The sequence below is a fragment of the Streptomyces sp. VRA16 Mangrove soil genome (assembly GCF_017377775.1).
Classification (GTDB): Bacteria; Actinomycetota; Actinomycetes; order Streptomycetales; family Streptomycetaceae; genus Streptomyces.
Map to the genome: position 1 here is coordinate 569,098 of NZ_JAFVLN010000003.1, position 56,843 is coordinate 625,940.

The 56,843-nt window shown below is 71.7% G+C and carries 52 protein-coding genes and 1 pseudogene (2 of these 53 only partly in view); 18 read left to right on the top strand and 35 right to left on the bottom strand.

All coding sequences use genetic code 11. The features are described 5' to 3' along the window. On the bottom strand, window positions 1–755 hold the 5' portion of the coding sequence (locus J3486_RS11960; protein WP_207820192.1) for an FAD/NAD(P)-binding domain-containing protein. Its footprint begins 1,105 nt before the window's first position; the window shows 755 of its 1,860 coding nt (coding positions 1–755); its start codon is at window positions 753–755; its stop codon lies beyond the left edge, outside the window. Next, window positions 752–1,603: an amino acid ABC transporter permease gene (locus tag J3486_RS11965; protein ID WP_207820193.1), complete on the bottom strand. Its 852-nt coding sequence runs from the start codon at window positions 1,601–1,603 to the stop codon at window positions 752–754. Before J3486_RS11965 ends, J3486_RS11960 begins: the two co-directional genes overlap by 4 nt. 488 nt (window positions 1,604–2,091) lie before the next feature. On the opposite strand from J3486_RS11965, the gene J3486_RS11970 reads away from it, so the two are divergent. Continuing rightward, window positions 2,092–3,033, top strand: a complete 942-nt coding sequence (locus J3486_RS11970) for an ABC transporter substrate-binding protein (protein ID WP_207820194.1) — start codon at window positions 2,092–2,094, stop codon at window positions 3,031–3,033. A 171-nt stretch (window positions 3,034–3,204) separates the two neighbouring features. Here J3486_RS11970 and J3486_RS11975 read toward each other — a convergent pair whose 3' ends face one another. The 5 genes from J3486_RS11975 to J3486_RS11995 all read right to left on the bottom strand — a co-directional run bounded on the left by J3486_RS11975 (window position 3,205) and on the right by J3486_RS11995 (window position 8,477). Continuing rightward, window positions 3,205–3,801 (bottom strand): ATP/GTP-binding protein, encoded by a 597-nt coding sequence (locus J3486_RS11975; protein WP_207820195.1) that lies wholly within the window; start codon window positions 3,799–3,801, stop codon window positions 3,205–3,207. Then, window positions 3,785–4,150, bottom strand: coding sequence for a DUF742 domain-containing protein (locus J3486_RS11980; RefSeq protein ID WP_207820196.1), 366 nt, complete (start codon window positions 4,148–4,150; stop codon window positions 3,785–3,787). Before J3486_RS11980 ends, J3486_RS11975 begins: the two co-directional genes overlap by 17 nt. Next, entirely contained in the window at window positions 4,147–4,575 is a 429-nt protein-coding gene (locus J3486_RS11985; protein ID WP_207820197.1) for a roadblock/LC7 domain-containing protein, read from the bottom strand. Before J3486_RS11985 ends, J3486_RS11980 begins: the two co-directional genes overlap by 4 nt. Continuing rightward, a complete protein-coding gene (locus J3486_RS11990; RefSeq protein ID WP_207820198.1) occupies window positions 4,572–6,920 on the bottom strand; it encodes a nitrate- and nitrite sensing domain-containing protein in 2,349 nt (782 codons plus the stop codon). Before J3486_RS11990 ends, J3486_RS11985 begins: the two co-directional genes overlap by 4 nt. Window positions 6,921–7,139: 219 nt before the next feature. Continuing rightward, on the bottom strand, window positions 7,140–8,477 hold the full coding sequence (locus J3486_RS11995; protein ID WP_207820199.1) for a DUF5685 family protein: 1,338 nt from the start codon (window positions 8,475–8,477) through the stop codon (window positions 7,140–7,142). A 406-nt stretch (window positions 8,478–8,883) separates the two neighbouring features. On the opposite strand from J3486_RS11995, the gene J3486_RS12000 reads away from it, so the two are divergent. Next, entirely contained in the window at window positions 8,884–9,330 is a 447-nt protein-coding gene (locus J3486_RS12000) for a cell division protein SepF (protein ID WP_207820200.1), read from the top strand. A 100-nt stretch (window positions 9,331–9,430) separates the two neighbouring features. On the opposite strand, the gene J3486_RS12005 is transcribed toward J3486_RS12000, so the two are convergent. Then, window positions 9,431–11,029: an MFS transporter gene (locus tag J3486_RS12005; RefSeq protein WP_207820201.1), complete on the bottom strand. Its 1,599-nt coding sequence runs from the start codon at window positions 11,027–11,029 to the stop codon at window positions 9,431–9,433. A gap of 247 nt (window positions 11,030–11,276) precedes the next feature. Between J3486_RS12005 and J3486_RS12010 the strand changes: the two genes are divergently transcribed. Together J3486_RS12010 and J3486_RS12015 are read left to right on the top strand one after the other, a co-directional pair. Further along, window positions 11,277–12,419 (top strand): hypothetical protein, encoded by a 1,143-nt coding sequence (locus J3486_RS12010; RefSeq protein WP_207820202.1) that lies wholly within the window; start codon window positions 11,277–11,279, stop codon window positions 12,417–12,419. Between the two features lie 238 nt (window positions 12,420–12,657). Further along, window positions 12,658–13,644 (top strand): phosphatase PAP2 family protein, encoded by a 987-nt coding sequence (locus tag J3486_RS12015; RefSeq protein WP_207820203.1) that lies wholly within the window; start codon window positions 12,658–12,660, stop codon window positions 13,642–13,644. 110 nt (window positions 13,645–13,754) lie between these two features. Here J3486_RS12015 and J3486_RS12020 read toward each other — a convergent pair whose 3' ends face one another. Beyond that, window positions 13,755–13,979, bottom strand: a complete 225-nt coding sequence (locus J3486_RS12020; RefSeq protein WP_207820204.1) for an I78 family peptidase inhibitor — start codon at window positions 13,977–13,979, stop codon at window positions 13,755–13,757. A gap of 448 nt (window positions 13,980–14,427) precedes the next feature. Here J3486_RS12020 and ctaD point away from each other — a divergent pair. After that, window positions 14,428–16,101: pseudogene (gene ctaD / locus J3486_RS12025) on the top strand (cytochrome c oxidase subunit I); the annotation flags it as partial. On the opposite strand, the gene J3486_RS12030 reads toward ctaD, so the two are convergent. After that, the gene (locus tag J3486_RS12030) at window positions 16,010–17,059 is read right to left on the bottom strand and encodes a YafY family protein (RefSeq protein WP_229377841.1); all 1,050 of its coding nucleotides are present in this window, start codon (window positions 17,057–17,059) and stop codon (window positions 16,010–16,012) included. The pseudogene ctaD and the gene J3486_RS12030 sit on opposite strands and share 92 nt — an antisense overlap. A 184-nt stretch (window positions 17,060–17,243) precedes the next feature. Here J3486_RS12030 and J3486_RS12035 point away from each other — a divergent pair, with 184 nt between their 5' ends. Beyond that, on the top strand, window positions 17,244–17,825 hold the full coding sequence (locus tag J3486_RS12035) for an RNA polymerase sigma factor (RefSeq protein WP_207820206.1): 582 nt from the start codon (window positions 17,244–17,246) through the stop codon (window positions 17,823–17,825). Further along, window positions 17,822–18,100 (top strand): hypothetical protein, encoded by a 279-nt coding sequence (locus tag J3486_RS12040; protein ID WP_207820207.1) that lies wholly within the window; start codon window positions 17,822–17,824, stop codon window positions 18,098–18,100. The genes J3486_RS12035 and J3486_RS12040 overlap by 4 nt, the downstream gene beginning before the upstream one ends. Here the strand turns inward: J3486_RS12040 and J3486_RS12045 are convergent. The 4 genes from J3486_RS12045 to J3486_RS12060 all read right to left on the bottom strand — a co-directional run bounded on the left by J3486_RS12045 (window position 18,090) and on the right by J3486_RS12060 (window position 22,242). Continuing rightward, window positions 18,090–18,869 carry a hypothetical protein gene (locus J3486_RS12045; RefSeq protein ID WP_207820208.1) on the bottom strand — a complete coding sequence of 260 codons (780 nt, stop codon included), beginning with the start codon at window positions 18,867–18,869 and terminating at the stop codon, window positions 18,090–18,092. The genes J3486_RS12040 and J3486_RS12045 overlap by 11 nt on opposite strands. 53 nt (window positions 18,870–18,922) lie before the next feature. Continuing rightward, window positions 18,923–20,182, bottom strand: a complete 1,260-nt coding sequence (locus J3486_RS12050) for a glycosyltransferase family 4 protein (RefSeq protein WP_207820209.1) — start codon at window positions 20,180–20,182, stop codon at window positions 18,923–18,925. 193 nt (window positions 20,183–20,375) lie between these two features. Further along, the gene (locus J3486_RS12055; RefSeq protein WP_207820210.1) at window positions 20,376–21,671 is read right to left on the bottom strand and encodes an ABC transporter substrate-binding protein; all 1,296 of its coding nucleotides are present in this window, start codon (window positions 21,669–21,671) and stop codon (window positions 20,376–20,378) included. Continuing rightward, window positions 21,646–22,242 carry a hypothetical protein gene (locus tag J3486_RS12060; protein ID WP_229377842.1) on the bottom strand — a complete coding sequence of 199 codons (597 nt, stop codon included), beginning with the start codon at window positions 22,240–22,242 and terminating at the stop codon, window positions 21,646–21,648. The genes J3486_RS12055 and J3486_RS12060 overlap by 26 nt, the downstream gene beginning before the upstream one ends. Window positions 22,243–22,394: 152 nt before the next feature. On the opposite strand from J3486_RS12060, the gene J3486_RS12065 reads away from it, so the two are divergent. The 3 genes from J3486_RS12065 to J3486_RS12075 are packed head-to-tail and all read left to right on the top strand — an operon-like array spanning window position 22,395 to window position 26,968. Next, entirely contained in the window at window positions 22,395–22,862 is a 468-nt protein-coding gene (locus J3486_RS12065) for a hypothetical protein (RefSeq protein ID WP_207820211.1), read from the top strand. Window positions 22,863–22,865: 3 nt separating this feature from the next. Further along, window positions 22,866–26,231, top strand: coding sequence for an ATP-binding cassette domain-containing protein (locus J3486_RS12070; protein ID WP_207820212.1), 3,366 nt, complete (start codon window positions 22,866–22,868; stop codon window positions 26,229–26,231). A gap of 56 nt (window positions 26,232–26,287) precedes the next feature. Further along, entirely contained in the window at window positions 26,288–26,968 is a 681-nt protein-coding gene (locus J3486_RS12075) for an ATP-binding cassette domain-containing protein (RefSeq protein ID WP_207820213.1), read from the top strand. Here the strand turns inward: J3486_RS12075 and J3486_RS12080 are convergent. Continuing rightward, window positions 26,922–27,578: a transglycosylase family protein gene (locus tag J3486_RS12080; protein ID WP_207820214.1), complete on the bottom strand. Its 657-nt coding sequence runs from the start codon at window positions 27,576–27,578 to the stop codon at window positions 26,922–26,924. The two genes, J3486_RS12075 and J3486_RS12080, sit on opposite strands and share 47 nt — an antisense overlap. A 110-nt stretch (window positions 27,579–27,688) precedes the next feature. Then, complete coding sequence (locus J3486_RS12085) at window positions 27,689–28,297, bottom strand: transglycosylase family protein (protein ID WP_207820215.1); 609 nt, start codon at window positions 28,295–28,297, stop codon at window positions 27,689–27,691. 370 nt (window positions 28,298–28,667) lie between these two features. On the opposite strand from J3486_RS12085, the gene J3486_RS12090 reads away from it, so the two are divergent. Both J3486_RS12090 and J3486_RS12095 read left to right on the top strand, forming a co-directional pair. Then, window positions 28,668–29,459 carry a hypothetical protein gene (locus J3486_RS12090; RefSeq protein WP_207820216.1) on the top strand — a complete coding sequence of 264 codons (792 nt, stop codon included), beginning with the start codon at window positions 28,668–28,670 and terminating at the stop codon, window positions 29,457–29,459. Window positions 29,460–29,626: 167 nt separating this feature from the next. Then, window positions 29,627–29,941 (top strand): hypothetical protein, encoded by a 315-nt coding sequence (locus J3486_RS12095; protein WP_207820217.1) that lies wholly within the window; start codon window positions 29,627–29,629, stop codon window positions 29,939–29,941. A gap of 128 nt (window positions 29,942–30,069) precedes the next feature. On the opposite strand, the gene der is transcribed toward J3486_RS12095, so the two are convergent. The 5 genes from der to J3486_RS12120 all read right to left on the bottom strand — a co-directional run bounded on the left by der (window position 30,070) and on the right by J3486_RS12120 (window position 35,011). Then, window positions 30,070–31,545, bottom strand: a complete 1,476-nt coding sequence (gene der, locus J3486_RS12100) for a ribosome biogenesis GTPase Der (RefSeq protein WP_207820218.1) — start codon at window positions 31,543–31,545, stop codon at window positions 30,070–30,072. A 76-nt stretch (window positions 31,546–31,621) separates the two neighbouring features. Beyond that, entirely contained in the window at window positions 31,622–32,305 is a 684-nt protein-coding gene (locus tag J3486_RS12105; RefSeq protein WP_307804785.1) for a lysophospholipid acyltransferase family protein, read from the bottom strand. Further along, a complete protein-coding gene (gene cmk, locus J3486_RS12110) occupies window positions 32,263–32,955 on the bottom strand; it encodes a (d)CMP kinase (protein ID WP_207820221.1) in 693 nt (230 codons plus the stop codon). Before cmk ends, J3486_RS12105 begins: the two co-directional genes overlap by 43 nt. Before the next feature lie 90 nt (window positions 32,956–33,045). After that, complete coding sequence (locus J3486_RS12115; protein ID WP_207820222.1) at window positions 33,046–34,131, bottom strand: prephenate dehydrogenase; 1,086 nt, start codon at window positions 34,129–34,131, stop codon at window positions 33,046–33,048. Between the two features lie 442 nt (window positions 34,132–34,573). Next, window positions 34,574–35,011, bottom strand: a complete 438-nt coding sequence (locus J3486_RS12120) for a YidB family protein (RefSeq protein ID WP_207820223.1) — start codon at window positions 35,009–35,011, stop codon at window positions 34,574–34,576. A gap of 160 nt (window positions 35,012–35,171) precedes the next feature. On the opposite strand from J3486_RS12120, the gene J3486_RS12125 reads away from it, so the two are divergent. The 4 genes from J3486_RS12125 to J3486_RS12140 are packed head-to-tail and all read left to right on the top strand — an operon-like array spanning window position 35,172 to window position 37,585. After that, window positions 35,172–35,831, top strand: coding sequence for a hypothetical protein (locus J3486_RS12125; RefSeq protein ID WP_207820224.1), 660 nt, complete (start codon window positions 35,172–35,174; stop codon window positions 35,829–35,831). Window positions 35,832–35,852: 21 nt separating this feature from the next. Then, complete coding sequence (locus J3486_RS12130; RefSeq protein WP_207820226.1) at window positions 35,853–36,431, top strand: DUF6529 family protein; 579 nt, start codon at window positions 35,853–35,855, stop codon at window positions 36,429–36,431. Continuing rightward, a complete protein-coding gene (locus J3486_RS12135) occupies window positions 36,428–36,865 on the top strand; it encodes a Rieske (2Fe-2S) protein (protein WP_207820227.1) in 438 nt (145 codons plus the stop codon). The genes J3486_RS12130 and J3486_RS12135 overlap by 4 nt, the downstream gene beginning before the upstream one ends. A gap of 21 nt (window positions 36,866–36,886) precedes the next feature. Continuing rightward, a complete protein-coding gene (locus J3486_RS12140) occupies window positions 36,887–37,585 on the top strand; it encodes a DNA polymerase beta superfamily protein (RefSeq protein ID WP_207820229.1) in 699 nt (232 codons plus the stop codon). Here the strand turns inward: J3486_RS12140 and J3486_RS12145 are convergent. The 12 genes from J3486_RS12145 to J3486_RS12200 form a co-directional block, all read right to left on the bottom strand. Further along, window positions 37,556–38,320 carry a DNA polymerase beta superfamily protein gene (locus J3486_RS12145; protein WP_207820231.1) on the bottom strand — a complete coding sequence of 255 codons (765 nt, stop codon included), beginning with the start codon at window positions 38,318–38,320 and terminating at the stop codon, window positions 37,556–37,558. The genes J3486_RS12140 and J3486_RS12145 overlap by 30 nt on opposite strands. Before the next feature lie 40 nt (window positions 38,321–38,360). Then, on the bottom strand, window positions 38,361–39,383 hold the full coding sequence (locus tag J3486_RS12150) for an ADP-ribosylglycohydrolase family protein (RefSeq protein WP_207820232.1): 1,023 nt from the start codon (window positions 39,381–39,383) through the stop codon (window positions 38,361–38,363). After that, window positions 39,380–40,174: an NUDIX domain-containing protein gene (locus J3486_RS12155; RefSeq protein WP_207820233.1), complete on the bottom strand. Its 795-nt coding sequence runs from the start codon at window positions 40,172–40,174 to the stop codon at window positions 39,380–39,382. Before J3486_RS12155 ends, J3486_RS12150 begins: the two co-directional genes overlap by 4 nt. A 110-nt stretch (window positions 40,175–40,284) precedes the next feature. Then, window positions 40,285–41,418 carry a pseudouridine synthase gene (locus J3486_RS12160; protein ID WP_207820234.1) on the bottom strand — a complete coding sequence of 378 codons (1,134 nt, stop codon included), beginning with the start codon at window positions 41,416–41,418 and terminating at the stop codon, window positions 40,285–40,287. 11 nt (window positions 41,419–41,429) lie between these two features. Beyond that, a complete protein-coding gene (gene scpB, locus J3486_RS12165; protein WP_207820235.1) occupies window positions 41,430–42,077 on the bottom strand; it encodes an SMC-Scp complex subunit ScpB in 648 nt (215 codons plus the stop codon). After that, complete coding sequence (locus J3486_RS12170; protein ID WP_207820236.1) at window positions 42,074–43,042, bottom strand: ScpA family protein; 969 nt, start codon at window positions 43,040–43,042, stop codon at window positions 42,074–42,076. Before J3486_RS12170 ends, scpB begins: the two co-directional genes overlap by 4 nt. 38 nt (window positions 43,043–43,080) lie before the next feature. Then, a complete protein-coding gene (locus J3486_RS12175) occupies window positions 43,081–43,716 on the bottom strand; it encodes a hypothetical protein (RefSeq protein WP_207820237.1) in 636 nt (211 codons plus the stop codon). Continuing rightward, a complete protein-coding gene (locus J3486_RS12180) occupies window positions 43,701–44,891 on the bottom strand; it encodes a ParA family protein (protein ID WP_207820238.1) in 1,191 nt (396 codons plus the stop codon). The genes J3486_RS12175 and J3486_RS12180 overlap by 16 nt, the downstream gene beginning before the upstream one ends. 353 nt (window positions 44,892–45,244) lie before the next feature. Beyond that, on the bottom strand, window positions 45,245–46,360 hold the full coding sequence (gene ald / locus J3486_RS12185; RefSeq protein ID WP_207820239.1) for an alanine dehydrogenase: 1,116 nt from the start codon (window positions 46,358–46,360) through the stop codon (window positions 45,245–45,247). Window positions 46,361–46,565: 205 nt separating this feature from the next. Further along, window positions 46,566–48,602: a tetratricopeptide repeat protein gene (locus J3486_RS12190; RefSeq protein WP_374194714.1), complete on the bottom strand. Its 2,037-nt coding sequence runs from the start codon at window positions 48,600–48,602 to the stop codon at window positions 46,566–46,568. 250 nt (window positions 48,603–48,852) lie between these two features. Further along, window positions 48,853–49,482, bottom strand: a complete 630-nt coding sequence (locus tag J3486_RS12195) for an NUDIX hydrolase (protein ID WP_207820240.1) — start codon at window positions 49,480–49,482, stop codon at window positions 48,853–48,855. 112 nt (window positions 49,483–49,594) lie between these two features. Next, window positions 49,595–51,268, bottom strand: a complete 1,674-nt coding sequence (locus J3486_RS12200) for a CTP synthase (protein WP_207820241.1) — start codon at window positions 51,266–51,268, stop codon at window positions 49,595–49,597. Window positions 51,269–51,851: 583 nt separating this feature from the next. Here J3486_RS12200 and J3486_RS12205 point away from each other — a divergent pair. Then, window positions 51,852–53,654: a glycoside hydrolase family 15 protein gene (locus tag J3486_RS12205; protein WP_207820301.1), complete on the top strand. Its 1,803-nt coding sequence runs from the start codon at window positions 51,852–51,854 to the stop codon at window positions 53,652–53,654. Next, window positions 53,644–53,916, top strand: coding sequence for a hypothetical protein (locus tag J3486_RS12210; protein ID WP_207820242.1), 273 nt, complete (start codon window positions 53,644–53,646; stop codon window positions 53,914–53,916). Before J3486_RS12205 ends, J3486_RS12210 begins: the two co-directional genes overlap by 11 nt. Window positions 53,917–54,129: 213 nt before the next feature. Here J3486_RS12210 and J3486_RS12215 read toward each other — a convergent pair whose 3' ends face one another. Next, window positions 54,130–55,731 carry an NAD(P)/FAD-dependent oxidoreductase gene (locus tag J3486_RS12215; protein WP_207820243.1) on the bottom strand — a complete coding sequence of 534 codons (1,602 nt, stop codon included), beginning with the start codon at window positions 55,729–55,731 and terminating at the stop codon, window positions 54,130–54,132. A gap of 64 nt (window positions 55,732–55,795) precedes the next feature. Next, window positions 55,796–56,843, bottom strand: the 3' portion of a protein-coding gene (locus J3486_RS12220; protein ID WP_207820244.1) for an APC family permease. 488 nt of this gene lie beyond the right edge of the window; only the last 1,048 of its 1,536 coding nucleotides appear in the window; its start codon lies off the right edge, out of view; the stop codon is at window positions 55,796–55,798.

Sequence of the window (56,843 nt, forward strand, 5' to 3'; positions counted from 1 at the left end):
ACGTACAACACCGGCTCCCGCCCGGAGGGCACATACGTACCGTCCGCCTCGTACCGCCCGCCCCGCCCCTCGGTGAGCAGCACCATCAGATCGACGAAGGCGAGCCCGAAGCCGCGTACGAGCACGTCCTGTCCGGGTGCGAGCACGCTCAGATCGGCGTCGGCGGTGAAGTCGGGCGGCAGATGCACCAGCCCGTGCCGCTCCGCGTACGCGCTCAACTCGCGCTGCTCGTCGTCGAGTTCGGCATCGAGGTGCCCCTGCGTGAGGAGCACGGCATCGGCGAGCAGCGGGCGCGCTCGCCCTTCGAGCCACACCTGCTGGCGCTCGTGCCGCGGCCCGGACAGCCGCACGGCGCGGCACGCGTGGTGATGGACGACGACACCGGCGGGCAGCGCGGCGACGGCCTTCTCGTACACCCACCGCAGATAGCCGCCCTGCCGGCGCCGGTCGGCGAACTCCCGCCCGTCGATCCCGGCCCACTCGTGCAGCACGGGCCCCGGCACCACGGGCCCGGCCACCTCCACCGTCTCGTCGGTGAACATGGTGACGTCCCGGGCCTGCGAGTTCATCCACAGCAGCGGCGACTGCTCCTGCCGCCAGATGCGCCCGCCACCGGGCGGGAACGGGTCGACGAGATGTACGTCGAGAGCCAACTCTCCTTCGTCGGCACGGGCGTTGGCGGCGATGCGTTCGAGGACGCCGGTGCCGCGCGGACCGGCTCCGACGATGACGAGGGACTGCCGTACGGCGCTCATCGGCGGGTCCCGCGCGCGTAGTGCCGCTCGACGTAGTACTGGCCGGCGCTGAGCAGCGAGGTCACCACGACGTACCAGAGGGTGGCGACGAGCAGCAGCGGGATGACCTGGTAGGTGCGGTGGTAGACGAGCTGCGTCGCGTACAGCAGGTCCTGGACGGCGATGACGCTGACGATGGAGGTGCCCTTGAGGGTGCCGATCAGCATGTTCCCGGCCGGCGGCACGATGGAGCGCATGGCCTGCGGCAGCACGATCCGGCGCCACCGCCGGTAGCGGCTCAGGCCGAGCGCCTGCGCGGCCTCGATCTGTCCGCGGTCCACGGAGAGGATGCCGCCGCGCACCACCTCGGCGGCGTACGCGGCCTCGTGCAGGGTGAGCCCGACGATGGCGACGGTGACGGGACCGAAGAGGTCGACGGTCTTCACGCCGAGGACGCGCGGATAGAGGGCGCCGATGTTGAACCAGAACAGCAGCTGCACCAGGATCGGCACCGACCTGAACAGCCACACATAGCCCCAACTCACGGCGCGCAGCACGGGGTTGGCGGAGAGCCGGAAAACGGCGAGCAGGGTGCCGAGCGCGAAGCCGAGCGTCATGACGAGCGCGGTCAGCCACAGGGTGAGGCCGAGGCCGCGCAGCACCGAGTCGGTGGTGAAGTACTCGGCGACGACGTCCCACTGGAACGCCTCGTTGCGCAGGACGGAGTTGACGGCGAGGCCGAGCAGGACGAGGACGACGACCGCGGCGGCCCACTGGCCGGTGCGGCGGCGCGGGACGATGCGCGGAACGGCGGGGGCTGTCGCGGCAGGCCCGGTGGGCGGTGCCTTGGCAAGGGTTTCCGAGGACATGGGGCGGCTCCGTGGGCTGGAATCCCGGCCCGTACGGTCCTGCCTTCACACCTGTCGGGCCGAGCCCCTCAGCAGCGGTCCCGCACCGAGAGTACGGGGCTCTTCACGCCGTCTGTCAAGGGTGTCCAGAGTATGAGCCGGGCGTCTCGGGCGAGTTGACGCGGAACCGGATGCCTGTTCCACTAATGCCCATGCATCCGCAGCAGTGGCTGGTCACGCGCTCCCACATCGACTTCGGTCGAGTGTGGTCCGCGTCTTGTTGATGCCCTTCCGACGCCTCTGAGCGCGTCGTCTCTCTTCCCTTTTCCTCTCCGGCGTCCCGCACGCCTTACTTCTTCCTCTCCGGCGTCCCGCACGCCGTACTTCGACACACCCTCGCGTCCCCGTACGCGTCTTCACCCTGCTGCACCCTCCCCTCGTTCAGCGATTCCCCCTGCGCTGCGCTCCGCAGTGCTCTGTGTTGTCACCGAAGGGCAGAACTCCTCGCCATGCGCTCCTCCACCCAGCCTTACGCCCTCGCGCTGATCACCGTCGCCGCCCTGGGCCTGACCGCCTGCGGCTCCGGTGACGCGACGAACGACGCGGCGCCCGCGGCGGCCGCGAACGACAAGATCCCCACGAAGGACGTGGTGTCGTCCCTCACGAAGGACCCGGCGTCGGCGAAGCTGCTCCCGGCGTCCGTCCGCGAGAGCGGCAGCCTCAAGATCGCCGTGAGCGTGGGCGGCAACCCGCCGAACTCCACCTACCTGCCGGACGGAAAGACCCTCGCCGGCCAGGACATCGACTTCGCGGACGCGGTCGCCAAGGTGCTCGGCATCAAGCTCGACCGCGAGGTCGCGAGCTTCGAGGCGATCCTGCCCGCGCTCGACAGCGGCAAGTACGACCTCGGCACCGGCAACTTCGGCGTCACCGACGAACGCCGGAAGACCATCGACTTCGTCACGTACATCAACGACGGCCAGGGCTTCGCCGTCCGCAAGGACAGCGACCTGAAGAAGGTCACCGACCTCACGCAGCTGTGCGGCCTGAACGTCGCGACGGGCGCCGGCACCACCTTCGAGACGACCCTGGAGGAGAACAAGGGCCTGTGCAAGGCGGCCGGCAAGAAGCCGTACGACGTGAAGACGTACGCGGAGCCGAGCGCGATCTGGTCGTCCCTCCAGCAGGGCAGGACCGACGTGGTGATGAGCACCATCAACGGCCTGCGCTACGCCGTCGCCCACCAGCAGGGCCTGCGCTTCCTCAACGAGTTCCACCGCCTGGACGTCGGCTTCGCCTTCAAGAAGGGCACCCCGCTGGCGCCGGCGTTCCGCTCCGCGGTGAACCGGCTCATCGAGGACGGCACCTACCGGAAGATCCTGGCCAAGTGGGGTACGCAGCCGTCGGCGATCACCAAGTCCCAGATCTCCCCGCCGGAGATCAAGGACTAGCCGGTTCTCCGGCTGCGGGGGAAGGCTGCGCGCAGCGCATGCCTTCAGGGGCGCGGGGGACCACGCGACCGGCCCCCACGCCCGCACCCGCCGAACCGAGCGCACCCGGCGGACGAAAAGGCGCCCCCGTCCCCCCGCCGGAGGAGAGCGGGGAGAAGGGGGCGCCCCGGGTCAGCGGGAAAGCGCCGGCGTACGTCTCCCCCGAGTACGCACCCCGATGACCTGGTCCATCAGCGCCCCGAGCACATCGCGCACAGAGGCCCGCGCCCGCGCATCGCACTCGACGACCGGCACCCCCTCCCCGACCCCCAACGCCTCGCGGATCTCGCCGAGTTCGAACCGTTCCGACCCGTCGAACCGGTTCACGGCGAGCACGAACGGCGCCCCGTGCGCCTCGAAGTAGTCGAGCGCGGGGAAGCAGTCCTCGATACGCCGGGTGTCGACGAGGACCACGGTCCCGAGCGCGCCCTCCACGAGATCGTCCCAGAGGAACGAGAACCGGTCCTGCCCCGGCGTGCCGAACAGATAGAGCGCGAGCGCCGGATCGAGCGTGATCCGCCCGAAGTCGAGAGCGACCGTCGTGGTCGTCTTGCCCTCGACGCCGTCCAGCGAGTCGACCCCGACGGAGACCTGGGTGATCGCGGCCTCGGTGTCCAGCGGTTCGATCTCGGAGACGGCCCCGATGAAGGTCGTCTTGCCGACCCCGAGCCCACCGCTGACCACGATCTTCACGGCCAGCGGGGCGATGCGTTCAGAGCGCCCTGACATGGTCCCTGATCCTTTCGAGGGTGTGGAGCGGCAGCTCCGCGGGTTGCGAACACGACAGCCTGCCGCCGACGACGAGGTCGGCGATGAGCACCTTGGCGACACCGAGCGGCACCCCGACGGCCTCGGCGATCTGGGCCACCGTGGTGGGCTCCTGACAGATCGTCACGATGCGCCGGTGCTCGAAGGCGAGCGGCGCGCCGTCACCGTCCGGCACGTCCACCGCGACCACGAGCGTCTCGAGGCGCAGATCGGCCTGGGCGGGCAGCGCGCGCCCCCCGGTGATGATGAAGGGGCGCACGAACGCTTCCGCGGACTCGGTGGAGTCACTGAACTCGCTGGACTCGCTCATCGCGGCAGCGTCTCCCGCAGATCGGCGATCAGGGCCGGCGTCAGCAGATCCCCGGCACGCTCGGCGAGCACCGCCATCTCGTAGCCCACGAGCCCGAGTTCACCGCTGCTGTCGGCGAGCACCCCGAGGCAGCTGCCGTCCCGGATCGCCGAGACGAGCAGGAAGCCGCGCCCCATCTCGATCATGATCAGCTTCACGCCGTCGAAGCTGTACCGCTTGGACGCGCTGCGCGCGAGGCTGGAGAGCCCGGAGACGATGGCGGCCAGATGGTCGGCCTCGGTCCTGCCGAGCCCTTCGGAGACGGCGATGAGCAGCCCGTCCGACGAGACGGCCACGGCGTCCCGCACCCCGTCCGTGTTGCGGACGAAGTTGGCGAGCAGCCAGTTGAACGTCTGCGAGTCGCCCCGCGTGTCGACGGTGGTCACTTGTCGCCCTGCCCTTCGGTGTTCTCCTTGCCGGCCCCCTGCTTGGCGGCCCGTTCCTTCTCGGCGCTGATGGCGCCTCGCATGTGGGCGCTGCGCAGTCCGGAGAGCATCCCGGAGACGTCCTCGGGGCTGCGCTCGACGGCCGGCCCCTCGGGCGCGGGCCGCGTGGACGCGCCCGGCTCGTTCACGGCCTTCGCGATGGCGCTGCGCTGCGGGCGCTTGACGAGCCCGTTGCGGGTGCGGGCGGCCGACGAGGTGGACGTCGCGGGGGCCGCGGCCTTGCCTGCGGGCGCGGCGGCGACGGTCAACTCGCGCCTGGGCGCTGGCAGTTCGACGGACTCCTTGGTGTCCGCGCCCTGCTCGACGACGGTCTCCTTGGCGATCGGGGCCGGCTCCGCCCGCCCGGCGGCGACCGCGGGGGTCTCGGCCTCGGTGAGCAGTCCGGAGGGGATGAGCACCCGGGCCACCACACCGGCGGCGGGCGCCTCGCCGAGCCGCACCTCGATGCCGCACTTGCGGGCGAGCGCGCCGACCACGAAGTGGCCGAGGAACTTGGTGGGTTCGGCCATGAAGCTGGCGGTGCCGGAGAGTCGTACGTTGGCCTCGGCGAGGGCCTGGGTGTCCATGCCGAAACCGTGGTCGACGATGGCGATGAGATACCCGGCGCTGGTGCGCCGCCCCTCGATCTCCACGTCGGAGTCCGGCGGCGAGAAGCTCAGCGCGTTCTCCACCAACTCGGCCAGCAGATGAGCGAGTTCGGCGACGACGGAACCGGCGACGCCCGCGGCCTCGACCCGGCGCAGATTGACGCGCCGGTACTCCTCCACCTCGGAGAGAGAGGCGCGCAGCACGTCGGTGACGGACAGCGGCGTCGCCCAGGTGCGGGGGCTCGACTCACCGGCGAGCACGAGCAGGGATTCGGCGTTGCGGCGCATACGGGTGGCCAGGTGGTCGAGTTCGAAGAGGTTGGCAAGGGTGCCCGGGTCGGCGTCCTCGTGCTCCAGCTTGTTGATGAAGCCGATCTGCCGGCGCACCAGGTTCTGGTTCCGGCGGCCGAGGCTGACCAGCGACTCCGTGGCGTTCCTGCGCAGCACGGCCTGCTCGGTGGCGAGGTCGAACGCGGCGCGCTGCACCTTGTCGAACGCGTCGGCCACCTCGCGCACCTCGGCCCCGGCGCGGGCGTCGAGCCCGAGCGGCGCGGGCGGGACGGGCGCCTCGCCGCCGGCGGCGGCCTGCACATCGGCGACGGCCCGCGGCAGCCGCACCCCGGCGACCTCGCGGGCCTCCTGGGCGAGTCCGCTGAGCGGCGCGGAGACGGAGCGCACACAGTCGTACGCGAGGGCGCCGAGGGCGCCGATCACGGCGAGCGCGAGCAGGAGGAAGAGCAGCAGGTCGCGCTGGGCCGCGCTCTCCAGTTCGGCGGAGCGTGCCTCGACGTCGGCGCCGATCGAGACCTGTACGTCCCGCAGCCCGTTGATGGTCGACGTCATCGAGTCCCACCAGGCCATGGGCGGCACGTCGGTGGCGGCGAGCCGGCCGCCACCGCGCACGGCGGTGGCCTCGTAGGCCAGGGCGCGGTCGGCGTCGGGCGTCGCGAAGGCCGTGTCGAGCCGTCGCCGCTGCTCAGCGGTCGCGGTGCGCGGGAAGGCGTTCAGGGCGGCCAGCCGGCCGGACCTGATCTCCATGAACCGGCTGTAGTCGGTGGAGCGGAAGCGCCCGCCGGCCCGTACCGAGCCGAGCACGATGGCGCGCTCCTGGCCCATGAACTCCTTGGCGGTGCCCAGGACCTGGAGCGACTGGTAGGCGTCGCGCAGCCGCGCGTCGTCGACGTCGCCGAGGCCGGGGTCGACCTTGGTGAACGCGGCGATGGTGTTGGTGAAGTAGTCGAAGGTGGTCTTCACCTGGCCCGAGCCGTCGTCCGCGTTCGCACGGATCCTGGCGAGCGCGTCGAGCCGTCCGAGGGCCTCCCGCGCCGCGCCGGACCCGCCGCGGCGGCCGAGGGCGTCCGACAGGGCCGTGCGGGCGGTGTCGGTGGCCTTGCGCTGGACGGGCAGTTTGGCGGCGAACTGCCGTACGCCGCCGACGTACCCGGTGGTGAGGCCGCGTTCCTTCTGCAGCTCGTGGACGAGGCCCTGGAGGGTGACCTCCAGGCGTGCGTTCTCGGCGGTGGCGGCCGCGCCCCGGTACCCGGAGATCTGCTCGGCGGCGAACACCCCGAGGAGACCGAGGAGCACGGCGAGGGCGAGTCCGAGGATGCGCAGCAGCCGCGTGCGGATGGTGGTGGTGCCGGCTCTACGTTTGGAAGGGGATGCCTTCTTGAACAGAACGGTCGATTGGAGATCCACTGAAGTGCCTTATGGAGAGGGCGAGTTGACTGGGCAGAAACGCTGCTTCTGCGCCCGGCCAACGACCCCTCTCCGGCACCGGTCACCGGATCATGTTTTTGTTTTACCTTTCGGAAACAGTTTTACCGAAGGTACGCAGGTGACCCCGTCCCTGCCGTTCGGGCCGCCGTATCTCCGTATACAGGGCCTGCGCTTCACGGACCGCAGTCGCCACGGCCGTCACAGACCGCAGTCGCAGCACGAGCAGCATTCACAGCACTCGCAGCACTGGCACGCCTCGCAGCACGAGCCGTCGCAGTCGCAGTTGCTGCAGCACCCTTCCCGCTTCTTGCGCGACCACGGCCCCTCGAACTCGTCGGCGCAGCACACCTTGCAGGTGCAGCAGAGCCCGATCGCCACGGCGCACCCGGCGAAGAACCCGCGCCTGCCCGGCTTGGGCGGCTGGAACGACGGCCCGCCACCGAACCCACCGGGACCACCCGGGCCGCCCGGGCCACCCGGCCCGCCGCCCCCGTAGGGGTTGTTGGAGTCGTACGGATTCCCCGGCTGGTACGCCCCCGTACCCGTCGGCGCGTACGGGCTCCCCGGCGCCCCGGTCGGCACCCAGCCGCCCTGCCCCTGACCGTGGCCCTGGCCGCCGTCCCCGTGCCCCTGCGCAGGCCCGTGCCCCTGACCGCCGCCGTGCGCGCACGCCGCCCCGCCGAACGCCCGGTCCACGGACCGTCCCACCTCGTGCGCGAGCAGCAGATGCGCCAGCTTCCCGTCCACGAAGTCGACCTCGCGCAGGGCGAGCCGGATGCCGTGCACGGCGTCGTCGGCGAGCCGCCGCGCCTCGGCGAGCGGGGTGCCGGTCGCGGCCAGCGGGTTCCACGCCCCGCAGGCGGCGTCGTCCTCCAGGTCCTCCACGGCGTCGAGGAGGTGCGCGAGCCGCCCGAAGAGCCGGCCCGCCTCGGCGAGGGCCTCGGCGTTGTGCGGCCGTCCGGCGAGTCGCGCCGTGTGCGCGAACGCCGCCGCCGTCGCGGTCTCGGTCGGCTCGGTGACGGTGAGCAGGGACGTGCCGGGCCCGGCGAGCGCCTCGATGCCGCCCTGCCGTTCGACGGCGTCCAGGAGTACGGCGGTGTCGAAGCCGAGGTCCGATCCCGTCCGCGTCCCGGCCCTTCCCCAGCTCGCCGCGACCTTCCGCGCGGCCAGCGCGACCGGCCTGCGCGCGAAGAGCCCGTCGCGGTCGTCGACGTGGTCGCGGACCTTCGCCGAGGCGAGCACCAGCGAGACGGCGGCCGCGAGCCGTGCTCCCTCGCCCTGCGCCACGGACGCGGTGCGCATCCCGCGCAGCGGACAGGGCCCCGCCTGCCGCCGCCAGGACCCGGCGTCCCCGACCCGCTCGACCTGAGCCTCCGTCAGAACGGATATCAGCAAACCGTCATAGTTCGTGACGACCCGGGCGAACTGCCCGTGATCTCCGCGCAGCGCGAGGCACAGGCCGCACAGATGGGCCATCCACTGGGTCTTGAGCTGGTCCCCGAGCCGATGACTGCAGGGCCGGACGATTCCGAACAAGGCGACTCCCCCGCGCGCCGGACGGCAGGGCGTCCCGGCACAGCTTCCCGACAAAGCGTGGTGACGAAGCGTCAACTGAGCCCGTCAACAGGGCGCACGCACCCCGCCGGCACCCAAGTGACCATGAACGACGGCATCGTATCGACCCTTCGTCCGGCTGCTCGTTCACCCGTACGCACCGGTGGTCACCCAAACGCCGCGAAGAATCATATTTCACTCACCGTCAGCAGCTCGAGCCCGTACAGCCCTTGGGAACTCCGGGGCAACACCGTGTTGACTCTGCACCAGTACCGTCACGAAAACCCCGCGCGGCGGCTATCCACTTGGCGCCGCATCCGCATCATGGATGAACATGGGGATGCAGGACATGCGGAACGCAGAGGAACCGCTGTGAGAGGAGGCGTCCATGGGATCGGTGCGCAAGGCGAGTGCCTGGCTTGGCCTCGTCGACGACAACGATGACGAGCGTTACTACGACGACGACTACGACGAGGGGCCCGAGCCCGCCGCAGGGCCCGCCGCCTGGACGACGGACCCGCGGGTGAAGGTCGCCGAGGACCAGGCCGAGGAGGCGGGCCGGCGCATCGGCACCGTGACCCCGGACAGCTTCCGCGACGCACGCCGGATCGGGGAGATGTTCCGGGACGGGGTCCCGGTCATCATGAACCTCACGGCCATGGAGCCGTCCGACGCCAAGCGCGTCGTCGACTTCGCGGCGGGGCTCATCTTCGGTCTGCGCGGTTCGATCGACCGCGTCGCCAACCGGGTCTTCCTGCTGACCCCCGCGGACACGCAGATCGTGTCGGGCCGGGACGCCAAGGTCCAGCAGGACGGTTTCTTCAACCAGAGCTGACCGTCGGGTGGGCGGTGTGCGCCGTCCCGCCCACCCGCGGTCGGACGACCGACGACTCGGACGACCGACGACTCCGGGTCGGACCGGCGACGGCTCGGGGCTATACGACCGACGACTCGGCGCGTGACGGCCTGCGCGGCGCGGCGACCTCGGCCGCCGGGGTCTCGCACTCCATGCGGCGCGGCAGGCGCAGCGCGGCGACGGCGCCGAGGAACAGCAGAATCGCGCTGACGATCAGCGTCACGTGCAGTCCGTGCACGAAGGCGGCCCGCGCGGCGGCCCGCAGCGTGTGTCCCGCGGTGCCCCCGAGGTTCGCGGCGATCTGGTACGCCTCCCCCAGCGAGTGACCCGCGGCCCCGCTCGTCGCCGCCGGCACCCCGTTCACATGCCCGAGGCCGGGCGCGTACGCGGCGTTCATGACCGAGCCGAGCAGCGCGATGCCCATGCCCGCGCCCAGCTGGTACGAGGTCTCGCCGATGGCGGCGGCGCCCCCGGCGTCGTCGGCCGGTGCCTCGGTGAGCATCGACTCGTAGGCGCCGAACAGCGTGGTCTGGAAGCCGAAGCCGAGCAGTATGAAGCCGGCGCCGAGCAGCCACGGCCGGTCCTGCTCGCCCATGAGACAGAGCAGCAGCACCGCGCAGGCAGTGAGCGCGAAGCCGGTCGACACCATGCCGCGCGGCCCGAACCGGCGCAGATTCGCGGAGCCGAGGACGCCCGCGACCATCGCGGCGAACGTCAGCGGCAGCATCCGGACGCCGGTCTCCAGCGGGCTGAGCCCGAGCACCAGCTGCAGATACTGCACGGCGATCAGTTCCAGGCCGACCAGCGCCAGCATGGCGATGACGATGCAGCCGACGGACGTGGAGAAGGCGGCCCGGGAGAACAGCCGCATGTCGATCAGCGGGTGCTCGCGCCGCCGCTGCCGGCGCACGAACAGCACGAGCAGCGCCACACCGGCCAGGAACGGAAGGACCGCGCCCGCGGCGAGCAGGTCGCGCTTGATGCCGAGTTCCTTGATCCCGTACACGACACCGAGCACGCCGAGCGCGGCGAGCAGCGCGCCGAAGAGGTCCCACGGGCCGTCCGAGCGCCCCTTGGACTCGGGCACGAGGACCCGGCACAGCGGCAGCATGACCGCCATCAGCGGGATGTTGATGAGGAAGACCGAGCCCCACCAGTAGTGCTCGACGAGGAAGCCGCCGAGCACCGGACCGGTGGCCGCGCCGATCGCGGCGACCGCGGTCCACACGCCGATGGCGACCGCGCGCTCCTTCCGGTCGGGGAAGACGTCCCGCAGGATCGACAGCGTCGCGGGCATGATCATCGCGCCGCCGATGCCGAGCAGGGCGCGCGCCGCGATCAGGACCTGGGCCGTGTCGGAGAAGACCGCGAGGGCGGAGGCGGCGCCGAACAGGGAGTACCCCATCAGCAGGATCCGCCGCCGCCCGACTCTGTCGCCGAGCGTGCCGAAGAGGATCAGCAGGGAGGCACAGACCAGGGGGTACGCGTCGCCGATCCACAGCAGTTCGACCGAGGTCGGCTTGAGGTCCTCGGTGACCGAGGGCAGGGCGACGTAGAGGATGGTCGAGTCGAGCGCGACCAGCAGCAGGCTCGTGCACAGGACGACGAGGACGACCCAGCGATTGGTGCGGGCGCCGATGGCAGCGATGCGCCCGCGGGCCGTGTTCGTCCCGGACATGTGCGTACCTCCCAGTGGTCCTCGCGTTCGGCGGATCCGGGGGCTGGGGACGGCCCGCGGTCTTCGGTCGGGAGGAGCGGTCTCCCGGCCCCGCTGCGAAAGGCGAGTGAGCCGTCAGAGTACGCGAGTTCGGGCCGGTGACACGTGGCCGAGCTCTCATGGAGCGTTCCGAGGGGTGTGGCGTACGCCACTCGCAGGGAGCGGGCGGCGCACGGAAGCCGAGGGGCGAGCGCCGATAATCGGGGCCGTGACGGACGTGGATCAAGTGGAGCGACAGAACCGGCTCGCGCTGCGGCGCGCGGCGCCGGCCCTGCTCGGATACGCGGGCGTGCGCGCCCTCGGTGTACTGGTGCTCGCGCTGTGGAGCGCCGCGACGGGCAAGAGCTGGCTGACGCTGCTCACGGCGCGCTGGGACTCGCTCTGGTACACCCGCGTCGCCGAGCACGGCTACGGCTGGTCGGTGACGCTGCCCGACGGCGGCGTCCACTCGAACCTCGCCTTCTTCCCGCTGCTGCCCTGGCTGGAGCGTCTGGTGTCGGCGCTCACCCCGCTCTCGTACGGGCAGGCGGGCATGGTGGTGAGCTGGCTGGCCTCGCTGGCGGCGGCCTGGGGGATCTTCGCGGTCGGCGATCATGTGTCGGGCCGCAGGACGGGCATCTGCCTGGCGGTCCTGTGGGGCGCGCTGCCCATCGGGGTCGTGGCGTCGATGGCGTACAGCGAGGCCCTGTTCACGGCGCTCGCGGCGTGGGGACTGTACGCGGTCCTGCGACGCCACTGGGTGACGGCGGGCCTGCTCGCCGCGCTCGCCGGGCTGACCCGGCCGGTCGGCGCGGCCGTCGTGGCGGCGGTCTGGGTGGCGGCCGCGCTGTGGGTGCGGCGCGAGCGAAGGGTCACCTGGCGTGTGGTGGCGGGGGCGCTGCTCGCCCCCGCGGGCGCGGCCGCGTACGTGCTGTGGGTCGGGCACCGCACCGGCGACTGGCTCTTCGGCTATCTCGACGTCCAGGGACAGTGGGGCAACGGCTTCGACGGCGGTCTGGCCTTCGCCCGGTTCATCGGCGACAAGTTCACGTCGGTTCCGGGGGCGCTCGCCGGGACCGGTCTGATCGTCGGGGTCGCCCTGGTCCTCTGGCTGTACGTGACCGGGGTACGACAGCGCCAGCCGGTGCCGTTGCTCGTGTACACGGGCATCGTTCTCGCGCTTGCCCTGTGTTCCTCGGGGTACTTCGGTTCCAAGCCGCGGCTGATGCTGCCCGCGTTCCCGCTGCTGCTGCCGCTCGCGGTGGCACTGGCCCGGCGACGAACCACCGGACCGGTGTGGGTCCTCGGGGGACTCGCGCTGGTCTCGGCGGTCTACGGGGCGTTCTGGCTGAACGGCTCGGGGCCCCCGTGATCGATCATCCCGGCCCCCTGACCGGACGGAGAATTCCGTGCCAGCACGCGGCGAACGCATTGATAAGCGGCCCATAACGAGCCCGCGGAAACGATCACGGAATTCAACGGAACAGCGTTCCCCGGTTATCGGAACCCCGGGAATAAACGGAACGCTGAGATCAATCCCACATCACATCGTCATCACAAAGCCCCTGTTTCGGGCCGGGCCGCCGCGTGCCCGCTGTAGCGTCGATTGGGTGCGTACCGAACGAAACCTGACCCGGCGCCTCGAGCGGGTCTTCGCCCGGCTCGACCGCGAGCCCGAACGGCCGACTCATGTGGTCATGCCCACCATGAGCCGGCACCGCATCGTGCTCTTCGGGCTGACCCTGTCCTTCTACCTGACCATCGTGGTGGCCGTGCTGGCCACGTCGTGGCTGGTCGCGCTCGACTGGCAGGTCATGTTCTTCCGGCCGTACCAGCAGTGGCCGGAGATCCACGCCTTCCTGGACTACTGGGTCGTGCTCGGCCAGCGCGGGCCGACCGCCGTGATGGTGACGGCGTGGCTGGGCTGGCGCTCGTGGCGGCAGCACACGCTGCGCCCACTGCTGATGTTCGGTACGGCACTGCTGCTGCTCAATGTGACGGTCGGCGCCGCCAAGTACGGCATGGGCCGCGCGGGCCCGCACTACGCCACCATGATCGGCTCGAACGAGATGTGGCAGGGCGGCGATATATTTCCCTCCGGCCACACCGCGAACGCGGTGGTGACCTGGGGCATCCTCGCCTACCTGGCCTCCACCCCGCGGGCCCGCCGCTGGCTCTCCGCAGTCTCCGCGGTGATCTCCCTCAGCGTCGGCCTGACCACCGTCTACCTCGGTACGCACTGGCTGAGCGACGTGCTGTTGGGCTGGGCCGCGGGCCTGCTGATCCTGCTGGCGCTGCCCTGGCTGGAGCGGCCGGTCGCCCGGGTCGAGGCCGTCGTCCTGGCGCTGCGCGACCGCTGGCGGGCCCGCCGCTCCGGCGCCGGATCCCCCGCCGCGCCGGTACCGGCGCCGGTGCCCCAGCGCCCCCGGGAGCCGGTCGGCGCGACCCGCTCGTCCACCCGCCCCTCGGCCCTGCTGCCGCAGGGCCCGCACACCCCACGGGGCGAGCGCACCCCGGCGACCCCGGCGGTCAGCAGACGCCCCGCGGGCGCCCGTGGATCGGCGCGAGCGACGGCGGGCGACCCGCAGCGCGCCTAGCACCACGGCCCGTTCGACGGGTCGCCACGAACAGCGGGGCCGGTACGCACAACCTCCCCGCACGACGAAGGCCCCCGGAGCCCGACGGCTCCGGGGGCCTTCGTGCCTGCTCAGCCCTTCCAGCAGCGCCGCACGACGCCGTCGCTGACCTCGAAGTTCAGCCGGCCCACGCGGTACTCCATGGTGATGATCGCCCCCGGCGGCAGCTGCCGCACGGTCGACCAACCCCGGCCACGGGCCTGCCGCTCGGCGCTCTGCGCGTCGAGGCCGACGTAGGTGTCGGGGGTGTCCTGGGGCTCTGCGGGTGGGGGTTGTGATCCCTGCATGGGTGCCATACGGCCACCGTAGGCTCCGTGCGCGGGCGACGCCAGGCCCGCCCGCGCACCCGCACCGAACCGTCCTACTGTCACGCTTCCGTCACAAGATCACGACGAAACGCGACGCGGAGTTTCCTCCGGACTTCCTCACACGTTCGAGGGGTTCCGCACTTCTTACCCTGTTCTTATGCGCCCCCTGTCGCGCTTCCCCCTGCACCCCGGCGGACGGAATTCCGGATGCTCCCGCAATAGCCGCCGCGCAGGCCCGCACCAATTACTGTCGCTGCCCCCGGCCAATTCTTCCGGCATTCCGAATCCCGCGCCGCCACCGGCGAGTTGGACCCGTCCGGGAATTGACTGTCCATGCCAGAAAGCGGGGTACGCCCCCTGTCGCCGCGGGGGTGGGGGCGAGCATCATGGCGTGAGTTCGGAGCAGGCCCGAGGCGCGTACGCGAGGGGGCAAGCGATGGGAACGACCGGGGTCGAGGCCGGGCCGCACCGGGCCGGGCAGGTCCGGGAGCGGCAACCCGGCCGCATCATCGTGGACTGGCTGACCACCACCGATCACAAGAAGATCGGCCATCTCTATCTGATCACCGCGTTCGGCTTCTTCCTGGTGGGCGGCGTCATGGCGCTGCTGATGCGGGCCGAGCTGGCCCGCCCCGGGCTGCAGGTCCTGTCCAACGAGGAGTACAACCAGCTCTTCACGATGCACGGCACGATCATGCTGCTGCTCTTCGCGACCCCGACGTTCGCCGGGTTCGCCAACGAGATCATGCCGCTGCAGATCGGCTCGCCCGACGTGGCGTTCCCGCGCCTGAACATGCTCTCGTACTGGCTGTTCCTCTTCGGCGGGCTGATCGTGCTCGGCTCGCTGGTCGTGCCGGGCGGGGCGGCGGACTTCGGCTGGTTCGCGTACGCGCCGCTCAACAGCCTGACCCGCTCCCCCGGCGTCGGCGCCGACATGTGGATCATGGGGCTCGCGCTCTCCGGGTTCGGCACGATCCTCGGCTCGGTGAACTTCCTGACGACGATCATCGGGATGCGGGCGCCCGGCATGACGATGTTCCGGATGCCGATCTTCACGTGGAACACGCTGTTCACGTCGATCCTCGTGCTGCTGGCGTTCCCGGTGCTCGCGGCCGCGCTGCTCGTCCTGGAGGCGGACCGGCGGTTCGGCTCGGTGGTCTTCGAGTCGGAGTACGGGGGCGCGCTGCTGTGGCAGCACCTCTTCTGGTTCTTCGGCCATCCCGAGGTCTACATCATCGCCCTGCCGTTCTTCGGCATCATCAGCGAGATCATCCCGGTCTTCAGCCGCAAGCCGATCTGGGGCTACACGATGCTGGTCGGCGCGACGATGGCGATCACGGGCCTGTCGGTGGTGGTGTGGGCCCACCACATGTTCGTGACGGGAGGTGTGCTCCTGCCCTTCTTCTCGTTCATGTCGTTCCTGATCGCGGTCCCGACCGGCGTGAAGTTCTTCAACTGGACCGGCACGATGCTCAAGGGCTCGCTCTCCTTCGAGACACCGATGCTGTGGTCGGTCGGCTTCCTGGTGACGTTCCTGTTCGGCGGTCTGACCGGCGTCATCCTGGCCTCGCCGCCGATGGACTTCCACGTCTCGGACACGTACTTCGTCGTCGCGCACTTCCACTACGTGGTCTTCGGCACGGTCGCCTTCGCGACGTTCGGCGGCTTCTACTTCTGGTGGCCGAAGCTGACGGGCAAGCTGCTCGACGAACGGCTCGGCAAGATCCACTTCTGGACGCTGTTCGTCGGCTTCCACACCACGTTCCTGGTGCAGCACTGGCTGGGCGCGGAGGGCATGCCGCGCCGGTACGCGGACTACCTCGCGGCCGACGGCTTCACGGCCCTCAACACGCTCTCCTCCATCGGCGCGTTCCTGCTCGGCCTGTCCACGCTGCCGTTCTTCTACAACATCTGGAAGACGGCCAAGTACGGCAAGAAGGTCGAGGTGGACGACCCCTGGGGCTACGGCCGTTCCCTGGAGTGGGCGACCTCCTGCCCGCCGCCCCGGCACAACTTCGTCACGCTGCCCCGGATCCGCTCGGAGTCCCCCGCGTTCGATCTGCACCATCCGGAGTTCGCGGCGTTCGAGGCGCACCCGCCGTCGAAGACCGCCGCAGTGCACGGTCCAGACGTGCCCGAACAGCCCTGAGGGAGTCGGTGAGCGCGTCCGGCTCCAGCACCTCGAACTCGAAGCCGGTCGACGCGATGTGCCACACCATCACATCGAGGCTCACCGCCCCGGCGCGCAGCAGACAGGTCTGCTCGCCGTCCGCCTCCAGCATCCCGGCGGTGGGCGAGATGCGCTGCCGCGCCTCCGCCACCGGCACCAGGAGCCGCACCACCGCCTCGGTCGCGTAGGCGCGCCGCGAGACGCCCCGGGACACGTACGCGGCGAGGTCGTCGGCGGGCGGGGTACGCGGCCGGAAGCGCGGTCCGTGCGGCGGCTTCAGGGTGATGCGGTCGACGCGGAAGGTCCGCCAGTCGTCCCGGTCCGTGTCCCATGCGACGAGGTACCAGCGCCGCTCGCTGCACACCAAACGCAGCGGCTCCACGGTCCGCCGGCTCGGCTCGCCCCCGTGTCCCACGTACGCGAACCGCACCCGCTCCGCGTCCCGGCAGGCGGCGGCGAGTTCGGTGAGCACGGCGGGGTCGACCGCGTCGGCCCCGGCGGTGCGCAGCATCGACACGGTGGACGAGTTCAACGCCCCGACCCGGCGCCGCAGCCGGTGCGGCAGCACCTGCTCCAGCTTGGCGAGGGCCTGTACGGAGGCGTCGCCGATGCCGGCGATGCCCTGCCCCGCGGCGGTGCGCAGACCGACCGCCACGGCGACGGCCTCGTCGTCGTCGAGCAGCAGCGGCGGCAGCTCGGCGCCCACGCCCAGCCGGTATCCGCCCCCTGTTCCGGGGCTCGCGTGCACGGGATAGCCGAGCTCGCGCAGCCGGTCGACGTCGCGCCGCACGGTTCGCGCGCTGACCCCGAGCCGTCCGGACAGCTCGGGCCCGCTCCACTCGCGGTGGGCCTGGAGGAGGGAGAGCAGCTTGAGCAGCCGCGCGGAGGTTTCCAGCATGCGCGCAGTGTGCCTGGATCCTTTCCGGACCTCTTCGCCTCTTGTCCGTGTACCGGCCGGACGGGCCGGTGGAACCAGGAGGAAACAGCTGATGATGGTCGCTGGTCTCGTTGTGATCGGAGTGCTGTCGGTGAGTGCGTGCGGTTGGCATCTGACGCGGCGTCGCAAGGGCAGGGGCTGAGCCGTGACCCCTCGCTTCGCCTGGCCGGACGAACGGCTGATCAGGGCTGCTCAGAATGGCGATGTCACGTCCCTCACCAGTGTCGTCGTGCAGTCGCAGCCCCACGTACGGAGATTCGCCCTGTCGCTGTGCGCCTCGCCGCAGGACGCGGAGGACGCGGCGCAGGAGGCTCTGATCATCCTCTACCGGAAGATCGGGACGCTGCGGGCCACGGGCGCGCTGGCCGGGTGGATGTTCCGGATCGTGCGCAACGAGTGCCTGCGGCAGGTGCGGCTGCTCGCCTCGCGCGGCGGCGCGGCGCCGGCCGCGCCGGAGGGGTCCGCGGAGCCGTCGGCAGAAGAGGCGGTGCTGCACCGCCTGGAGGCGGAGCGGATCGCGGCCGCGCTCTGCGCCCTGCCCCCGGACCAGCGCCGGGTCCTGATCCTGCGGGACGTGCAGGGCCTGCCCGGCAGGGCCGTCGCCCACGCGCTCGGGCTGAGCAACGCCGCGATGAAGTCACGGCTGCACCGGGCCCGGACGGCCCTGCGTCACTCACTGGCGGCGGCCGAGCCGGCCGACGCCCCCTCGGCAGGAGCGGACTCATGACCCCGGACACCGAGAAGCCCGCGCGGGACCACTCCAGCAGGTCCGTGCCGCGTCATCTGGCGCGCGGCGCCCTCGGCTTCGGGCTGCTCCTCGGCGCCGTCGCCCTGGTGCCCCGCGTGGGACCGGCCGCGCTGCTGGTGGCCCCGCTCGCCCTGATCGCCTTCCGCGGCTGCCCCACCTGCTGGCTGGTCGGCCTGGCGCAGACGGTGTCCCGCGGCCGCCTGGAGCGCCGGTGCACGGACGGCATCTGCACGCTGGAGAGCGCTAGGAGGTGACCGCTCGCACCACGACCGCGAGATCGTTGTCCCCGGTGTAGTACGGCTCGGCCTCGGTCTCCTGGCCCTCGACGGTCACCCGGGTCACCGGGTAGGTGAAGATCGGCTTCTTGTCGGCGATGTCGTCGAGCAGCCGGGCCATCCGCACCTCGGTGCCGTCCTCGCCCTCGGGCCGCACCCACAGGTCCCAGCGCCCCGCGCCGAGTTCGCCGTACCCGATCCGGACCGTGAACTCGGCGCCGTCCACGTCCAGTTCGGCCCGGACCACCGCGCCGGACTCGGACCTGGCCCGCAGCTCCGCGTACGCCTTCGCGCTGAACGCGACGCCGTAGAGCCGCCCGCGCACGCTCAACTCGCCTGCGGTTATGCGCAGTTCACCGGCCTCGGCGTGCGGCGCCCGGTGCCAGCTGCGCACCGTCAGATTGCCGTGCTTGGTGGCGTACGGGATGCGGACGGCGACGTAGCCGCGCGAGCCGCCCGGCGCCCGGTCCACCAGCGACCGCAGATCGTTCATCCCCGGCATCAGGCGCACCGGCTCGCCGCCTGCGACCTGGGCGAACGCGTCCCAGCGGCCCTCGGGCAGGTCGACCCCTATCGGCAGCGAGGCGCGCAGCCGTCCGTCGCCGACCGGGGCGAGCGGCAGCCGCACCTCCCGGCCGCTCGCGCGCTCGGCCAGCACGAGATGTGCGAAGTCGGGCGACCCGTGGTCGGTGACGTCGAAGGTGAGGCCGCCGGCGGAGTCGGCGATGCAGTCGGCGCGGGGTGCCATGGGGACGGTCCTGTCGTCAGACCCGAATGTCGGTGCGGGCGTGGCCAGCGGAGTCATGCGGTGCGCCCCTTCCCCCGGGAACCGAACAGGGCGCGGCGCGCGTCGCGCATCGCGTAGGCGCCGCCGAGCAGGGAGCCGCGGGCCCGGTGCAGCAGGCTCACCGAGCCGCCGCGCCCGGTGAGCGAGCCGAACAGCGTCTCGTAGCGCTCGGCGATCCGGGCCGGGTCGAACCGCTCGGAGCTGGTGAGCGCGCGGGCCGCCATCTCCTGGCGCCGCCGGTCGTCGTTGATGAGTTCGAGGAGGCCGCCGGCGATCGCGTCGACGTTGCCGACCTCGACGAGGCGTCCGTCGACGCCGTCGTCGATGATCTCGCCCGGTCCGTGCGGGCAGTCGGTGGCGACGACGGGCAGACCGCACCGCATCGCCTCGACGATCGTCATGCCGAACGACTCGAAGGTCGAGGTCACGGCGGCGACGGAACCTTTCGCCCATTCCGGCTCGATGGGGTGCGCGGGGCCCATGAGGTACACGTGGTTGTAGAGGCCGAGACTGTCGATGAGGGCGCGCAGCTTGTCCTTCTGCTTGCCCGAGCCGTAGATGCGCAGCCGCCAGTCGGGGCGCTCGGCACGGACCTTGTCGAAGGCCCTGATCAGCAGGTCGTAGCGCTTGACGGGGGCGAGGCGGCCCGCGGCCACGACCCACTTCGCGTCACCGTCGGCCGGGGTGACGGGCGGCGCGGGAACCGGGTTGGACATGGCCTCGACGCGAACGCCGGGCAGCCGCATCCCCTCGCGGTAGGCGCGGGCGTCCGCCTCGGTGGTCGTGGTGAGGGCGTCCAGGCGCGGGTAGACACCGCGCAGCTCGCGCCGCAGGCCCGGCGTGTGGGTGTCCAGCGTCAGGTGCTCCTGGCCGACACGCAGCGGTCCGCGCCGGGTCTCCTTCGCGAGGTGCACGTTCAGCCCCGGGCGGGTGCCGACGACGACGTCCGCCTCGACGCTCGCGAGGTGCTCGGCGATGCGCCGGTCGGTCAGCGCGCTGTACTGGTCGTAGCGCCCCTCGTGCCGGGGGAAGACCGAGGCGGGCCGCTTGAACTGCGGGTCCTCGCCCTCGTAGGTCGCCGCGTCCTTGCGGATGTCGACCAGGTGACGCAGCCGGACACGCCGGTCGGGCGCGAACACCGGCTCGTCACGGTGGCGGAACACGGACACGACCTCCACGTCGTGCTGCTCGGCCAGGGTGTTGGCGAGGTTGTACGTGGTGCGGATCGTCCCTCCGATCCCATACGCATTGTGAATCAGGAAAGAAATCTGCATGCGTCCCCGTATCCCACCATTCCTCGCGGACCGTCCGGACTGCCGCTTTCGGTCCGTCTCCTCCGCCTACCGCACAGTTAGACAGAGTTGCCCGGTCGAGGGTTGTTCCTCATCATCATCTTGTTCCAGAACAGTTGCCTTATTGGTAGGCAATATGGGGAACCATTTGGCCATTCCGTCCATCAGGGGGGCGTTATGGCTGGTAGGACAGTTGCGGAACGTCAAAGCACGTGTCGTTCATGTCACCGTTCTGAGTGACCCAGCCCTGGCCGTCCGTCCACTTCGCGACCGACAGACAGGTCCTGCGGGTCCTCGGCGGTTCGGCGAGGGCGCGGTACGTCACGGGCAGCAGCAGCCCGTCGGCCGTATACGGAGTGCGCCGGCTCATGAAGCGGTCGACGCACGCGCGCGAGACGTTCGCCCGGCATGAGCGCGCGGCGTCCGTGAACCACAGCGCGGCGGCCCAGCCCTCCAGCTGCCACTGGGAGTGCGTGGGGAGCTTCTTCGTCGCCTCCCGGAAGGCGCGCACCGCCGGGTGGCCGGTGTCCTCGTAGTTGCGGCTCGCGCCGGTGGCCCACAGGGAGGCGCGGCAGTGCGGGGCGTCCTTGTAGTCGGCCGCCACGGCCGACGACCAGTTCTGTACGTTCGTGACCTTCGCGGTGACGCGGGCGCCGACCTGGTCCATCGCCTTGCACAGTTGGGCGTTGCCGTGCGCGTCGACGGCGTCGAAGACGAGATCGGCGCCCTGGTCCTTCAGGTCGGCCGCGGCGGCACGGAAATTGGGCAGGGCGAAGTCGACCTGCTCGTTGATCACCTTGTAGCCCTCGGCCTTCAGGCCGCGGGTCACCAGCCGCGCGTAGGCGGCGGACGCGGCCTGGTTGTAGGAGACGACGGCGGCGGTGCGGGCGCCCTTCTCCTTCTTGAAGTAGCGGTAGACCTCGGTGCCGCCGTACAGCTTCCCGTCCCAGCCGGGGGTGCCGTTCCGGGGCGCGAGGCTGCCGTAGATCCCGTACAGATGCGGATACGTGTCGTAGGCGGCGCCGATCGGCTGGCCGCCGATGTCGGGCACGCGCGCGCGGGAGACCCGTTCCGCTCCCGCGTACACGAGGGAGGTGGTCGCCACCAGGGCGACGACCTTCGCCTCGTCGACGAGCCTGTGCACGCACGTGTTGTTGCCGACGCCGCTGCCGCCGTCGTCGCACAGGTGCACCTCGATCTGCCGCCCCTGGATGCCGCCCTTCGCGTTCAGGTTCCGGAAGTACGCCTGTGCGCCGTCGCGGGTGTCGGTGAAGGTGGCGCCGCCGACGGGGCTGGTGGCGCTGGTGATGATGCCGACCCGGATCGGCCCGGCCGACGCCGCCGTCGGCGCGGCCGAGCGGTCCCCGAAGTCGCTCTCCGGCAGCCGCGAACCGCAGCCCGTGACCGCGAGCAGCGCCAGGCCGGCCAGCCCGGCGACGAGCCCGTCAGCAGCCCGGACCGGGCGACGCATTGCCGCTCAGCTGCACCAGCGCGCACAGGGTGGTGACGGAGACCTTCCAGATGCCGTCCTGCTCCACCGAGGTGCCCGTGGCGTCGGGCAGCACCGTGGCGCCCTTGAGGGCCAGCGAGTACGTCACGTCGGCCTCGGTCGGCGAGGTGAAGGTGATCTTGGTGACCTCGGCCTGCACCTGTCCGCCGCGCTTGTCGCCGTTGAAGCTCTCCAGGACCTTGCTCATCTTCGCGCCGTCCTGGAGGACGTCCGCCTTCTCCTTGAGCGGCACGGCCGGGTCGAAGAACTTCTTCCAGTTGGACTTGATCTGCTTCTCGGCGGCCGCCCGGTCCGCGGGGGCGGTCGCGGTCGGCTGCTGCGAGGACGGCGACGGCCGCTGCGACGTCGGGGTCGGCGGGCTGCTGTCCGCTCCCCCGCTGTCGTCACCGCAGGCCGCGAGGGCCGGTCCGAGGACCAGGGCCGCGGCGAGGGCGAGCGGCGTGCCCCGACCGCGACGGCCCGCCGCTGTCCCGGTCCCGTACCTGCGCCTGCGCCTGTGCCCGTGCCTGGTCCCGCGCCTGTTCCCGAGCATCAACTGGCTCACCACCGGACGTCGGTCCGGACCTCAACTGCGCCCGGAGCTTTCAGGGTTGGCCTCCAGAAGGCATAGTGCAAGCGATCGGTCGACAAAGCCATACGCGGCCGGGGACACGGCCGAGTCAGCGACGGCGTGGGGAGTCATCCATGGGGACCGCCCGACCACGGACAGGTACCGTGCACCCCGTCCTGTGGGCGGGCCTGACCGTGCTCGCCGCCGGAGCGGTGCTGTGCGTCGTCGGCTGGTACGGGATGTCGGGCGAGCGCTACGCCGAGCGCCAGCTCCCTTATCTCGCGTCGTGCACGGTGCCGGGTTCGGCCCTGATCATCGCGGGCGCGGTGCTGCTCACGTACGGCAGGAGCACCCTGGCGAGCTCCCGGGTGGAGGAGCTGTACGAGCTGCTCGTCGCCCTGGAGCCCGCCGAACCAGCCGGGGCCGCGGCCCCGCTCGCCGCGAGCGGGGTACTCCTCACGGTCCCCGGCGGCACACTGTGGCACCGCGCGGACTGTCCGCTCGTCGAGGGCAAGCCCGAGGCGGTGCCCGCGGACCCCACCTCGATCGCCGTCGGCGACCTCGGGCCCTGCCCCATCTGCGAGCCGCCGCACGGGAGTTGAGGCGTGGCCTCGCTGACGTACGACCTCACGCTCGCCGGGCTCTCCGTGGGCGCCGCGGCCGCGCTCACCGGTATCGGGCTGATCGTCACGCACCGCACGACGGGCGTGCTGAACTTCGCGCACGGGGCGATCGCGATGGTCTGCGCCTATCTGCTGCGGCAGCTGGCGGTCGGCTGGGGCTGGCCGCTGTGGGCGTCCGCGGCCCTGGTGCTGCTGGTGGTGGCACCCGCGATCGGACTCGCCCTGGAACGCGGGGTGTTCAGGTCCCTGGCCACCTCCGGCAACGATCCGGCGCAAACGCTGGTGGCGTCGATCTGTGTCTTCGTCCTGCTGGTCGGGGCGGCGGCGCTGCTGTGGGGCACGGGCGCGCGCGAGGACGCGCCCGTGCTCGTCTCCGCCGATCCGTGGGGGCAGCTGGGGGTGGCGGGCGCGCTGGCGGTGGCGGTGTGGGCGGTGACCCGCTGGACGCGGTTCGGCGGTGAGCTGCGGGCCGTCGTCGACAACCGGCCGCTCGCGGTGCTCGGTGGCATCGACGCGGACCGGGTCGCGGCGGCGGGCTGGGCGTTCGGCGCGTTCACGGCGGGCCTGACCGGGGTGCTGCTGGCGCCGTACGTGCGGCTCGACCCGTACGGTCTTCCGCTGCTCGTCATGGAGGTGATGGCGGTCGCGGTGGCGGCGCGCCTGCGGCTGCTCTCGGTGGCGGTCGTGACGGCGCTCGGCATCGGGGTCGCGCAGAGCCAGCTGACGCGGGTGCATCCGACGGGCTGGGCGCAGCCGCTGCTCCAGGCGGTCGGCGCGAACCTGTTCGTGGTGGCGCTGCTGGTGGCGGCGCTCGCGCTGCCCGCGATCGGCGGGCGGGCCGAGCTCCCGCGGGCGGTGACGCGCCGGGCACTGCCCGCGCCGCCGGGGGCGTGGCTGGTGGCGGCGGTGCTGCTTCTGCTGCCGCTGGGGTTCGCCGGGTCGGATCTGGAGACGTCGGTCAAGGTGCCGGCGCTCGCGGTGGTGCTGCTCTCGCTGGTGGTGGTGACGGGGCGGGCGGGTCAACTGGCGCTCGGGCAGGCCGCGTTCGCAGGATTCGGCGCGCTGTTCGCTTCCCTGCTTGCGATGGGCCGCTTCCCGGGCCTGCCCCAACTCCCGCCCGGGGATGCGCTGTTGGTTTCCGTCTTCCTGGTGGCCCCGCTGGGGCTGCTCACCGCCGTGCCCGCGATCGGGCGGCACGGACTCGCCCTGGCGCTGGCCACGTTCGCGGTGGGGGTGGGGGCGAGCCGGTTCGTCTTCGCCCAGCCGTACGCGGCGTCGGTGCCGGCCCCGGGACGGCCCGCGGGGTTCGGTTCCGACCGGGCGTACTACGTCCTCGAACTCCTGTTGCTCGTCGTGGTGCTGGGGGTCGTGGCGCTGGTGCGCCGGGGGCGGGCCGGGCGGGCGCTCGCCGCGCTGCGGGACCACGAGGCGGGGGCGGCGGCCGCCGGGGTGCCGGTGCCCGCGCTGAAGGTGACGGCGTTCGTGGTCGGGGCCGGGATCGCGGCGCTCGGCGGGGCGCTGCTGGCCCTCGGGGTGCGCTCGTTCGACCCGGCGGCGTACGACCCGGTGCGCGGGTTGCTGTGGTTCGCGGTGATGGTGGTCCTCGGCGCCGACGCTCCGCTCGGGGCCGTGCTGGGAGCGGCGCTGCTCGTGGGGCTCGACTCGGGGACGCGGGGCGGGGTGGCCGCGGTGGTGGTCGGGGTGTCGGCGCTCCTGGTGGGACGGATCCCCCTACGCGCCCGACACCGCCGTCACCTCACGGCACAGGGAACCAGGGCGCGGGCCCGCCTGCCCCGGCCCGCGAGCGCCACGGGGCACGGCCGCCTCGCCCACCCCGCGGCCCCGGGCGGCAGAGGGCCCGAGGCGAGCTGGGGCGGCACCGGGTCGGCGGCGGAAGTGGGTGGCGTGCCCCAGGGGGCGGAGGCGGGCCAGGGGCCGCAGGCGGCCGGGGCCGATGGCGGATCGCCCGAGGCGGCGGCAGCGGGTGAAGGGGCGGGGGCGGTGCGGGTGGGCCGGGGGTCTGAGGCGTCGGGGGCGGGCGCCCCGTCCGAGCCGGTACGGGCGAATGGGGCGCCCGAGAGCACGGAGACGGGCGGGAGGCCCGAGACGGCGCGGGCGAATAGGGCGCCCGAGACCACGGGGACGAGCGGGATACCCGAGACGGCGCAGGCGAATAGGGCGCCCGAGACCACCGGGACGGACGGGAGGCCCGAGACGGCGCGGGCGAATAGGGCGCCCGAGACCACGGGGACGGACGGGATACCCGAGACGGCGCAGGCCGGCGCATCGCCCGGGATCGCGAGGGCCGGGGACGCGAGGGCCGGGGACGCGTCGAAGACACCGGCGGGCGGGACGCCCGGGGCCGTGGGAACGAGTGGCGGGGCGGGGGAGGCGGCGGGGGCCGCGGAGGCCGCGAGGGCCACGAGGGCCACGAGGGCCACGGAAGCCGCGAAGACCGCGAGGGCGGCGGAGACCGCGAAGGCCACGGAGACCACGAGGGCCACGAAGGCGGCGGAGACCACGGAGACCGCGAAGGCCACGGAAGCCGCGAAGACCGCGAGGGCGGCGGAGGCCACGGAGACCGCGAAGCCCGCGAAGGCGAGTGGGTTGTTCGGTGGGGTGCGGAGACGGTGGGCAGGGGGCGTTCGGGGGGTTCCTGTGTCGCGGGGGTGTGGGATCACGGTCGGGTTCGAGGAGCATCCCGTGCTGCGGGGGTGTGGGATCACGGTCGGGTTCGAGGGGCATCCCGTGCTGCGGGGTGTGGACATCACCGTGGCCGGTGGGCAGGTCACCGCGGTCGTCGGGCCCAACGGGGCCGGAAAGAGCACCCTGTTCCACTGTCTGGCCGGAACACTGCGGCCGAGTGCGGGGCAGGTGCTGTTCGGGAAGCGGGACATCACCCGGCTGCCCGCGCACGCCCGTACCCGGCTCGGCATCGCCCGCACCTTCCAGGAACTCGCGGTCTTCCCCTCGCTGACCGTCGCCGAGAACCTGCGCGTCGGCGCCGAGCAGGGCCGCGTACGCGATCCCGACGCGGCCCGGCGGATGCTGCGGCTCTTCGGGCTCCGCGGCGACCAGGGCACGGACGGCCTGCCCACCGGGACCCTGCGCCGCGTCGAACTGGGCCGCGCCCTCGCGGGCCGCCCGCACGTACTGCTGTTGGACGAACCGGCGGCGGGCCTCGACGAGGCCGAAGTGGCCGCGCTGGCAACACTGTTGAGAGCGCTGGCGGACGACGGCATGGCACTGCTCGTCGTGGAGCACGACCTGGACCTGGTGGCGTCGATCGCCGACACGGTCCATGAGCTCACGGCCCCTGCCCCGGCACCGGCCCCCGATGCGGGGTGAGTGTCCCGGTCGCTCCCCCACCGTCCCGGCCACCCAGACCGCTCCCGGAGGACCCTTTGCACCCCGGTATCCAACTCCGCGCCGCCCGCGTCCACTACGGCCCCCTGGAAGCCCTGCACGGCGTCACCGTCGCCGCCCCCGCGGGCACCGTCACCATCCTGCTCGGCCGCAACGGCTCCGGCCGCACCACCGTCCTGCGTGCCCTCGCCGGCACCGTCCCCCTCACCTCGGGCCACGTCGTCAGGGACGGCGTCGACATCACCCGGCACACGGCGCACGCCCGCGCCGCCGCGGGCCTGTGCTTCATCCCCGACCGCCGGGCCGTCTTCGCCGGGCTCACCGTCGCCGAGAACCTCCGGCTCGCCGCGCCCGACGGCGACTGCGCCCCGGCCCTCACCGCGTACCCGGAGCTGCGCCCGCTGCTACCCCGCCGCGCCGGCACCCTCTCGGGCGGCGAGCAGCGCATGCTTGCCCTCGCCAGGGCGCCGCTCTCCCGCGCCCGTGTCGTCCTCGCCGACGAACCCACCCAGGGCATGTCGCCCCGGATCGCCGCCCGCACCTACGCCCTGCTGCGCGGCCTCGACGCCTGTGTGGTCATCGCCGAACAGCGGCTGCCGCCCGGCCTGGGCCCGGACGCGGCGGGCGGGACCGCGCCCCTGGTGCACGAACTCCGGCGCGGGGCCGTGGTGTTCAGCGGCGAGGCAGGCGAAGCGTCCGCTTCGGCTCCTCGGGGATGAGCAGCATCGTCCCCGCGTTGAGCCGGTCCGGATGCGGGCCGATCATGTCCCGGTTCGCCGCATGGAGCGCCTTCCAGCCGCCCTTGACCTTGAGCCGCCGCGCGATCGACGCCAGCGTCTCGCCGGGCTGCACCACGTGGATCCGCCCGTCGAGCCGGTACCGCTTCGAGCAGGTGGGCCACGCCCGCCAGCCCTGGCTGCGCAGCACCTCCTCGGCGACCTTGATCTGCTCGGCGCGGGTGGCGAGGTCGGCGCGCGGCGCATAGGCGAGGCCACCGTGCTCCTCCCATGTCGGCTGCCAGAACTGGAGCCCGCCGTAGTAGGTGTTGCCGGTGTTCGCGTTCCAGCGGCCGCCGCTCTCGCACTGGGCGAGACAGTCCCACGGCCACCCGGTGCGGCCGCAGTCGTACGACGCGGGGCCGGGGTGCGGGCGATCGCCGGGGGCGGGTGGCGGCGGGGCGGCGTACGCGGCGGCCGGCGCGAGGGCCACGGCGAGCAGCCCGGCCGCGCAGGCCGCCGCCACCCTCACCGCCGGCTTCGGGAACCTGGCGATCAGTGTGCGCAGCGGAGCGGGGATGGGAACGGCGGACGGAACGCGGAGCACGGGCATCGCGTCACGCTAGGCAGCCCGCCCGGCCCACCTCTCCGTGCCGCGCCGCACCAGCCGCGGCCCCACCCGATCAGCAGCATCCGGCGGGCGGGACCGCGCGGCACCCCTGGCTAGGGGATCAACAGGCGCTGTCCCGGCACGATCAGATCCGGATCGCCGCCGACGACCGCCTTGTTGACGGCGTACAGGCGCTGCCAGGTGGTGCCGTGGGCCGCCGCGATGCGGCCGAGGGTGTCGCCGCCGCGCACGACATAGCCGCCGCGGCGGGCCGCGCCGCGGCCGGCCCGGTCCGAAGTGCGCTTCGGCGCGGTGGACTTGGGGGGCGCCTTCTTCGCGGCCGGGGCCGAGGCCACCGACGGCGCGCTGCCGTACGCCCCGGCCCGCGCCGAGCAGACCGGCCAGGCGCCCCAGCCCTGGGAGCGCTGCACCTTGGTCGCGATGGCGATCTGTTGCGACTTCGTCGCCCGGTCGGCCGTCGACGCATAGGCCCCTCCGCCGTGTGCGCGCCAGGTTCCGGCGGAGAACTGGAGCCCGCCGTAGTAGCCGTTGCCGGTGTTGATGTGCCAGTTGCCGCCGCTCTCGCAGCGGGCGATGCGGTCCCAGACCCCGGAGTCCGCCGCGTGGGCGGAGCCGGCCGTCACCAGGAGACCGAGCGGGGCAAGCAGCGCTGCCCCGGCGAGAACCGCTGTCGTTCGAGCCGTACGAATCGGCACGGACATGAGTAATCCCTCTCGTGGACTGCTCGTTGCAGACGGCGCTGGAATCTAGGCAGCCCACGCCGGTGGCATCAACCAACTCCTTGTCACTCCAGGCCAGTTGTCGGTTACCCGTAGTAGCGACGAATTCAAGCCACCCACTACATTCACTGATTTCAGGATTTGTCGACCTGGCGACCTGACGATCTGTGACCCACCTCACCGGTTGAACTTCCTTGGAACACCTACAAGTTGTCGTGGAGTGACAGATTCCGGGAGTTCTCTCACCGTGTGCGTCGGATGGGTGAATTCCGTTCGGTTCCGGGCGTGACTCCGGCCACAGATCGTCCGTTGAACCGAACACCCAGCATCGAACGATCCTTAGGAGTCACCCGTGCCGCGCTTGCTCGACGTCAGTGACGACGTACGCGCCGAGATCGGCGACGAAGAGGCCGACCGGCTGCTCGCCGGGGACAGCACCCCGGGCAGTTACGACTGCACCTCCTGCCGCACCCCGGGCGACTCGGAGCAGGAGCGCACGAGCACCGTCCTGTTCGTCGGCGACGAGACCGCCGTGCTCGCCTTCGCCCACGCCGGCTGCCTGCCCTCCCAGGTGGTGCAGGTCGCCGAGGACCAGCTGCAGGGCGCCGTCCGCTCCATCGCCGGCTCCGGCGGCGAGAGCGCCTCCGAGGCCCCCGACGCCGCCGCGGCCCAGGCCGTGCTCGGCGTGACCAGCGGACTCGTCCTGATCGCGGGCGAGCTGCACCCCGCGCTCGTCGTCGAACCGACCGGCCCCATCTCCCGGCCCGGCGCCGAGTCCGGCGGCGACGACTTCCTGCCGCTCCTGATCGAGCAGGGCTACATGCCGGTGACCCAGCTGACCGAGGCGCCCCGCACCCTCGACGGCTGGTCGGTCCTGCTCGCCATGGGCCAGCTGCACGCCGTGCTGCAGCCGGGCACCGGCGGCGCCCCGTCGCAGGTCGCCTGGTGGCAGGCGCACCAGCCGCTGCTCGTCACCGAGGGCTGGCGGGCCGCCGCCAACAAGACACACACCGTGCTGGTGTTCGCCGCCCCCGCCGGAGCGATCGGCCGCCAGCCCCGCGAGGACCTGCTGCGCGACGCCCTCGACAAGGCCGCGGCGAACGGCCGTCTGGTCGCCGCCGCGATGCCGCTGGCCGGTACCTGATCCGACCCGCACCCGACGGCCCGGTCCCCCACGGAGCCCCTGACGCCACGCAAAAGCCGAGGCCAAGGGCGCATCCGTCGGGGAGCCGGGTCGTTGGCACATACGTGCACCCATACGATCCCACCCTGTCCGGACGGCGTCAGCCGTACCCGAACCCCATCCCCTCGATGCGCCCCGCGGAGGACCACTCGGGCAGCCACTCCGGCAGCCACTCGGCCACCCCGATCTACGACGCCCTGTACGCCGAGTACCGCAGGTCCTTCCGGGCCCTGCCCGGCGATCGCAGCGGCGAGGAGGACCTCGGCTTCACCGCCTTCGGCACGGGCCCCTACGGTGCACACCATCACTCCCCCCACACCTCGCACGTCTCCCACTTCCCGCAGCACGTTCCGCAGCCCCACTGGCAGACGGCACACCGTCAGCACAGCCACACCGGGCACTTCCCCGCCGCGCTGCCGCCGGGACCGCGACGCGAGCACTGAGCCCCGGCCACGCAGCCGCGAGGCCACGTACGGGCAGGTGAACGAGGCACAGCAGGGCCGGGACGTCGAGTTCGACGTCCCGGCCCTGCTGCCTGACAACCGCGCGACCGGCGATGCGCGGCCTGCGGTTACTTCTTCCTGCCGCGCTTCTCCCGCACCCGCACGGAGATGTGGATCGGCGTCCCCTCGAAGCCGAACTCCTCGCGCAGGCGGCGCTCCACGAAGCGGCGGTAGCCGGCCTCGATGAAGCCGGAGGCGAAGAGCACGAACCGCGGCGGCTTCGTGCCGGCCTGCGTACCGAAGAGGATGCGGGGCTGCTTGCCGCCGCGCACCGGGTGCGGGTGCGAGGCGACGAGCTCGCCGAGGAAGGCGTTCAGGCGGCCCGTCGGGACGCGCGTCTCCCAGCCCTCGAGGGCCGTCTCGATCGCGGGGACGAGCTTCTCCATGTGCCGGCCGGTGCGCGCCGACACGTTCACCCGCGGCGCCCACGCGATCTGCGCGAGCTCGGTCTCGATCTCGCGCTCCAGGTAGTAGCGGCGCTCCTCGTCGAGGGTGTCCCACTTGTTGAACGCGACGACGATCGCGCGGCCGGCCTCGACCGCCATCGTCACGATCCGCTGGTCCTGGATGGAGATGGACTCGGAGGAGTCGATCAGGATGACCGCGACCTCCGCCTTCTCGACGGCGGCGGCGGTGCGCAGCGAGGCGTAGTAGTCGGCGCCCTGCTGGAGGTGGACGCGCTTGCGGATGCCCGCCGTGTCGACGAACTTCCAGGTGACGCCGCCCAGCTCGATCAGCTCGTCGACCGGGTCGCGGGTGGTGCCCGCCAGCTCGTTGACGACGACGCGGTCCTCGTTGGCCACCTTGTTCAGGAGCGAGGACTTGCCGACGTTCGGACGGCCGATCAGGGCGATACGGCGCGGGCCGCCGACCCCGGCGGCGCCGAAGGTCTGCTGCGGCGCCTCGGGCAGCGCCTCCAGGACGGCGTCCAGCATGTCGCCGGTGCCGCGGCCGTGCAGCGAGGAGACCGGGTGCGGCTCGCCGATGCCGAGCGACCACAGGGCGGTGGCGTCGGCCTCGCCGGACGGGCCGTCGACCTTGTTGGCGCAGAGCACGACGGGCTTCTTGGCCTTGCGCAGCAGGCGCACGACGGCCTCGTCGGTGTCAGTGACGCCGACCGTGGAGTCGACGACGAAGACCACGGCGTCGGCGGTCTCGATGGCGTACTCCGCCTGCGCGGCGACGGACGCGTCGATGCCGAGGACGTCCTGCTCCCAGCCGCCGGTGTCGACGACCTTGAAGCGGCGGCCCGCCCACTCGGCCTCGTAGGTGACGCGGTCGCGGGTGACGCCGGGCTTGTCCTCGACGACGGCCTCGCGGCGGCCGATGATGCGGTTCACGAGCGTCGACTTGCCGACGTTCGGGCGGCCGACGACGGCGAGCACGGGCAGCGGGCCGTGGCCCGCCTCCTCGATCGCGCCCTCGACGTCCTCGATGTCGAAGCCCTCTTCGGCGGCGAGCTCCATGAACTCCGCGTACTCCGCGTCGCCGAGCGCCCCGTGCTCGTGGTCCGGGGAGCCCTCGGGCTGGATCTGGTCGTTCATGAAGTCCGTACCTCGTCGTTCATTCGTGGTGATCGGTGGAGCGCGGCGGACCGCGGTCCACTACTGAAAGTCTCGCTCAGCGCCCGGTCAGGCGCCTGGCGTTGTCCAGGTGGCCGCTGAGCCGCTCCTGGATGCGCACGGTCGCCTCGTCGAGGGCCTTGCGCGTACGCCGTCCGCTGCCGTCGCCCGCGTCGAAGGGGTCGCCGAACACGACGTCGACCCGGCTCCTGAGCGGGGGCAGCCCCTTTATCAACCGTCCGCGGCGCTCCGTGCTTCCCAGCACGGCGACCGGCACGATCGGCGCGCCGGAGCGCACCGCGAAGTACGCGAGCCCGGCCCGCAGCGACGCGAAGTCGCCGTCGCCCCGGGTGCCCTCGGGGAAGATCCCGAGGACGCCGCCCTCGGTCAGCACGTCGAGGGCGCGGGTGATCGCCGTACGGTCGGCCGTCGTCCGGTCGACCTTGAGCTGCCCGATGCCTTCGAGGAAGGAGCCGAGCGGCCCGATGAACGCCTCCTGCTTGATCAGGAAGTGCGCCGGGCGCGGGGCGACGCCCATGACCATGGGCCCGTCGATGTTGTGGGAGTGGTTGACGGCGAGGATCACCGGGCCGCCGGCGGGCACCCGCCACGACCCGAGCACGCGCGGCTTCCAGAGCCCGTACATCAGGCCGACGCCGATGCGCCGGCCGACCTCGGCGCCCTTCACGGACGGAGCTGTCACTTGGACGCCCGCTTCTCCTCGACCAGCGTCACGACGCACTCGATGACCTGCTGGAGCGTGAGCTCGGTGGTGTCCACCTCGACGGCGTCGCCGGCCTTGGCCAGCGGCGACGTCTTGCGGCTGGAGTCCGCCTTGTCCCGGGCGACGAGGGCGTCCTGCGTCGCCTTGACGTCGGCGCCCTTCAGCTCGCCGGAGCGGCGGGCGGCGCGGGCCTCGGGCGAGGCGGTGAGGAAGATCTTGAGGTCGGCGTCGGGCAGCACGGTCGTACCGATGTCACGTCCCTCGACGACGATGCCCTTCTCCGCCGCGGCGGCGATGGTGCGCTGCAGCTCGGTGATCCGGGCCCGCACCTCGGGGACGGCGCTGACGGCGCTGACCTTGGAGGTGACCTCGGTGGTGCGGATGGGACCGGCGACATCCGTGCCGTCCACCGTGATGGTGGGCCCGGCCGGGTCGGTGCCGGAGACGATCTCGGCCTTGCCGGCGACCGCGGCGACGGCCGTGGGGTCGGTCAGGTCGATGCCGTGGTGCACCATCCACCAGGTGATCGCCCGGTACTGGGCGCCGGTGTCCAGGTAGCTCAGGCCGAGCTGCGCGGCGACGGCCTTCGAGGTGCTCGACTTGCCGGTGCCGGAGGGTCCGTCGATGGCGACGATCACAGCTGCCGGGTTGGTCGCAGCGGTTTCCATGGGTGACGGACACCTTTCTCAGTGCACGGGGGCATGGGTGCGGGGCGCAGACACGCCCCGCACAAGGTTACTGGCTCCGGCAGGGACGTTTTACTGCCGCATGGCCCAGCCCCGCTCGCGCAGGGCGGCGGCCAGCTTGGGGGCGGCCGCGGGCTGCACCATCAGCTGCACGAAACCGGCCTGCTGCCCCGTCGCGTGCTCGATCCGTACGTCCTCGATGTTGACCCCGGCCGCGCCCGCGTCGGCGAAGATCCGGGCCAGCTCGCCGGCCTGGTCGGAGATGAGCACGGCGACGGTCTCGTACGCCGCGGGGGCGGCCCCGTGCTTGCCGGGGACCCGGGCCTGCCCGGCGTTCCCGCGCCGCAGCATGGCCTCGACGCCGTCGACGCCCTTGCGGCGCTCGGCGTCGTCGGCGGACTGGAGGGAGCGCAGCGCCCGCACCGTCTCCTCCAGGTCACCGGCGACCGCGGAGAGCAGGTCGGCGACGGGACCGGGGTTGGCGGAGAGGATGTCGATCCACATCTGCGGGTCGGAGGCCGCGATCCGCGTCACGTCGCGGATGCCCTGCCCACAGAGACGTACGGCGCTCTCCTCCGCGTTCTCCAGCCGGGCCGCGACCATGCCGGAGACCAGGTGCGGCATGTGGGAGACGAGGGCGACGGCTCGGTCGTGGGCGTCGGCGTCCATGACGACCGGGACCGCGCGGCAGAGCGCGACCAGCTCCAGGGCGAGGTTGAGGACCTCGGTGTCGGTGTCCCGGGTCGGGGTGAGGACCCAGGGCCGCCCCTCGAAGAGGTCGGCGGTCGCGGCGAGCGGGCCGCTGCGCTCCCGGCCGCTCATCGGGTGGGTGCCGATGTAGGGGGTGAGATCGAGGCCGAGGGCCTCCAGCTCGCGCCGCGGGCCACCCTTCACGCTCGCCACGTCGAGGTAGGCGCGGGCCACGCCCCGGCGCATCGCGTCGGCGAGCTGGGCGGCGACGTGTGCGGGCGGCACGGCGACGACGCACAGGTCGACGACTCCCTCGGGCGCCTCGTCGGTGCCCGCGCCGAGCGCGGCGGCGGTGCGGGCCTGGGCCTGGTCGTGATCGGCGAGGTGCACGGCGACTCCGCGCGAGGCCAGGGCGAGCGCGGCGGAGGTGCCGATCAGGCCGGTACCGATGACGAGTGCGGTTCTCACTGGGTCTCCTCCAACAGGCGCCCTGGGTTCAGGCCGGGGTGGAACCTGTTGCTCGACGAGCAAGACGGGTTTGCCGATTCGTCCCCGCGCGAATCAGTGCGCTGGTAGCTTCACCACTGGACGATACGTTGCGAGAACCGAGCGCGTTGAGTCTCCTCCGTGTTGCACGGCCTTGCGGCTGGATCGCTGCCTGCGCTGGTTTCGACCCGGCCGGCGCTGATCACGGAAGCCCCTCGGTGAGGCCGTTGGCCCCACGGGCAGCGTGAGCCACGAATCTCCACCCTGTTGGCGGGGTGGAGAGGATTCACTGGGCGACGCTCTTGCACCCCATGACCATGAGGCCGAGACGCGCGTACGCAGTCTCGGCCTCATCACATTCGTCGCGCGGCGCCCGTCTGCCGGGACGGGGGCGCGTACCGGTCGACCCGGGGTTCCGCCGGGGTTACAGCTTCTGCTGCTGGATCAGCTGGTCCAGGGAGAGGCCCGGGACCTCTCCGTCGGGGGTGAGCTTGTCGACGGCCTGCGGGAGGGCGCTGGCGATGTCGTCGGCGGCCTGCTCGGGGGTGACGCCGGACTCGGCGGCGACCTTCTGCAGGGTCACGTCGGGCAGCGCCTCCTTGACCTGCTCGGGCGTGAGCGTCTTGTTGTCTCCCTTGCCGACCCACGAGTCGATCTGGTCCTGGCTGACCAGGCCCGACTTGGTGATCTGCTCCAGCAGGCCACCGAGCGGATTGCCGCCGGCCGACCCGCTCTGCCCCTTGGTGAAGGCCGCGAGCAGCGACGTGAGGACGCTGCCCGCCGAGCCACCGCCTCCCTTGTCGCCGCCGAGGAGCCCGCCGAGGAGACTGCCGAGGTCGAGTCCGCCGTTGTTGCTCGCCATGGGTCACGCCTTTCGAGACGTACGGAGTGTCATCACGGCCGGGGCGTGCGCCTCCTCACCGCAGACCCTGCCAATGTCACCCGAACCGCCCTCTATCGCCACTCGGCCGGAGCTGCTTGCATAGAGGCGGCACCGCTGCCGCCTCGGGGGAGGCCCGCCCATGAAGCGCTCAGGACCCCTCTACACGCTCTTCGCCGGTCTGGCGCTGGCCGTGTTCATGCTGTCGCTGAACGCGACGACGGGTGAGGCCGGTTCCCCCTACAGCGGCGCTCCCGCCGCCTCCCCCGGCAGCGCGAGCCCGTCACCGTCGGCAAAACCCTCCCCGACCCGGACACCAACCCCCAGTCGGACGGCTCGCGGGAAGTCGAGTTATGCGGGTCGCACGGACGACGGCTCGGCCGCCGTCTCGGTCTCCGTGCGCGGCGACAAGGCCGTGGCGTACTACTGCGACGGCCGCACCAAGGAGTCCTGGCTGAAGGGGAACGTCGAGGACGACGGCTCCATGCGGCTCAGCGGCAGCCACGGCGCGAAGCTGAGCGGCACGCTCGCCGGTGACCGGATCCGCGGCACCGTCACGGTCGCCGACCGGCCCTCCGCGTTCACCGCGCAGCACGCCGTGAAGCCGTCCGGCCTGTACCGGGCCACCACCGAGGTGCGCGGCGCGAAGCTCGACGGCGGCTGGATCGTGCTGCCCGACGGCCGCCAGGTCGGCATCGTCACGCGCGACGGCGCCCCCGGGGCCGCACCCCGTATCGATCCGGAGACCGGCGCCGTCACCGTCGACGGCGAGCAACTGACCGCGCGCCCCGTCGTCCCCTGACGCCTCCCGAAGGGGTGAGCCATGCCCGTCGATCCGACCGCCGCCACGCAGAGCTTCCCGGCCCCCGACCACCGACGTCCGAGCCCGGCACGTTTTCTGGCCCCGGCCCTGGTGGCGGCCGCGGTGGCCGTGGCGCTCGGCGTGTACGGCAGAGTGCACGATCCGGCGGGCACGGCGTTCAACCTGGCCGGGTTCTCCAGCACCAGCGCGGTGAAGTCATGGCTCGCGACGGTGGCGTTCGCCTTCGCGCTCGTCCAGGTCGTCTCGGCGTTCATGGTGTACGGGAAGCTGCGCGGCCCCTCCTGGGCGCCGGCCCTGCACCGCTGGTCGGGCCGGATCGCGTTCCTGGTGGCCGTCCCCGTGGCGGTGCACTGCCTCTACGCGCTCGGCTACCAGACGTACTCGACCCGGGTGATGTGGCACTCGTTCCTGGGCTGCTTCTTCTTCGGGGCGTTCAGCGCCAAGATGCTGCTGCTGCGGGCGGAGCGGCTGCCGGGCTGGCTGCTGCCGGTGATCGGCGGCCTGGCCTTCGCGGTCCTCACGCTGCTGTGGCTGACGTCGGCGCTGTGGTTCTTCCGCACGGTGGGAGTGACGACATGAGCCGACGGCCGGCCGCTCGCAGGAGCGTCCTGATCGCGGGCGCGGCGGCGCTCGCGGCGGGGTGCAGCAAGTACGGGGACGGGGGTGGCGGGGGCGGCTCCGCCCGGCAGTCGCCGGCCCCGGCGGGGTCCCGGCCGGCCGGGACCGCGAAGGAACTGGCGAAGACCTCCGACATCCCGGTCGGCGGCGGCAGGATCTTCGCAGCCGAGAAGGTCGTGGTCACCCAGCCGACGCAGGGCGACTTCAAGGCGTTCTCGGCGATCTGCACCCACCAGGGCTGCACGGTCAGCAGCGTGTCGGGCGGCACGATCAACTGCCCCTGCCACGGCTCGAAGTACCGGGTCGCGGACGCGTCGGTGGCGGCGGGCCCGGCGCCCCGCCCGCTGCCGCCGGAGCAGATCGAGGTCACCGGAAATTCGATCACGCTGGCCTGACCAGGCGCCTACGCTCACCGCATGAACCCGCATGACCTGGTGCGCGACCACACGATCTACGCCTGCGTGATGGGCTCGCGCGCCTTCGGCCTGGCCACGGAGTCGAGCGACACCGACCTGCGTGGTGTGTACCTCGCGCCGACCCCGCTGTTCTGGCGCTTCGAGAAGCCGCCGACGCACGTCGACGGGCCGGCCGACGAGCAGTTCTCCTGGGAGCTGGAGCGCTTCTGCGAACTGGCGCTGCGTGCCAATCCCAACGTCCTGGAGTGTCTGCACTCCCCGCTGGTGGAGCGGCTGACCCCGGTCGGCGAGGAGCTGCTCGCCCTGCGCGGCGCGTTCCTCTCCCGACAGGCCCACGACACGTTCGCCCGCTACGCGCTGGGCCAGCGCAAGAAGCTGGAGGCCGACGTCCGCACGCACGGCGCGCCCCGCTGGAAGCACGCCATGCACCTGCTGCGCCTGCTGATGTCCTGCCGCGACCTGCTGCGCACCGGCGAGCTGACGATCGACGTCTCCGAGCACCGCGCGGCCCTGTTGGAGGTCAAGCACGGCGAGGTCCCGTGGCAGGAGGTCGAGCGTCGGATGACACTCCTCGCGGAGGAGGCCCGGAAGGCGGCCGACACCACCGCGCTGCCACCCGAACCCGACCGGTCCCGGGTGGAGGACTTCCTCATCCGCACGCGCCGCACCTCAGCCCTCAAGCCGGGCCCTGACCACTAGGTCGTGCAGCGCGTCGTACGCCGTCGGCGCGTCCGGCAGCCGCGACGCGTCCTGTGCCTCGTCCAGCAGCACGTGCAACGCGTCGAGGTCGGCGGCGACCTGCGTCCGCCGGACCGGAGCGGGGCCGTGCTCGGCCGCGGCCTTGGCCGCGATCAGGTCGGGCAGGTACCCCAGCTCCGGCGCCACCTCCCGGTGCAGCGTGGGCAGATCGGCCTGCACCTCGCCGGTGCGCATCAGGTGGATACCGGTGAGCAACACCCGGAAGGCATACAGCAGCGGCTTGAGCTCCCCCGTCTTCTCGTGCAGCCGCCACTGCGTACCGGCGAACCCCCGGTAGTGGTGGGCGTGGTGCCGGGTGATGACACCCGGCGCCAGGGCGACCAGCTCCGCGTGCGCCTGCGAGGTGTGCACGACGAAGGGCGAGAGCAATTGCTCCAGCACATAGCCGTTGCGCCGCAGCATCAGCCGGACGAACTTGCGCAGGTCATGCGTGACGAGGTCCATCTCGACACCGTTCGCGTCCCACATCCGCGACCGGGTCTGTGTCGGCTCCCGCAGTCCGACCAGCGCCTCCGCGGGCAGCAGATGCACACCGCGCAGGTCCACGTCGGAGTCCTGCGAGGGGAACCCGTACAGGTGCGCGCCCGAGACGGTGGCGAACAGCAGGGGGTCGGGCTCGGCGGCGACCACGGAGGTCAGGTCCACGGCGGTGGGCAGCTGGGCGTCGGCGATCATCCGCCCATGCTCCCCGACCCGGCCGCCGAGCCCCACCGAATTACCGGCCCGCCGCGTCCCACTCCGCCCCGAACGCAAGCAGCTCGTCCCGGTGCTCGATGCGTTCGACCCAGTCGTCGGGCCAGGCGTCCGCGCCCAGGTGGGCTCCGGCGAACGCTCCGGCCAGCGCGGCGATCGAGTCCGAGTCGCCCGAGGTGCAGGCGGCCCGGCGCAGCGCGAGCACCGGCTCGTCGACGAACATCAGGAAGCAGAGCAGCCCGGTCGCGAACGCCTCCTCCGCGATCCACCCCGGGCCCGTGGCCAGGCACGGATCGACCTCGGGGTTGGCGTCGCGCAGCGCCGCTTCGAGCTGTTCCAGCACGCCGAGGCACTCGTCCCAGCCGCGCGCGATGAAGTGCTCGGGGTGCGGATCCTGCGAGCGCCGCCACAGGTCGCCGAGCCAGCGCTCGTGGTACCGGGTGCGGTTCTCCAGCGCGTACGACCGCAGCCGCCCGACGAGCCCGGTCGGGTCGGCGCCCTGCGCGAGCAGGTGCACGGCCCGCGCGGTGAGGTCGGAGGCGGCGAGCCCGGTCGGATGGCCATGGGTGAGCGCGGCCTGCAACTGGGCGGCCCCTGCGCGCTGTTCGTCGTCGAGCCCCGGGGCGAGCCCGACCGGCGCGACCCGCATGTTGGCGCCGCAGCCCTTGGAGTGGATCTGGCTGGCGTCCTGCCACTCCCGGTCGCCGTCGAGCCGCTCGCAGGCCACCAGACAGGTGTGGCCGGGCGCGCGGTTGTTCTCCGGCGAGTGGTACCAGTCCACGAACTCCTCGCGCAGCGGCCGCGCGAACCGCTTCGGCCCCAGCAGCCCCCGCCCCATGGCGGTCCGCAGCCCGCGCGCGACGGCCAGCGTCATCTGGGTGTCGTCCGTGATGTGCGCGACGCGCCGCCCGCCGGGCAGCTCCATCTCCCGCCACGGCCCGCACTTCGCCAGGATCGCCGGTACGTCGTTGAACTCGGTCGGGAACCCGAGCGCGTCCCCGAGCGCGAGCCCGACGAGCGATCCGGTGGCAGGGCGCTTGCTCATGACGGGGACCCCTTCGTCGGGCTCTTGGCCGTGTTCTTGGTGGCGTTCCGCGCACCGGGCACCGGCTCCGGCGCGGGCCGCAGCAGCGGCGGGTGCAGCGATCCGGCGCCGCCGGCCCGGTACAGCGCGGCGGGCTTGCCGCGGCCGCCGGTCAGCCGCGAGGCGCCGGGGATCTGCTCGACGAACCCGGGGGTGGCGAGCACCTTGCGGCGGAAGTTCGCGGGGTCGAGCTCGGTCCCCCACACCACCTCGTAGACCTGCCGCAGCTCGCCGAGCGTGAACTCGGGCGGGCAGAACGCGGTGGCCAGACAGGTGTACTCCAGCTTGCCGCCGATCCGCTCGTGGGCGTCGGCGAGGATCCGGTCGTGGTCGAAGGCGAGCGGCCCGTAGGCGCCGCCGGCCCCCAGCTCGTACGGCAGCCAGGCGGCCCGTGCCGCGTCGCCGCCGCCGCGGGCCTGCGGCGCGTCCGGCACCAGCGCGGCGAAGGCGACCGAGACGACCCGCATCCGGGGGTCGCGGTCCGGCTCGCTGTACGTGCGCAGCTGCTCCAGGTGGAGCCCCGCGACATCGTGCAGCCCGGTCTCCTCGGCGAGCTCGCGCCGCGCGGCGACCTCCGCGGACTCGTCCGGCTCCAGGAAGCCGCCGGGCAGCGCCCAGCGGCCCGCGTACGGCTCGTGGGCGCGCTCGACCAGCAGGATGTGCAGCCGTCCGGACCTGAGCGTGAAGACAGCCAGGTCGACGGTGACGGCGAACGGTTCGTAGGCGTATTTGTCGTAGCCCCCTACGGACATGCGGCAACCCCCTCCCTTATTGGTCTCACAGACTTTAAAGGAGGGGGTTGCCCACGACAAGGCCCCGGACGGGACCGGAAGCCGATCCGGAGATCGACCCGGAAGCCGACCTAGAGGTCGACCTCCTTCATCAGCATGCCGACCTCGGTGTTCGACAGGCGGCGCAGCCAGCCGGACTTCTGGTCGCCCAGCGTGATCGGCCCGAAGGCGACGCGCACGAGCTTGTCGACCGGGAAGCCCGCCTCGGCGAGCATCCGCCGCACGATGTGCTTGCGGCCCTCGTGCAGGGTGACCTCGACCAGGTAGTTCTTGCCGGTCTGCTCGACGACACGGAAGTGGTCCGCCTTCGCGTACCCGTCCTCCAGCTGGACGCCGTCCTTGAGCAGCTTGCCCAGGTCGCGCGGGATCGGCCCGACGATGTGCGCGAGGTAGGTCTTCTTCACGCCGTACTTCGGGTGCGTCAGCCGGTGCGCCAGCTCACCGTGGTTGGTGAGCAGGATGACGCCCTCGGTCTCGGTGTCGAGACGGCCCACGTGGAAGAGGCGCGTCTCACGGTTCTGCACGTAGTCGCCCAGGCACTGCCGCCCGTCCGGGTCCTCCATCGTGGACACGACGCCGGCCGGCTTGTTCAGCGAGAAGAACTGGTACGACTGGGTGGCGACGGTCAGCCCGTCGACCTTGATCTCGTCCTTCTCCGGGTCGACGCGCAGCCCCTGCTCCAGCACGATCTCGCCGTTGACCTCGACGCGAGCCTGCTCGACCAGTTCCTCGCAGGCGCGCCGCGAGCCGTAACCGGCACGGGCCAGCACCTTCTGCAGCCGCTCGCCCTCCTGCTCGGCGCCCGGGAAGGTCTTGGGCAGGTTCACCTTCGGCTTGCCCGCGTACCGCTCGCGGTTGCGCTCCTCGGCCCGCGCCTCGTACTCGCGCGAGGTCGCCGGGGCCCAGCGCCCACGGCCGGTCGAGGACTGCTGTCCGCGCTTGGGGCCGCCCTTGGCGCCGCCGCGCGCCGACGCGCCACGGCCCGACTTCGGACCGTCCTGGGTGGCGCCGGGGCCCACGTCGTAGCGCCGCTCCTCGGGACGCGGCTTCTTCGGACGGCCGCTGCCGCCCTGCTTGTCGTCACGGTTGTTGCCGGCGCCGCGGAAGTTACCGCGGCCCCCGCTGCCCTGCCCGCGGCCGCCGCTGTTGCCACCACGGCTCCCGCCGTTGTTTCCGCTGCTGTTCCTGCCGCTGCTGCTTCGCATCAAATTTCCGTCTAGTCGGAGGTGTGCTCGATGGACTCGTCACCCGGTGCATCGGGTGCGTCCGGGTCGAACGACGGGACCCCTTCCAGCGTGTCCGCCTCGATCGCGTCCGCCTCGGGGAGGAAGGGCGCGAGCTCCGGGAGCTCGTCCAGGCCGCGCAGGCCCATCCGCTCCAGAAAGTAGTTCGTCGTCCTGTACAGGATCGCACCTGTTTCGGGTTCCGCGCCCGCCTCTTCCACCAGACCCCGCTGCAACAGGGTCCGCATGACCCCGTCACAGTTCACTCCGCGCACGGCGGAGACCCGGGAACGGCTGACCGGCTGGCGGTACGCGACCACGGCCAGCGTCTCCAGAGCGGCCTGCGTCAGCCGGGCGACCTGCCCGTCGAGCACGAAGCCCTCGACGGCGGCGGCGTACTCGGGCCGGGTGTAGAACCGCCACCCGCCCGCGACGAGCCGCAGCTCGAAGCCGCGCCCCTGCACGGTGTACTCGTCGGCCAGCTCGCGCAGGGCGTCGGCGACGGCCCGCGCCGGCCGCTCCAGGATCTTGGCGAGATGCTGCTCGGTGGCCGGTTCGTCGACGACCATCAGGACGGCTTCAAGGGCGGGCTTGAGCGCGAGCCCCGCGACCTGGCTCCCGCTCTGACTCTCGACACTCATCCCGCACTCTCCTTGTCGTCGCTCACCGGCTCGGGGGCCCGGTCGAACTCATCGGTCACCGCGGGCTGGACCGCGTTCTCCCCGCCGGTCCAGCGGACGATCAGCTCCCCGAGCGCGTTCTCCTGCTCAAGCCCGACGGCCTTCTCCCGGTAGAGCTCGAGCAGGGCGAGGAACCTGGCGACGACGGTGAGCGTGTCGTCCGTGTCGGCCACCAGCTCCCGGAAACTGGCCTCGCCCAGCTCCCGCAGCCGGGCCACGACCACGCCCGCCTGCTCCTGCACGCTCACCAGCGGCGCGTGGATGTGCTCGACGTACACCTGCGGCTTCGGCTTGGGCTGCATCGCCTTCACGGCGAGCCTGGCGAATCCCTCGGCGCCGATGCTGATGACAACGTCGGGCAGCAGGTCGGCGTGGTGCGGCTCCAGACCCACGGTCCGCGGATACCGCCGCGCCTCGTCCTCGATCCGCCCGGTGAAGATGTCGGCGATCTGCTTGTACGCGCGGTACTGCAGCAGCCGCGCGAACAGCAGGTCCCGCGCTTCGAGCAGCGCGAGATCGGCCTCGTCCTCCACCTCGGCGGCGGGCAGCAGCCGGGCCGCCTTGAGATCGAGAAGCGTGGCGGCGACGACGAGGAACTCGGTGGTCTGGTCGAGATCCCAGTCGGGTCCCATGGCGCGGATGTGCGCCATGAACTCGTCGGTGACCTTGGACAGCGCGACCTCGGTGACATCGAGCTTGTGCTTCGAGATCAGCTGCAGCAGCAGATCGAACGGCCCCTCAAAATTGGCCAGCCGAACCTTGAAGGTCCCGTCATCGGGGCCCGCGTCCTGCTCAGGCCCCTCGGCCGTCTCGGCGGGCTCAGGGGCCGGCTCGGGCTCGGGCTCGGGTGTCGCGGAGGCCGGTTCCTCCGGCGCGGCCAGCGCGCCCCGGCCCAGGGTACGGCGACGCGCACCCCGGTCAGGCACAACGGAGGAGGAATCGTTCACAGGCACACTGCCGGAGGCTACCGCCCGCGCAGCCGACGTACGAGAATGCTCGCGTCCCCGCGCGACTCCAGGTCGGCCAGGACCACGGCGACGGCCTCGCGCACGATCCGCCCCCGGTCCACGGCGAGCCCGTGCTCACCGCGGAGCACCAGACGCGCGTGCTCAAGATCCATCAGTTCCTCGGCGGAGACGTACACGGTGATCTTCTCGTCGTGCCGCTCACGCCCGCTGGGCCGCCGGTTCGCGGCCCGCGCCCGCCGCCGCGCGGGAGCCGTGTTCCGGCCGCCACCGGCAGAACCTTCCTGCGCCGCACCGGAAGAGCGCCGTACCGACTTCTCCGCGGCCTCCGCCGCGGCTGCCCGCCCGCGCGAGCCGGAGTCCGACTCCGCCTCGGTGGCGGCGTGTTCGGCGGACGGCGCGGCGTCGCCGTCGCCCTCCTCCGCCACGGAGGCCCCGGACGTCGCCGCAGCCGCGGAAGAAGCGGTGGACGCCGCGGACGACGCCGCTGCAGCCGCCTCGTCGCTCTCCCCCGCGGGCCCCGGCACCCGAGCCTCACCGTTCGCCGCGCGTCTCGGCGACGACGCCTGAAGTGCCATTCCCCCGGTCGTGCGGAACAGTTCGTCGGCCCCCGGCAGACTCACTCGGCGTGACACCGGGCGAGCACCTCCCTGGCGAGCTGGCGATAGGCGGCGGCACCGACGGAGTTGGACGCGTAGGTGGTGATCGGCTCACCGGCGACCGTGGTCTCCGGGAAGCGGACGGTCCGGCCGATGACCGTGTGGTAGACGTGGTCGTCGAAGGCCTCGACGACGCGCGCGAGCACCTCACGGCTGTGCACGGTCCGCGAGTCGTACATCGTGGCGAGGATGCCGTCGAGTTCGAGCTCGGGGTTGAGCCGCTCCTGGACCTTCTCGATGGTCTCGGTCAGCAGCGCGACACCGCGCAGCGCGAAGAACTCGCACTCCAGGGGCACGATGACCTTGTGAGCGGCCGTCAGCGCGTTCACGGTCAGCAGGCCGAGCGAGGGCTGACAGTCGATCACGATGTAGTCGTAGTCGTCCATCAGCGGCTTCAGCGCCCGCTGCAGCGTGGACTCGCGCGCGACCTCGCTCACCAGCTGCACCTCGGCAGCGGAGAGGTCGATGTTGCTGGGGAGCAGGTCCATGTTGGGGACCGCGGTCTTCAGCAGGACCTCGTCGGCGGACATCCCCCGCTCCATGAGCAGGTTGTAGACCGTGAGGTCGAGCTCCATCGGGTTCACGCCGAGCCCGACCGACAGGGCACCCTGCGGGTCGAAGTCGACGAGCAGGACCCGGCGGCCGTACTCGGCGAGCGCGGCACCCAGGTTGATGGTCGACGTGGTCTTGCCCACGCCGCCCTTCTGGTTGCACATCGCGATGATCTTCGCGGGACCGTGGTCGGTCAGCGGTCCTGGAATCGGGAAGTACGGGAGCGGACGCCCGGTCGGGCCGACGCGCTCGCGGCGCTGCCGGGCAGCGTCGGGCGCGAGCGTGGCCGCGTACTCGGGATCGGGCTCGTACTCGGCGTCGGGGTCGTAGAAGTGCCCCTCGGGCAGTTCGTCGTAGTCGGCGAAGTGGCTGTGTGTGTCGCCGCTTCGGTCGCCGGCCATGGCGTTCACGTGATGGCCATCCATGCTGTGGTGTGCTGTCTGCGTCGGCGTCTGCTGGGGGCTCCGGGACGATGCGCCCTGGTAGCCGCTCTGGTGGGCCGCGAAGGTACGTACAGCGACGGAGCCGACAGCCTGAAGCCCCGCGGGTCCCTGTCCGCCTGGCTGGCCACCTCCGGGAGTAAATGTCGACTCATTCACAAGTCGTCTTACCTCCTTGGACGTGACCAGGAACATTTATCGATAGGTCAGCGTGGCACCATGCCGACGGTTGGCGACTCTATGGCGTGTCACCACTCCGCAGCAACACAATCCACCGGACCCGGCAGGTTGTGTCGGCACTTCAGCGACAACGGAACACCCTCATGTCAAGGGCGTACGGCGGTTCTTCGGCGGGTTTCGCGGGGGCGCGAATCGGTTAAAGGGTTACGTTCAAGGCGAGTTGACCGCCTTCGCACCCCCGGAGCGCTCATAAACGTACGGCCGGACCCCTCGCAAGGTCCGGCCGCAGGCGTGAGATTGACGACTCTCGTTGACGTCGTCGCCGAGGAGGCTCAGCCGAGCAGGGTCTCCAGCTCGACGTGGTCGAGGCCGTGCGCCTCGGCGACCTCCTTGTAAACGACCTTGCCGTCATGGGTGTTGAGACCCAGGGCGAGCGCCGGGTCGCGGCGCAGGGCCTCGACCCAGCCGCGGTTGGCCAGCTCGACGATGTACGGCAGCGTCGCGTTGGTGAGCGCGTACGTCGACGTGTTCGACACGGCGCCCGGCATGTTGGCGACACAGTAGAAGATCGAGTTGTGGACCTTGAAGGTCGGCTCGGCGTGCGTCGTCGGGTGCGAGTCCTCGAAGCAGCCGCCCTGGTCGATCGCGATGTCGACAAGGACACTTCCGGGCTTCATCCGCGACACGAGCTCGTTGCTGACCAGCTTCGGGGCCTTGGCGCCGGGGATCAGGACGGCACCGATGACGAGGTCGGCGTCGAGGCAGGCCTTCTCCAGCTCGAAGGCGTTGGAGACGACGGTCTGGATCTTCGTACCGAAGATCTTGTCGGCCTCCTTGAGCTTGCCCAGGTCCCGGTCGAGCAGGGTCACGTGGAAGCCCATGCCGATGGCGATCGTCGCGGCGTTCCAGCCGGAGACGCCACCGCCGATGACGACGGCCTTGCCGGCGTGCACGCCGGGGACACCGCCGGGCAGCACACCGCGGCCGCCGTGGGCGGCCATCAGGTGGTAGGCGCCGACCTGGGGGGCCAGGCGGCCCGCGACCTCGGACATCGGGGCGAGCAGCGGCAGCTGGCGGTTGGCGGTCTCGACCGTCTCGTACGCGATCGCGGTCGTGCCCGACTCCAGGAGCGCGTCCGTGCACTCCTTGGACGCGGCCAGGTGCAGGTAGGTGAAGAGCGTCTGGTCCTTGCGGAGACGGTGGTACTCCTCCGCGATCGGCTCCTTGACCTTCAGCAGCAGGTCGGCGGTGGCCCACACCTCGTCGGCGGTGGTGAGGATCTGAGCGCCGGCGGCGACGTACTCGGCGTCCGTGATCGAGGAACCCACACCGGCGTTCTGCTCGACGAAGACCTGGTGGCCGTGGCGCACGAGCTCGTGCACGCCGGCGGGGGTGATGGCCACCCGGAACTCGTTGTTCTTGACCTCGCGGGGGATGCCGACCTTCATCGTCGATCACGGTCCTTGGCTCAGGGGATGTTACGGGCAATGCACTACATACCAGTGCACCGAAGGGCACACCGGGAGGCACCGCGAATCACCGCGGCGGAGCCAGTCTAATGAAGGTTTTCGAGCTGTCTAGCCTTTCGATACATCAATCTTCTGCGGTCGAACTACGGATTTCGCAGGTGTTAGCGGCTTGTTGCAGACGTTCTCAGGGGTGTGCTCCCGCCGCGCCTCCCGGCAGCTCCTCTCCCAGCATGCGCTCGGCCGCACCGCGGTGCAGCTTGGCCGCGGCGGGGTCGCCGAGCCGTTCGAGGGTGTCCGCGAGCCGCAGCTGGAGCGCCGCCTGCAGCCGTACGTCCTTGGCCTGGCGGGCCCACTCGACGGCCTCCTGGCAGGTGTGGAGCGATTCCTCGGGCCGCCCGGCGTACTCCTGCACCCGCGCCAGTTCGCTCAACGCGCGCGCCTGCGCCGCGACATCGCCCTCCTTGCGGTACCCGGCGACGGCCGAGCGCCAGCTGCGCAGCGCGTCCCCATAACGGCCCGCGTACGTGTGCACCGCGGCGATCCGGCCGTGCAGCCGCGCCGCGTCGGCCCGCTCGCCCCGCGTCAGCCGCTGGGCCAGCGCGCGCCCGTACCAGTCGGCGGCCCGCTGCCAGTCCCCCAGCTCCTGGTACGCGCCGCCTACGGATTCCATCGCGCGGCCGGTGGCGTACGGGTCGCCCGCGGCCCGTCCGGCGTCGAGGGCGGCCCGGTACCGGGCCAGCGCCTCCTGCGTGCGGCCGGTGCAGGCGTCCAGGTCGGCCAGGTTCAGCAGGGCCGCGGCCTTCTCGCGCGGCAGGTCGCGCCGCTCGGCGACATCGAGCACGAGCCGGTGGATCCCGTACAGCTCGGCGGCGGCGTCCTCGGGCCCGCGGTGCGCGACCAGCGCCCGCACCAGCGCGGCCATCAGCCGGCGCGCGAGGGTGTCCAACTCGCCGTCCGCGACGGCAAGTCGAGCCGACGCGAGCAGCGCGGGCTGCCGGACGCGCAGCCACTCGGCGGCCGCCTCGGGGTCCGCGAACCGCAGGGCGCTGGGCAGCCCGGCGAGCTTCTTGCGGGCCGGGGAGCCGTCGGGCTCGGTGATCGCGCGGCAGGAGGTGAGCAGCCGTACCGTCCGCTCCAGCATCCGGGCGCGGGCCAGCTGCACCTCACCGGGCCGGTCCAGGGTCTCGGTGAGCCCGCGCAGCAGCGGCAGCAGGCAGCCGGGCACCTCGTACTGCGGCAGCTCGGAGTCGACGCCCCGCACCAGGCCCAGCGTCACGAAGTCGTCGAGGGTGGTGCGGGCGGCGGAGACCGAGCAGCCAGCGAGCGCGGACGCGGTGTGCGGGTCGACGTACCCCTCGGGCGCGAGCGACAGGTAGCGCAGTATCCGGGCGGCGGGCCCGGCCAGGGCCGCGTACGCGTGCGGGAAGACCCGGGTGAGGGCGGGCCCGTCCCCCTCCAGCGCATGCAGCTGTTTGGCCAGGTCGGCGACGGATTCCTTGGGGCGTACGGCGAGCCAGCCCCCAGCGATCTCCAGGACGGCGGGTTCGGCCCCGCACACCTCGACCAGGGACTCGGCGGAGCGCGGGTCGCAGGTGATGCGGACCGATCCGGTGTGCCGGGTCAGCAGTTCGACCGCGGACTTGGTGTCGAGCCCGCCGATGGTGCAGGGCCGCACGTCCGCGATCCCGGTCAGCGGGCCCTCGGAGACGGCCACGACCAGGCAGTCCGGGTTCTCCGGCAGCAGTTCGTCGACCTGCTCGGCGTTCGCGGCGTCGTCGAGCAGCAGGACGACCCGGCGCACGGAGAGCCCCTCGCGCAGCCGCTCGGTGAGGTCGTCGGCCGCCTCGCCGGGCGGCGCGGGCAGTTTCAGGGCGTTCAGCAGGTCGCGGGCGACGCGCTCGGCCGGCACCGGGGTTCCGTCGGGCGCGGTGAGCCGGGCCCGCAGCGCCCCGTCCGGGTACTCCTGCGCGACCTGGCGCAGCAGTTCCTCGGCGAGGGCGGTGCGCCCGGTGCCGGGCCGCCCGGCGATGAGCAGTACCCGGGCCCTGGGCGCCTTGCGGCCCGACAGGGTGTCGAGCCCGGCGCGCTCGATGTCGGCGCGCAGCTCCTTCAACTCACGGCTGCGCCCCAGGAACTGAGGCTCCGTCACTTCCTGGCCCCGTCGGGTGCGGCGCCGCTTGCGGGTCCGCCCCGAGGACTCCTCGACCGCCTGATTCGTCACGGGCCACGCTCCGTCTCAGCCATCCCCTCCGGGGATCGGCAGGGGCGAGGCCGAGCCTAGTTCAGGGGGTGCGAGTGCCCTGGGCGGGCGGGGCGGCAGTGTCCCCCGATCGGATCAGCGGATGGTCCGACCGGTTCCCCGCATCCCTGGGGGAGCCGCGCGCAGCACATGCTTCAGGGGCGCGGGGAACTGCGCGAGAAGCCCCACCGAACCGGCAGCCGCCCCACGCACCCACCCCCCTGAACGGCGCCTAGGCCTCGAACGGCCGCGCCGGCCACTGCGCCTCGGCCGGGCGCAGAGCGTCGACCCCGTCGCCCGCCAGGGCCGCCGCAAGCGAAAGCACACCCACCACAAGGCAGTTGTTGTGCAGCTCACCGGCGAGCACCCCGCGCACCAGGTCCTGCAGCGGCACCCGCGCGAACTCCATGTCCGCCTCTTCGTCCTCGACCACGAACCGCTCGCCGTCGGCCTCGGACAGATCACGGGCGAGGAAGATGCGCACGGCCTCGGAGCAGCCGCCCGGTGTCGTGTACACATCTGTGAGTACGCGCCAGTCCTCGGCCTTGACGTGCACCTCCTCGTAGAGCTCGCGCTGCGCCGCGTGCAGCGGGTTCTCACCGGGGATGTCCAGCAGGCCGGCCGGGATCTCCCAGAGCTTCATGCCGACGGGGTGGCGGTACTGCTTCAGGAGCAGCACCCGGCCCTCGGCGTCGAGGGGGACCACCGCGACCGAACCGGGGTGGACCTGGAAGTCGCGGCGCGCGACCGACCCGTCCGGCATGACCACGTCGTCCGTGCGCACCGAGGTCTTGTTCCCGACGAACGGGGTCTCGGTGGCCCGGACCTCCCACTGCTCGGCGCTGTCCTTGATCGTCGTCATGCCGGAACGTCCTCCCAGGTACGCAAAAGAAGCCGGGCGCAAAAAAGAAACCGGGGCACGTGCCGCAAAAGGCACGCACCCCGGTAACCGTACATCGCTTGTGTTACAAGCCTTACTTGGCCTTCTTGGCCCCCGCTGCGGCGGCGACCTTGCGCTCCACGGCGGCCTTCACCAGACCGGCGAAGAGCGGGTGCGGACGCGTCGGGCGCGAGCGCAGCTCCGGGTGCGCCTGGGTGGCGACCAGGTACGGGTGGATCTCGCGCGGGTACTCGACGTACTCGACGAGCTTGCCGTCCGGGGAGACGCCGGAGAACTGCAGACCGGCCTTCTTCTCCAGCTCGGCACGGTAGGCGTTGTTCACCTCGTAGCGGTGACGGTGACGCTCCTCGACGTACTCCTTGCCGTCGTACACCTCGCGCACGATGGAGCCCTCGGCGAGCTTGGCCGGGTACATGCCGAGCCGCATGGTGCCGCCCATGTCGCCCTCACCGGCGACGATGTCGAGCTGCTCGGCCATCGTGGAGATGACCGGGTGGGCGGTGGCGGCGTCGAACTCGGTGGAGTTGGCGTCCGGGATGCCGGCCAGGTTGCGCGCGGCCTCGATGACCGTGCACTGCAGGCCGAGGCAGAGGCCGAGCAGCGGGATCTTGTTCTCGCGGGCGAACTGGATCGCGCCGACCTTGCCGGACACGCCGCGGTCGCCGAAGCCGCCGGGGATGCAGATCGCGTCGACGTCGCCGAGCTGCTTCTTGGCGCCGGCCGGGGTCTTGCAGTCGTCCGAGGTGACCCACTTGATCTTGACGCGGGCCTTGTTGGCGAAGCCGCCGGCGCGCAGCGCCTCGGTCACCGACAGGTAGGCGTCGGGCAGGTCGATGTACTTGCCGACCAGGGCCATGACGATCTCGTGGTCGGGGTTGTGGACGCGGTCGAGCAGGTCGTCCCAGGTCGTCCAGTCCACGTCGCGGAACGGCAGGTCCAGCTTGCGGACGACGTACGCGTCCAGGCCCTCGCCGTGCACGGTCTTCGGGATGTCGTAGATCGAGCGGGCGTCGGGGCAGGCCACCACGGCGTCCTCGTCCACGTCGCACATCAGGCTGATCTTGCGCTTGATGGCGGTCGGGACCTCGCGGTCGCAGCGCAGCACGATGGCGTCGGGCTGGATGCCGATGTTGCGCAGGGCGGCCACCGAGTGCTGGGTGGGCTTGGTCTTCAGCTCGCCGGAGGGGCCGATGTAGGGCAGCAGCGAGATGTGCACGACGAAGACGTTGTCGCGGCCGACCTCGTGGCGGACCTGGCGGACGGTCTCCAGGAACGGCAGCGACTCGATGTCGCCGACCGTGCCGCCGACCTCGGTGATCACGACGTCGACCTCGTCCGTCGCCATGCGGCGGATGCGGTGCTTGATCTCGTTCGTGATGTGCGGGATGACCTGGACCGTGTCGCCGAGGTACTCGCCGCGCCGCTCCTTGGCGATGACCTGGGAGTAGACCTGGCCGGTGGTGACGTTGGCCGAGCCGTCGAGGTCGCGGTCGAGGAAGCGCTCGTAGTGGCCGATGTCCAGGTCGGTCTCGGCGCCGTCGTTCGTGACGAACACCTCACCGTGCTGGAAGGGGTTCATCGTGCCGGGGTCGACGTTCAGGTACGGGTCGAGCTTCTGCATGACGACCCGGAGGCCACGCGCCTTGAGCAGCATGCCGAGGCTGGAGGCGGTGAGCCCCTTGCCGAGGGAGGAGGCGACACCCCCGGTGACGAAGATGTGCTTGGTCGTCGAAGATTTCGGCTGCATGGCCAAGAGGGGGCTCCCGTGGTCGCGGTCTGGGGTGCGTACCGGCGTGCCGTCCCGGGTTTCACGGGGAGGTGCCGTCGCTGCGGTTCGGGGGTTCTATGACCACCGGCTCACGGGCTACCAGGGTATCAGCGGTCGGGCGAGGCTGCTTCCGGCCACGCTCCGCACACGCGCCGCCACAGGAGCGGACGGGGGCGCTCCGCCGTCACCCCGCGCTCACCCGTTCGGCCCAGACGCGTTGCCCTGAGCGGCACGCAGATCACTTGAGCGCGTCGTATCCTGCTCGGACACTCGGCTGGCGAGTCACGCAGGAAAACGGCACCACAACGGCAACACCCCCGCCCGTTCCCGCCCGTTCACCGGAACACCACGTCCGAGCGCCGGTGCCTCCACCGGAACAACCGGCTCGTCAGTTCGTTTGACAACGACCTATCAGGACGACGTATCAAAACGATTCGTTGACCGTTATTTGACGTTGACATGTTTGACGACCGTTAGTTGACCGTGAAGACCGCAGAGCGCATGCCCCTCGCAGCAGTGCAGCAGCGCAGGGGTGTACGTGGCCGTTCGACTGGAGATGCACGTGGCCGGGCGCATCGAGGATTACGCACTCATCGGGGACATGCAGACCGCAGCACTGGTCTGCCGGGACGGGACAGTGGACTGGCTGTGCCTGCCCCGCTTCGACTCGCATGCCATTTTCGCCGGGCTGCTCGGCACCGAGGACCACGGCTTCTGGCGCCTGGGCCCGGCCCATGCGGCGGACGCCGAGCCACCGGCGGCGACCCGGCGCACGTACCGGGGCGACTCGCTGATCCTGGAGTCGGAGTGGGAGACGCCACGCGGCACGGTCCGGGTCACGGACTTCATGCCGCCGCGTGACGGCGCGCCGCAGCTGACCCGGATCGTGGAGGGGGTCAGCGGCCGGGTGCCGATGCGTTCGGCGCTGCGGATGCGGTTCTCGTACGGCCGGATCACGCCGTGGGTGCACAAGGTGGACGGGCGTACGGTCGCGGTGGCCGGGCCCGACTCCGTGTGGCTGGATTCCGACGCCGAGACGTACGGCAAGAACCTGACGACGTACTCGGACTTCACGGTGGCGCCCGGTGACCGGATCGCGTTCACCATCCAGTGGCAGCCCTCGCACCGCGAGCAGCCGCCGCTGCCGGACCCCGAAGGGGCCCTCACGGCGACGGAGGACTTCTGGCGGGAGTGGGTGGAGCACTGTACGTACCACGGCCCCTACCGCGAGTCCGTGGTCCGCTCCCTCATCACGCTGAAGGCGCTGACGTACGCGCCGACCGGCGGCATCGTCGCCGCGCCCACCACGTCCCTGCCGGAGGAGATCGGCGGCGTCCGCAACTGGGACTACCGCTACACCTGGCTGCGGGACGCGGCCATCACCCTCTCCTCGCTGCTGCGCACCGGGTACCGGGAGGAGGCGCGGGCGTGGCGCGAGTGGCTGCTGCGGGCCGTCGCGGGTGACCCGGAGAACCTGCAGATCATGTACGGCATCGCGGGCGAGCGGGAGCTCGGCGAGGCGGAGCTGGACTGGCTGCCCGGGTACGAGAACTCGGCGCCCGTGCGGGTCGGCAACGGGGCGGCGCACCAGCTCCAGCTCGACGTCTACGGCGAGGTCACCGAGGCCCTGCACCTGGCCCACATGACGGGCCTGGCCCGCAACGACTACGCCTCCCTGCTCCAGCTCAAGCTCATCAGCTACCTGGAGAACCACTGGGACGAGCCGGACGAGGGCATCTGGGAGGTGCGCGGCCCGCGCCGCCACTTCGTGCACTCGAAGGTCATGGCCTGGGTCGCGGTCGACCGCACCATCAAGCTCATCGAGTCCGGCGACGCGGACGGCCCGCTGGAGAAGTGGCGCGAGCTGCGCGACGACATCCACCGGGACGTGTGCGAGAAGGGCTACGACAAGGAACGGAACACGTTCACGCAGTCGTACGGCTCCAAGGAGCTGGACGCGTCGCTGCTGCTGATCCCGCAGATGGGCTTCCTGCCGCCCGACGACAAGCGCGTCATCGGCACGATCGAGGCGATCCAGCGGGAGCTGTCGACGCCGGACGGCTTCATCCTGCGCTACCCGACGGACGGCGACAACGAGGGCGTCGACGGGCTGCCCGGCGACGAGGGCGCGTTCCTCGCCTGCTCGTTCTGGATGGCGGACGACCTCGCGATGATCGGCCGGGTCGACGAGGCCCGCCGCCTCTTCGAGAAGCTGCTGGCCCTGCGCAACGACCTCGGTCTGCTCGCCGAGGAGTGGGACCCGCGCCTACAGCGCCAGGTCGGCAACTTCCCGCAGGCCTTCAGCCACGTGCCCCTGATCGACACGGCCCTGCGCCTGACGGCCTCCGGGGCATATGGCGGCTGACCGCCGCGCCGAGGTTCTGCGGCTCCTGCTCGACCGCGCCGACACCGACGGCGCGGTCACCGGAGCCGCCCTCACGGGATCGCAGGCATCCGGCGCGGACGACCGCTGGTCGGACATCGACCTGGACCCGGACGGTGGCGCCCAGGTCCCCGTGGTGCAGGGCGCCCGACTCCCCGACGGTGCGCCCCTACGGGCCGCTCGGCCCGAACTCCGCTTCCGGGGTGAAGGTGACACTGGATCGGTGCCCTGCGCGAGCACCTGATCACCCTGGCCTGTCTGCGGCTCGGGCTGCCCACCGCCTACACCAAGGGCGCGCATCTGCTGCCGGACGACATCACCGGCCCGCTGGAGGGCACGCTCGTCCGGTCGCTGGACGCGGACGAGCTGCGGCGGGCCCTCACCGTCGTCTCCGGGCTGTTCGTGGCGGAGCTGGACCGCTGGGACGCGGGGCTCGCGGCCCGGCTCCGCCCGCTGCTCACTTCAGCAGCGCGATGACCTCCTGGGCCGCGCGCTCGCCTTCCGTCGCGCCGCCTTCCATGTAGCCCTGGAAGTCGTAGCTGCAGTGCTCGCCGCCGATGTGGACGTTGCCCTGGGCGACGCCCTCGTAGCCGGCGTACTGGTGCAGGTAGCCGACGGGCCAGTACGAGTAGGCGCCGAGGGAGTACGGGTTCTCGTGCCAGGCGGAGAGCTGGGCCCTGCCCGTCCAGGCCGCCTTGGTGCCGGGGAAGACCGAGTCGATCTGGGTGAGGTAGCGGCCGGCGAGGTCACGCACGTACGGGTCGCTCTCATAGGCGAACGGGCCCGACGGGGTGAGGGACTGGGCGAGCGAGCCGCCGCCGTACTGGATGAGGATGCCGCCCGTCCCGGACTGCACCTTCGTGGTGTCCCAGGTCTGCTGGAAGGCGGCGTCCGTGAAGCAGTCGCCGGACGAGACACCCGGCCAGGGGCCCGTGCCGCGCCAGGGCCGGCTGCTGAACTGCAGGTTGAGCTTGGTGCAGTGGCCCATGCGGGCGGCGCGCAGCAGGTTCCTCATGCGGGTGTCGAACCCGGCCTTGGAAAGGTCGAGTCGTTGCAGGATCGGCAGGGGGACGCAGAGGATCGTGTGGTCGGCGGTGACGGTGCGGGGGGTGCCGGAGTCCGAGAAGGTGAGGGTCTGGGTGCCGTCGCTGTTCGCCTTCACCGCCTGGAGGGACATGCCGTGGCGGATCGTGCCGTCCGGGAGGAAGTCCGCTATGGCGTGCGGGAGTTGGTCGTTGCCCCCGATGACGTGGTAGCGCTCGTTGGACAGGCCCCAGACGTTGAAGTTGCCGGGATTGGTCTGATAGCCCATCAGGAGAACGAGGGCCAGGGCGGACTGGTCGGTCGTGTCCGCGCCGTACTCGACGTTGTAGGCGACGTCGAGGAAGCGGCCGAGCGGGGAGTCGTGACCGCCGGGGACGCGTGAGTCGATCCAGTCGTACAGGGACATGGTGTCGAGGGCGGTGCCCGCGGCGGTGGTCTGGTTCCAGAAGACCTCACCCGCGTTCTGCAGATCTGTGTGGAGGGCCTGATAGACGTCCTTGAAGTCCTGGTCGGCCTGGTCGCGCGGGTAGTACGCGCCGTCGAACCAGAGGATCTCCTCGGCGCCGTTCGGACCGCCGCCGAGGAAGTCCTCCAGCGGCAGTCCGAAGCGGCGGCACAGCTCCTGCATCTTCTTGTGGCTGGTGTCGATCAGCTCGCCGCCGATCTCGGAGGTCTGGCCGTACGCCCAGTGGTCGCGCTGCGAGTACACGCGGCCGCCGACCCGGTCGGGGTTCGCCTCGTAGAGGGTGCAGGCGTACCCCGCGTCGTGCAGGGTGAGCGCGGCGGTCAGCCCGGCCATGCCCGCGCCGACGACGGCGATCCGCGGGGCGTCGGCGCGCGCCTTCGGAGCGGGCAGGGCGGCCGCGGCGACGCCGGTGGCCGCGGCCGCCTTCAGGACGGTACGACGGGAGGCGCGACGCTCGCGGAACTCCCCGACGGGGAGGCCGAGTCGGGCGGCGGCGCGGTGTTCCGCGGTCAGGTGTCTCAGGGCGTGCATCAGGTTCGTACGAGCCATGACGTTCTCCTTGATGACAGCGATCGGACAGGGGTCGGACGGACGGGGATCAGACGGACAGGGGTCAGACGGAGGCCGCGGGTGCGGGGGCGTCGTCGGCGCGCTCCGCCGCGTCCTCCAGGACGATGCGGCCGATGACGTCGTAGCGGTGCGGATGGCGGGCCTTGACGTACAGGCCGAGCCCCAGACCGCCGAAGAAGACCAGGCCCACGATCCACGGGATGGCCTTGAAGAAGAGGGAGCCGGCGGCCGTGCCGGCGGCCGTGTCCATGTTCAGGACGAGCAGGATGACGACCGCGATCATGCCGATGCCGCCGAGCAGCGGCGCCACCAGCGTTTTGAACCAGTGCCGGTCCTCGGGGTGGTGGTGGCGGAAGTAGCCGATGACGGCGAACGAGCAGAGGGTCTGCACGATGAGGATCGCCATCGTGCCGAGGATGGCGAGCAGCGTGTACAGGTGGATGTACGGGTCCTGCCCGGTGAGCCAGAACGCGCCGACGAGGACGACCGCGATCACCGACTGCACGAACGACGCGACGTACGGGGAGCCGTGGCTGCGGTGCGTACGGCCCAGGGCCGGGTGCAGGAAGCCCTCGCGCCCGATCGCGTAGAGATAGCGGGAGGCGCACTGGTGGAAGGCCATGCCGCAGGCGAACGACCCGGTGATCAGCAGCCACTGGAAGGCGTCGACGGCCCAGGCGCCGATGAAGGTGTGGGCCGGGTCGAAGAAGAGGTCGAGGGGGCTGGTGCCGGAGGAGATCTTCACGGAGCCGGACAGACCGTTCCCGGCGATCGTCATCCAGGAGACGTAGATGTAGAAGAGGCCGACGCCGACGACGGAGATCAGGGTCGCCTTGGGGATCACGCGCTTGGGGTCGCGGGACTCCTCGCCGTACATGGCCGTCGACTCGAAGCCGACCCACGACCAGAACGCGAAGAACAGGCCGAGACCGGCGGAGGTCCCGGTGAAGGCGTTCTTCGGGTTGACCGGCTCGAAGGGGATGCCGTCCGGGCCGCCGCCGTGGATCAGGACCGCCGTCGCCACCGCGAAGAGCACCGCGATCTCGGCGATCAGCATGACGCCGAGGGCCTTCGCGGTGAGGTTGATGTCG

Bases quoted from the DNA above. Each gene is read 5' to 3' on its own strand.
- J3486_RS12020 (WP_207820204.1), bottom strand. From the start codon at position 13,979: ATGGCACCCATGCAGGGATCACAACCCCCACCCGCAGAGCCCCAGGAC.
- J3486_RS11980 (WP_207820196.1), bottom strand. From the start codon at position 4,150: ATGAGCGAGTCCAGCGAGTTCAGTGACTCCACCGAGTCCGCGGAAGCG.
- J3486_RS12200 (WP_207820241.1), bottom strand. From the start codon at position 51,268: ATGCAGCCGAAATCTTCGACGACCAAGCACATCTTCGTCACCGGGGGT.
- scpB (WP_207820235.1), bottom strand. From the start codon at position 42,077: ATGAGTGTCGAGAGTCAGAGCGGGAGCCAGGTCGCGGGGCTCGCGCTC.
- J3486_RS12195 (WP_207820240.1), bottom strand. From the start codon at position 49,482: ATGACGACGATCAAGGACAGCGCCGAGCAGTGGGAGGTCCGGGCCACC.
- J3486_RS12055 (WP_207820210.1), bottom strand. From the start codon at position 21,671: ATGCGTCGCCCGGTCCGGGCTGCTGACGGGCTCGTCGCCGGGCTGGCC.
- ald (WP_207820239.1), bottom strand. From the start codon at position 46,360: ATGAAGGTCGGCATCCCCCGCGAGGTCAAGAACAACGAGTTCCGGGTG.
- J3486_RS11975 (WP_207820195.1), bottom strand. From the start codon at position 3,801: ATGTCAGGGCGCTCTGAACGCATCGCCCCGCTGGCCGTGAAGATCGTG.
- J3486_RS12210 (WP_207820242.1), top strand. From the start codon at position 53,644: ATGGCGGCTGACCGCCGCGCCGAGGTTCTGCGGCTCCTGCTCGACCGC.
- cmk (WP_207820221.1), bottom strand. From the start codon at position 32,955: ATGGAAACCGCTGCGACCAACCCGGCAGCTGTGATCGTCGCCATCGAC.
- J3486_RS12045 (WP_207820208.1), bottom strand. From the start codon at position 18,869: ATGGCACCCCGCGCCGACTGCATCGCCGACTCCGCCGGCGGCCTCACC.
- J3486_RS12130 (WP_207820226.1), top strand. From the start codon at position 35,853: ATGCCCGTCGATCCGACCGCCGCCACGCAGAGCTTCCCGGCCCCCGAC.
- J3486_RS12125 (WP_207820224.1), top strand. From the start codon at position 35,172: ATGAAGCGCTCAGGACCCCTCTACACGCTCTTCGCCGGTCTGGCGCTG.
- J3486_RS11970 (WP_207820194.1), top strand. From the start codon at position 2,092: ATGCGCTCCTCCACCCAGCCTTACGCCCTCGCGCTGATCACCGTCGCC.
- J3486_RS12145 (WP_207820231.1), bottom strand. From the start codon at position 38,320: ATGATCGCCGACGCCCAGCTGCCCACCGCCGTGGACCTGACCTCCGTG.
- J3486_RS12150 (WP_207820232.1), bottom strand. From the start codon at position 39,383: ATGAGCAAGCGCCCTGCCACCGGATCGCTCGTCGGGCTCGCGCTCGGG.
- J3486_RS12215 (WP_207820243.1), bottom strand. From the start codon at position 55,731: ATGGCTCGTACGAACCTGATGCACGCCCTGAGACACCTGACCGCGGAA.
- J3486_RS12140 (WP_207820229.1), top strand. From the start codon at position 36,887: ATGAACCCGCATGACCTGGTGCGCGACCACACGATCTACGCCTGCGTG.
- J3486_RS12135 (WP_207820227.1), top strand. From the start codon at position 36,428: ATGAGCCGACGGCCGGCCGCTCGCAGGAGCGTCCTGATCGCGGGCGCG.
- J3486_RS12005 (WP_207820201.1), bottom strand. From the start codon at position 11,029: ATGTCCGGGACGAACACGGCCCGCGGGCGCATCGCTGCCATCGGCGCC.
- J3486_RS12050 (WP_207820209.1), bottom strand. From the start codon at position 20,182: ATGCAGATTTCTTTCCTGATTCACAATGCGTATGGGATCGGAGGGACG.
- J3486_RS12000 (WP_207820200.1), top strand. From the start codon at position 8,884: ATGGGATCGGTGCGCAAGGCGAGTGCCTGGCTTGGCCTCGTCGACGAC.
- J3486_RS12030 (WP_229377841.1), bottom strand. From the start codon at position 17,059: ATGCTGGAAACCTCCGCGCGGCTGCTCAAGCTGCTCTCCCTCCTCCAG.
- J3486_RS11965 (WP_207820193.1), bottom strand. From the start codon at position 1,603: ATGTCCTCGGAAACCCTTGCCAAGGCACCGCCCACCGGGCCTGCCGCG.
- J3486_RS12080 (WP_207820214.1), bottom strand. From the start codon at position 27,578: ATGCCCGTGCTCCGCGTTCCGTCCGCCGTTCCCATCCCCGCTCCGCTG.
- J3486_RS12040 (WP_207820207.1), top strand. From the start codon at position 17,822: ATGACCCCGGACACCGAGAAGCCCGCGCGGGACCACTCCAGCAGGTCC.
- J3486_RS12155 (WP_207820233.1), bottom strand. From the start codon at position 40,174: ATGTCCGTAGGGGGCTACGACAAATACGCCTACGAACCGTTCGCCGTC.
- J3486_RS12065 (WP_207820211.1), top strand. From the start codon at position 22,395: ATGGGGACCGCCCGACCACGGACAGGTACCGTGCACCCCGTCCTGTGG.
- J3486_RS12095 (WP_207820217.1), top strand. From the start codon at position 29,627: ATGCGCCCCGCGGAGGACCACTCGGGCAGCCACTCCGGCAGCCACTCG.
- J3486_RS12120 (WP_207820223.1), bottom strand. From the start codon at position 35,011: ATGGCGAGCAACAACGGCGGACTCGACCTCGGCAGTCTCCTCGGCGGG.
- J3486_RS12060 (WP_229377842.1), bottom strand. From the start codon at position 22,242: ATGCTCGGGAACAGGCGCGGGACCAGGCACGGGCACAGGCGCAGGCGC.
- J3486_RS12085 (WP_207820215.1), bottom strand. From the start codon at position 28,297: ATGTCCGTGCCGATTCGTACGGCTCGAACGACAGCGGTTCTCGCCGGG.
- der (WP_207820218.1), bottom strand. From the start codon at position 31,545: ATGAACGACCAGATCCAGCCCGAGGGCTCCCCGGACCACGAGCACGGG.
- J3486_RS12160 (WP_207820234.1), bottom strand. From the start codon at position 41,418: ATGCGAAGCAGCAGCGGCAGGAACAGCAGCGGAAACAACGGCGGGAGC.